The sequence below is a fragment of the Hymenobacter sp. R533113 genome (assembly GCF_056835965.1).
The window spans coordinates 1-44,642 of record NZ_JAKWBD010000018.1 but is presented as its reverse complement, the minus strand read 5'-3'; the positions used below and the strand labels follow the sequence as shown (position 1 = coordinate 44,642).

The following is a 44,642-nucleotide window of genomic DNA, read 5'->3' as shown; positions in this document are numbered from 1 at the left end:
TTGATTAGGACTTACGCACTGGTTGGCAGAAGGGCGGGAATAAGCGGCTTTTGCAGGAGTTGGCGTAGGTAGGGTGCCCATTGCCGCTGGTGGGCTTGATAGACCGTCTGAGCCGTCTGGCGCGCAAATTGGCGCAGCGACACCCACGCCAGGTAACAGCAGGTGAGGTGGTTGCGCTGGGCCTGGGCCTTGCGGCACTGGCATTTCTCGGAACCCGTGAGTTGCTTGAAGCTGCGGTGAAACTCCTCCACCTGCCAGCGCACCTGCACCGCGTCAATGACCATTTCCCGCGTCAAATGCGCGGCCAAGTGATTGGTGACCACCCACTCACTGCTGCCGTCTGTGGCAACCAGCTTGAATAAGCGCACCGCAAACGGCACTTCCTGTAGTCGCACCTGGGCCCCCGCACTCCAGCCCTGGGCAGGCGGTTCGAGCGTGTCCAGGGCCTGATAGCCCGTCTCTTTGCTGACACTCACCAAGCGGTTGCTTTTCAGGGTGGTGAAAAAGGTCCAGCCGGCGCGGTGAATCAGTTTCAGATTGGCACTGCCCGCATACCAGCAGTCGAAGAGCAGGGTGCGGGCCTGAATGATTCCTTCGGCCACGACCTGGCGGAACATGGCCTGGAAATGGTCGTTTTTAGTTAACTGGTCCTGCTCGGGGGCATAGATGCGGAAGTCGAGGGGCAGAAAATCGCCCGTCTCCCCGCTGCTATGCACCAGGTTGACCAGCCCGATGCCCGTGACCATGCTGTGCGCGTTGCCCGAGTACTGGCGCTTGGCGACCTCAATGAAGCGGCTGTAGCGCTTGTCCTGTACGCTGTCATCGACCAGCAAAAAGGCCTCGGGCGAATCGGTCAGCAGCGGCAGGACCAGGGCGCGCAACTGCGCGGCAGAAAAGGTGCTATCGCGCAAAAACCGGTTCACCTGGTCGTGGCTGACCTCGGGCAAATGGGCCGCCAAATGCGTCCCCGTGTAGTTACGGGGCGTACTGAGTAGAAAATTGATATACTTGGCTTGCGTCAACATAAGTACGGGCGTTTAGCTCAAGATACAAGGTGCTGCGTAAGTCCTATTTAAAAGGAGTGTACAAACCTCAGGCAATTCCTTCTTTCAAATGCTCCAGGGTTTGGCGAACCAACTCTTCGGGCGATGCCTCAATAGAAAGGTGCAGCCCGTAAGCAGGTGATTCATAGTCAGCTAGTTGCGAGTTGAGCAATTGTTCTTTCATATAGTGGCCTGAGCGCGCCTGCAGCCGGGCGACCAGCAGCTGTTTATCCCCTTCGAGCACTACCCAGGTGAGAGGCTTGGCTACAGCCGCTCGCAGTACGGCGCGATATTTCTCTTTTAACGCCGAGCAAGCCAACACCGCTCCCTCCGTGGCTTCCCAGGCGCTGAGGCCCGCAGCCAAGGCAGCCAGCCAGTCGTGCCGGTCCTTATCGGTCAGCGGCGTGCCCTGGCGCATTTTCTCCACGTTGGCCGCCGAGTGAAAGTCGTCGGCGTCATGGAAAGGCAGGCTCAGGGCGCGGGCCAGCTGGCGGCCTACGGTGGTTTTGCCGCTGCCCGAAACGCCCATGACAATACAAATCATACTAGTGGTAAGAAAGACCGAGAAAATTCGGCCGTGGAGTTGCTGAGTTTCGGGCTTAAATCACCCTTTAGTCGATACTCCTATTCGGGAACAAGCCGACAGTCAGAACAATGAGGCTTCGGCACAAATTAGGTAACTGATGTTACGCACGGAGTAGGCCAAGTTGGTGGTACATGGCTTTGAGGCCCACGGCGTAGAGCTGGGCTTTGAGGCGAAAATGGCCCATCCCACACTTGAGTTTGAGTATCTCGAGCTTGGTGTAGGCCAGCACGGCCGCGAAGAAATGATTGGCCTGCGTGGTCAGGGTTTTGGTGGGCGATTTGCCCATGGAGGCATTCTGTTTGAGCGATTTATGATATTCTTCCACTTTCCACCGTCTCTGGTAAATCGCAGTCAACTGGGCCTGGTTCAAGTCGGTGTCGCTGCTGACCAGATATAACACGCCCTGGCTGCCGTCTTGGTTTGTCAAGACGTGCCTGCTCACCAGCACCGCCTCTTGGACGGCCCGCAAATAGACCCGCAGGGGCTGCGTATCGGGAAACACCAGCGTTTGCACGGCCTGAAACTGGCCTTGCGCCCGTGCCGCTTCGCTCAGGGCCACGGTGCGGGAGGATTCGAGGGCAAAGACGAAATGGTGGCCCAGGGCTCGCACCAAGCTCATGTTCTCGGCCGAGGCATACCAAGTATCGGCCAGCAGGTAGCGGTAAGCCACTTGTTGCTGGGCCACGCGCAGCATCTGCTGCAGGTACTCGTTCTTGGTAAAGGCACTTTGATAGCTGGTTTGCTGGGTCTTGGCATGGTAGACCGGGACCGTTTTGCGCACCAGCTCGACGGCCAGCGGCAGGGCCAACTCGCCGGCCTGGTAGAGCAGGCTGACGAAATTCAAGCCCTTCACGTAGCGCTGCTGGCTGTGGTCCCAGTGGGTGCAAATCAGCTCGTTGGCAGCGGTATGGGCCTTTTCCAGAATCGAATCGTCGACGATAAGCACCGCAAATTCCTCGGCTCCACGCTGGGCTTCGGCCTGGCGAATCAGCGGCTTGGCCGCTCGCCAAATAGCGGCCGAGCCCCACGCGGTGCTGCTCAGCCAGCGCGTGATCTGGTCGTGGCTCAAGGCCCCGTCTACCAGGCGCGACAAGCCCGTGGCCGTTGTCGGACCCGTCGAACTCAACAAATAATCCGTGTACAAGTCCAGCGTGCAAGTCGTCATAAGCGTAGTAAACGGGCAGAAGCCGACTCTGACTGCGTAACAGCAGTTAGGTAATATCCGCAGAGCCCGCACTTCTTCCAAAGATTGAATCTGACCTGCCGAAAACCCACTTCGTAGCCATTTCAGAAATCTGATATATCCGCAGCAAGGCAATACCTGCGCCGCCCACACTACTGGAGGCCGCACGGGCGCCGCGCGTTACCTCAACGGTAGCAACTTTCTGCCACAGCCCGAAGTAAGTCTTTCGTAGCATTCACCGAAGTTTTCAGAAGCAGATGAGCAGCAAACCCATCGGCCCCGCAGCCCACGGCGCCATTGATTACGGCTTTGTCACGATGCAGGCCCTCGCGCCGCGCCTGTTTAACTTACAAGGCCCGGCCAGGATATGGTGCTACGTCTTTGCTGGCAGCCAGGGCCTGCTTAATGCCTTCACCGACCAGCCGTTAGCCCTGAAGCGCTTGGTGCCATTTCGCGTACATGGGCAATTGGAAACTCCGTTTGTCCCCGCGCTCTTGCTGTTGCCCTGGGCGACCGGGGACCTGAAACAGCGTAATGCCCGGCGCTATTTTGTCTCTTTTTTGCCGTGGCACTAGCCAACTACCTGCTGACCGATTATAATGCCTACGAGCAGCCGGCAGTCGTATCGGCAAAAAAGCCCGATTAGCATTCTGAACTGCGCCTATCAGCGAGAAGACTAGTGGGGTAGTTAGTAAAGGGCGCTTTTATTCACAAAAGCCTTTAGCAGAGCAGATCCTATTCCGCTCGTTAAAGGCCGGACAACGGTAAGCTGACTGGCCTTCAACGAGCGGAATAGGTTAAATTAGTCCAGTCTACTTTACCTGCTTGCTGCTCAGTAACCTCATCTTATCAGGTTGAGCTTACCGATTTCGACGTATTCCGGCAAAAAGGTGGAATTTAGCAGCGCCGGCGCGCTTTTGTTTTCCTCACCGAAGAAGATACAGGGCTGGGGTCGATACTTTTCAGGTGCCATGCGCACACGTACTTCGCTACCGCTTTTGAGACCATATTCACTGTTAGTAGGCCCATTGGGGGGCTTTTTTGGGGTAAAATTTTACGCTGGCTGGCTGGCAGTCCTGCTTCTTGGGCTGCTGGGCAGCTGCACGCCCACGCGCCTGCTGCCGCCCGGCCGCAACCTGCTGCGCACCATTAAGCTGACGGGCGTAGAGCAGGCCGACGCTGCCAGCCTGGAGGCCCTATATCAGCAGCAGCCCAACTCCCGCTTTCCGCTGCCCAAGCTGGCCATTTATCAGCTAGGCAGCACCTTCTACAACCGCGAAAAAGTACAGAAGCGCCTCGAAGATGAGCGCCTTGAGTACCGCAAGCGCATTCAGGCCGCCCGCCCCGACTCGGTGAAGGTGGGCAAGCTGCTCGTAAAGCGCGACCAGCACCTGCGCCGCCACCAGCTGGCCCTCGACAAAGGCAACGCCATCATGCGCCTGGGCGAAGCGCCCGTGCTTTATGACTCCGCTCTAACTCAGCAGACGGTGGAGCAGCTCAGCGTTTATCTGAAGTCGCAGGGCTTTTTTCGCAGCCGCGTCACGGCCACCGATACCGTACGCAAGCGCATGGTAACCGTAACATATCACGTCACCGAGAATACGCCCTTCACCTATGCTCAGCTCGAATACGCCATTCCCGATTCGGGCGTGGCGCGCGTGGTGCGAGCCAACCAGAAAGCGTCGCTGCTGCAAGTAGGCCAGCGCTACAATGAAGCCTTGATCGGGCAGGAAAGGGCCCGCCTGGAAACCCTGCTCAAAAACGCCGGCTACTATGATTTTCGCCAGCAGTACATTACCCTGGAGGCCGATACCAGCTTTACCCCCGCCACGGTGCGGCTGCGCACGCTCATTGCCAATCCGGCCCCGGGCGCCGAGCACCGCGTCTACTCTATTCGGCACGTAAATTTTCTGACCGACGCGGGAGCAATACGCTTTGGGGTGAAGCGCGACACCATCGTGCGCGACTCCGTGTACTATCTGGCTTTTCGCCACCGCTTCAGCACCCGCGTGCTCGACCGCAAGCTGACGGTACGCCCCGAGCAGCGCTACAGTCTGACCAATACCCAACTTACTCAGCGCCAACTGGCTGAGCTTGATGTATTTCGCTTCAACAACATCAACTACGTTAAGGTAGAGCCCGCCATTGGCACCGATACCACCTACCAGCTCGACGCGGTAGTGAATGCCTCGCCCCACAAACGCTTCCAGGCGCTGAACGAGGTTGGCGCCACCTACGTGGCCGAGCAGGTGGGGCCTTTCGTAAACGCCCGAATAAAAGTCCGGAATGTGTTTGGTGGGGCCGAGGTGCTGGAGTTTGGTGTGCGGGCAGGTTTTGAAGGCCAATACAACCGCGTAACCGGCTCCAATATTCCCCAAACTGTACTGACCACCCAGCTGGGGGGCAATATTAACCTGGTTATTCCGCAGTTTATTCTGCCCTGGCAATCGGGGCGGATTCTGTCGCGCTACAATCCCCGCACCCGGCTCAATCTTACCTACACCTACGTGCAGCGCCCCGAGTACACGCGCACCAACCTGGAAGGCACTTTCGACTACATCTGGCAGCGTTCCTTATACCATCAGTGGGTGCTCACCCCCATCGACGTAAGCATTATCAACGCCACACGTATCAGTCCGGCATTTCGGGCCCGCCTCAACCGGTTAGCCGAAGATGGCTCCCCGTTGTTTCGCAGTTTCACGCAGTTGTACGTGCCCAGTATCAATGCCACGTCGCTCTTTAATTCCAACGACTTTAACCAGACGCGCGACGCCCGCTTTCTGCGCCTGTTCGCGGAGGTTGGCGGCCTGACGCGCACGCTGTACCAGGATCGTATCAGCTTGAATGTGTATGACTTCGCCAAGTTTACCGCCGACTACCGCCGCTACCATAAGCTGGGGGGCAAAACCTTCTTCGTGTACCGCTTCAACGGCGGCATCGCCCGCGCCCTTACGCGCACTGATATAGAGGACTCAGACGGCAACGTTACTGGCAGCGCGCTGATTATTCCCTACGACAAGTATTTATTTGCCGGGGGCAGCTCCAGCGTCCGGGCCTGGAAGCCCCGCCGCCTAGGCCCCGGCGCCTATACCACCACCAGCATTGAGGACGACGGCCAGGTGGTGCGCGACTATAATCTGGAGCAGCCCGGCGAACTGCTGCTGGAGGCCAACGTGGAGTATCGTTTCCCGGTGTATAGCTTCATTAATGGGGCCGTTTTTACGGATGCCGGCAATGTCTGGACGTTGCAAAGCGACCCGCGGCCGGGTGCTCAATTCAAGCCCGCTCAGTTTTGGAAACAGTTTGCCGTGGGCTCCGGCGTGGGCATCCGTTTCGACTTTACCTTCCTGATTCTGCGCCTCGACATAGCCACTAAAGTATACGACCCCACTGCACCCGATGGGGAAAAATGGGCTATCCGCAATTTCAAATTCCTGGGTAAAAGCGAGGACCAGACCGCTTTCAACCTGGGCATCGGCTATCCCTTCTAGGATTTAACCAAGTCGAATTTATTAAAGCTTTTATTATTTAAGTTATAAAAAAGCGCAACAAGGCGCTTGAATGCGTTTAGGCTTTTACCAATATTTAGCGCGTAAAATGCCTATATAGCCGCTTTATGGCTATAATTTTGCTATTCGAGAGCTCACACAACTAGCTGTGAGACGTAGATATATTTCTACTTTGGAAGCATCCAAATCTCGCTTCTACTCTTCCTGTTAATTGTGTTTCTCCTGCCTGGGTCTGGGTGTGGGGCAGCGCAGGCTCCCTCACCCGGGCCGCGCTGGGTAGGCTCTGGTCTGTTTCTCCTCTCGCCTGATTCTATTGTATGAGAACACTCTTACGCGCTGTTATAGTATCAGTATTAGCACTTGCTCCTTCCCTGCTGCTGGCCGAAGGCTCTCGTCAGCTCACACCAAACCGGGCCGTCAACCCTGCTACCAATCTGCCCTATTCCCTCACCGACCCGCGAAACGACCGGGCCGGGTTTCTGACTCACGATGTCAACGCCGCTACTGGGGGGCTAAATTTGTCTTTGGGCTTTTTGAAGCCGCTGGCCTGGGGCAGCAGCGATGTTCCGTTTCTGGAAGATTATCGCCTTCACATTCGCCTTAAGGCGGGCGAAACCCTCAACTACGGGGTACACCGCGTGGCCGGGGGTGGAGGCGGCACGCACGCCAATCTGCTGCTTACTCTCCGCTACGGAGCCGGCGCGGGTACTATAGTTAGCCAAAACAAGCTGCTGCGTGACCCGGCCACCCCTAGTCAGGCGGGCTTGCTGACCGATCAGGCGGGCGTAATTGCTACTACCGCTCAGCACGAAGTCGGCCCTTCCGTAACTGCCGGCGACGGCGGCTATCAGCCCCTGACTTACACGAATACCACCGGTGCCACCCGCGATTTTTACGTGGAGTTCACCCAGGAAGGCGAGTTTATCAACAAAGGCACCCAACCAGGCTTCAATGACTTAGGCGCCCGTAACCCCAACTTTATGAGCGCCGTGCGCTCGGAATACGACTTCTGGGACTTCACCGTGCGTGACGCCGCTGGGCAGGAAAAGCCGGGCCGCCTGTTCAGCAAGCTATGGTCGTTCACTACCACCACATCGGGCGGCACGGGCTATGAAAACCGGCTTTCGGCCAACTTCGCTCTTTTCCCTTTGATAGAAAGCCCTCAGCACCGGGGCCAGTACTACGTGAAGCAGATCGAGCTGGCTGGGATGCGGCCGCTCGTGTTTTACTTTATTTCGAATGCTAATGGCTCCAAGGCCAGCGCGGCTACCGGCTCTACTTTCGCTGAGCGGCGCCGCAGCCAAGCCGGCAATACGGGCTACCCCGAATACCCGAACTTCGTTAGTAACCCTGACAAAGAACTGTGGCCCAGCGCGCCGGCGCCGCGCTTTGCTACTTCTCAGCGTGGTTTCTGCGAAGGCGGTCTTGGCAAAGTAGCCTTTACCACCGTTTCCGATGAGACGGGCACCGTCGCTATTCTTATTGACTTGAATAGCAACGGCGTACAGGACGGCGACGATGTGCTGCTGGAGCAAACGGTGGTGCCGGGAGCTAATACGCTGGTGTGGAATGGCCTGGACCGCGCGGGCAAGGTGGTGGCGGCTGGCTTGCCCATCAAGCTTTCTTTCACGAGTCAGGGAGCGCCCGTAAACTTCCCCGTGTATGATGTAGAAGGCAACTCCAGCGGGCTGCGAGTGCAAAACATCCGGCCGTCGGTGGGAGGCAATACCTACTACGACCGCCTCTACTGGGATGACTCGCGCCTCACGGCGGCCAAACCGCAGTTCTTCCCCGAAACCCGTCCCGCCCCCGACATGGCCAGCGTGCGCACCGATGGTGTTATTTCCAGCACTACCGCCTACCAGGGAGTGCACCGCTGGGGCAACGACAGCAACGAAGCGGGCAACGATTACACGATAAACACCTGGACCTACGGCTTTATTTCAGCCCCCAGCGAAACGATTTATACCTACGCCTACAGCTGTGATTTTGACCAGGATGGCGTAGATGATCTGGCCGATATTGACGACGACAACGACGGCCTTCCCGATCTAACCGAGAGCTTTGGTATCGACCCCGATGTACTGGTGAATGGCACGCCGCGCTATCTGGCTGGCTCCTTCGTAGTGCCCGGCGTGGGAGGCTTTCGCGATGTGAATGGTGATGGTATCAATGACCTTTTTGATCTGGATCTGGATGGCACTCCTAACCATCAGGATGCGGACTCTGACGGCGACGGTATCACGGATGCACTGGAAGCTAATAACTACGCCCAGCCAGCCCAGTATCAGTTGGGCTCTGGCCGCATTGGCGGAGCCGTGGACGCGCATGGAATGCCTGTAGCTGCCCAACTCAGCGCGGGTAGCCGCCAGACTATTTTTGCCAATGCCGACTCCGACAACGACGGCATCCGAAACATGTTCGATCTGGACTCCGACAACGATGGTATTCTGGACAACCGCGAAGCGCAAACCACGGCCGCCTTCCGTGCTCCTTTGGGCCTGGACTTCGACCACGACGGTTTGGATAATGCCTACGATTCAGCCCCCGGCACTGATCCGGCTACGGGGCTGGCAGCCGTGCCTGGATCAGAATTAAGCGCCGCTACGCTTGCCAATACTGACCTCGACAACGTAGCCGACATGCTCGATTCAAACTCTGATGATGATGCTTTGGCTGATTGGCAGGAAGGTTTTGATGATAACAGGAATAGCAGCAGCGTTGATGACCTGGTAGCTCGCGCGGCTAAGTTTGCTGTCGCCAACCCAGGCAAAGCGGCGTATTATGCCGCCGCTGGCAACGTTCCGGCCTGGCTGGAAGATGCAGATGGTGATGGGATTCCAAACTTCCTCGATCCGGGCAACGCGCATTACCACGACGATAATGCCAACGGCTTAATTGACCTTTTCGACGCCGCATATGGTGGAACGCCCTCGACGGCTCCCCGCCGCGACGCGACCCAAACGGATGCCGATTTCCGCTTCGTACCCCAGCCCGTAAAGGTGCTGGCGCCAGAAAAAGGCCCATTGCCGGTAGCGCCGCTGCCCGTGGTCCTCATCGAGTTTCAGGCCCACGCCGCCGGGCGCGATGCGCTCCTTTCCTGGGCCACGGCTCAGGAGCAAACCAATGCTCGCTTTGACATTGAGCGCTCCCTCGATGGGCAGGAATTTGCAGTGATCGGCCAGCGCTTAGGTAGCGGCTCTACTAATCAACGCCAAGCCTATGATTTCCGTGACAAGGGTATCGGTGCCACCTCAGGCACGGTGTATTATCGTCTGCGCCAGGTAGATACGGATGACAAAGTAACACTGAGCGAGGTAAAGCCCGTCACGTTTATCATCCAACCCGCTGCATTGCTGACACTCTACCCCAACCCCGCTACCGATTACGCTACCCTTGATCTGTCGGGACTGCCACAGGTAAGTTATACCATCGAGATTCACGGGGTCGACGGACGGATGCTCACCCGCTTCGAGGCGGCTGGTGGCGCTCCTTTGCGCTTAGCAACAACTACTTATCCTATGGGCACTTATATGATTCGGGTTACGGCCAGCAATTTCCATCAACTATTGAAGCTGGTTAAGAATTAGCCTTCGGCAACCAGTAAAAAAGCCCCCCAGACAACATCTGGGGGGCTTTTTTCATGTTATACTCCTTGATAAATCTGATTTATCAAGCGTACACTTAGTACTCTAGTAGATCCTGTAACGCCGCGGCTACTTTAGCGGGGCTAGGCAACATCTGCCGCTCTAGGTCCACGTTCAATGCAATGGCGGGCAAATTAGCGGCACCTAACGTAAAGACCGGCGCATCAAGTTGCTGAAAGCAAGCGCGCTGAATGCGACCTGCCAACGACTCGGCGAAGGAATTCATAAGCGGTTCCTCGGTGAGTACCAGCACTTTGCTGTGGCGCAATACGGCGGCCTCCACGGCTTCGAAATCCAAGGGGTTCAGAGTACGCAGGTCCAGCACCTCCACCTGACCAGGAAACTGCCGGCTGGCCGTTTTGGCCCAATGCACGCCCATGCCGTAGGTAACGACCACGCAGGTATTGCCCCGGCGCAGCTGCTCGGGGTCGGCGGTCTGGGCAATGGCGGCCTTGCCCAAGGGCAGCACGTAGCCAGCCGCGGGCTCGATGGTTTTGGCCTCTTCCGTGCCGGGTACTTTGCTCCAATACAGACCCTTGTGCTCCAGCAGCACCACCGGATTGGGGTCGAGGAAGGCAGCGCGCAGTAAGCCCTTCATATCGGCGGCATTGCTGGGATATACCACCTTAATGCCCCGAATAGTAAGCAAAGTGCTTTCGATGGAGCCCGAATGATAAGGTCCGCCCCCGCCGTACGCGCCAACGGGCACCCGAATAAGCGCCTGCACCGGAAACTGCCCATTCGACAGGTAGCACGACTTCGACAGCTCTTCCACCAGCTGGTTAAGGGCCGGCCAGATGTAATCCGCAAACTGAATCTCGACAATGGCCTTCGCACCCACGGCGCTCATGCCGGCCGTGCTGCCTACAATGTAGGCCTCCTGAATCGGCGTATTGAACACGCGCGCATCGCCGTACTTCTTGGCCAGCAGGGCGGCTTCGCGAAAAACGCCCCCCAGCTCGCCGCCCACGTCCTGCCCGTAGAATAGCGCCTCGGGAAATTCGCGCAGAATGTCATCAACGGCGTGCAAAGCGGCATCCACCATCAGCACTTTGTCGGTGCCGGCGGGTGCGCGCTCCCCGGCTTCCTCGGTCACGGCCGGGGGGCAAATTCGTGGTCGGCGAAGGTAGCGGGGTCGGGCGAGGGCGCGAGGAGGGCGCGCTCGTAGTCGGCGCGCACGAGGGCGGCGGCTTCGGTGGCCGCTTGCTCCAGCTCTCGTTTAGTGAAGCTGCGCAGCAGCAGCAGCTGGTGCAGGCGGGGCATTGGGTCCTGCGGGGTGTGCTGGGCGAGGTTGTCGCCGCGGTACCACTCGCGGCGCACGCCGCTGGTGTGGTGGCCCAGCAGTGGGCACTTGGCGTGCACCAACACCGGACCACGGGTGTGCCGCACGTAAGCAAACGCCTCACTCATAACGGAATACGAAGCTGAAAAGTCGGCACCATCCACGCGCAGGCGGTGCAGACCTTTAAAGCCCGCCGCGAATTCGTAGGCGTCCATGGCCCGCATCTCCCGCCCGGTAGCCGAAATTCCCCAATCGTTATCCTGCACCAGATAAATAATAGGCAACTGATGCAAAACAGCCATTTGCAGCGCTTCCGACACTTCTCCCTCTGTCATGGCCCCATCCCCGATGGAGCACAATACAACCGGCGCAGAGCCAGTAGTTAACGAGGAATAATCGGTAGACGAACCTTGCGCCCTTTGGCTTTCTAAATACTTGATTCCGTGAGCCATACCCGTGGCCGGAATGGCTTGCATACCAGTGGCGGAGCTTTGGTGAGGAATGGTAGGAAAGCCCGCGCGGCGCAGAGATGGATGACAATAATACGTCCGTCCCCCGCTGAACGGGTCATCCCGCTTGGCCATCAGCTGCAGCATGAGCTCGTAGGGCGTAATACCCATCCCCAGCAGCATGGCATCGTCGCGGTAGTAAGGCGCGGCGTAGTCGGTGGGCAGCAGGTGGAAGGCGGCAGCGAGCTGAATGGCCTCGTGGCCCCGCGCCGTGGCGTGCACGTATTTGGCCGTTACGGCCTTATTTTCTTCGTAAAGACGCGCCATTTCGTCGGCCGTGCGCATGAGGCGGTAGGCGCGCAACAGCGTTTCGCGGGTAGGATTGGGGGCGGCAACAGTAGGTGCGTGGGGGGCAAATTCGGTGTCGGGCGCGGGGGCGGTCGAGTGCAGCATGAACGGCGGAAAAGTGGGAAGGCGAAATTACGGCATAGGGGGCAGAGTTGGCGCGGCAAATTGCGAAGATCCACGCGAGGCCAACGTACGCGGAAATCGTATTCCAGCCGCTTTCTCACCCGGCTTTAGGCAGGTGAGATGGTGTAGGTTAGGTGCCTGGAAGCAGGAGGTATATTTCTTGAATCAGGAGCGCAACATGAACGCAAAAAGCACCGGGTCCACGCCCGCTAAACGGCGTAAGCACGGTAATGCCTTCCAAATTGAAGCCCTGCGCTTGGCGGCGTAGCAGTCGGATACCAGCTACCACTGGCAGTAGGCACAGCTCATCACCGAAGCAGACAGTGCTGAGGTGGACCGCGGTTGCGGCAGGTGCGCGCCTGACTCAAGCGGGCGGACCAGAAGCTCAATATGTTAAAGCAGCTACGCAGCGGCAATTGCACACCAGCATTTATCGCCTCTGGGGGGCAATTTCAAGCTCCTGAAGCTGCCTTTGCTTCCTACGATAACTGCTTAAATTCCCTCTTCACTTAATTCCAGTTGTGTAACCCTATATTAATACAGGGCTTACACAACTGGGGTGGAGAAACGGCTTTTCTCGCCGCTGGGGGGCAATTTTACGTCCCTGAAGCGACGCTTGCTTCTTTAGTAACTGCTGGATTACCCGAGTACTCCATTTAAACCGCGTAAGTCCTATAATAGAAGCCTCTCCCATCTTTGGCCGAATCAGTCGAGGCTGCTCTGGTATGTAGCGGCTATAGTTCCGTCACTTTGCCAGCCAAGGGAAAGATTTGCGCGCCGACTACCTCAAAGCGTAGTCATTCAATTAGCTTTAAGCTCCCTTATACCCGTGTATGATAGAGCAGGCTAAGTTATTGCGTGTGTTTACGCTAATCCGCTTATTGAAACAAGGCCGACACACGCTGGAGCAGCTGGCCCAGTTGCAGGATTGCCACCCGCGCACTATCCGGCGCTACCTGAGTTTGCTGGAGGAAGTAGGCTATTCTATCGACGAGGACCCACAGGGACGCCGGTATCTATATCTGTTTGAAGCGGAACCGGAGGCTCCCTCCTACTTCTCGGCCGAAGAAACGCTCGTATTACAGCAAGCGCTGACGGGGCTGGACGAGCATAATCCCCTGCGGGAAAGCCTGCGCCGTAAGCTCTACCACACGTCGGAACTGGTGCCGCTGGCCGATGAGCTGCTGGATATGCACCAGGCGCGGGTGGTGCAGCGGCTGGCCAAGGCGCTGCGGCGGCGGTGCCGGGTGCGGCTGCTGCGCTACCAGTCGTCGCACTCGGGCACGGTGCGCGACCGGGAGGTGGAGCCGCTGGGCTTCACCGACAACTACGCGCAGCTGAACGCCGTGGACGTGGCCACCGGCCAGACCCGCACCTACAAGACAAGACGGATACAAGACGTGGAGCTGCTGGAAACGGCCTGCTCCCACGCGGCCACCGAGGAGCAGCTGGACGTGTTCGGGTTGTCGGGGCCAACGCCGGAACTGGTGGAGCTGCGCCTGACGGCGCGGGCCTACCGCCTGCTGGTGGAGGAACATCCGGCGGCGCGCTCCTTCGTGCTGCCCGTAGCCGGCGCGGGCCCGACGGATCTGCGCTACGCATTCCGGGGCGAAGTGCGCAGCTATTTAGGATTGGGCAGATTTGTTCTCGGCCTACCTACTGAAGTGCGGGTGGTGGAGCCGGCGGCTTTTCGGGAGTTCTTGCGGGAGAAGGTGGAGCAGGCGCGGTGGTGAGTAGCAAGCTGGACACAACCTGTCACAGCACCCAGCATATATTTGTTTCAACCTCTATACGATACCAATGCTTCAGACACTAGTTAAATTAGGCCAGCAAGGAAGCCAGAACCGGGGCGCGTGGGATGACCTGCTCAAGTTTCCGGCGGTGGAAGCTGCTACCAAGAAAGGCGACCCGATTACCAACTACTGCCTGCCGGTACAGTTTGACCTGGATGCGGGCACGGTGAGCGTGGGCGACCTGCGGGAGTACCACGAAGGCAGCTCGCGCGAGTGGTTTAATTTGACAGTGGGCGGCAGTAACAATCCCTCCGTGTACGTGTGCGTGGATGGCCGAAAAAATATAGGGCAATTCACCAAAACGTTTTTTGGTAAAATGTGGTGCCGTTGAAAGATGAACTAATAGTTGAAAACGAAACAAGGGTATGATCAAATCTTTTTACGAAGCAGGAAAAGTGCTGTCGCAGCTAAATGAATATAAAGACTACTTCCGGCCGTGGACAAATCCATTTCCTAAGCCACGAGGAGAAATAAAAGTAATCGTTGCTGAAATTGATGCAGGAATCTTGAAGCTTGATCTCAAAATTGAAGACTTTAAGACGGCGTTGGTTGATAAGTATTTATTTCGAGAAGCAAAGGCTAATAGCACCAACTTGGTCCCTACCTTCTATTTACAGGCACAAGCTGATGCGAACCAACAAGCCGAAAGTATTCGGAAGATGGTAAAAAAGGTTCGGCAGTCGGTCACCAATTACAAGCACACATTTATAAATGCTGCCCAAATAGACGCAATTGAGCAGATGTTACAAGCGTATTCGTTCTCCCCGCAGGTTAGTTACCTGTTCACCATGAAGGTTGACGGTAAATACTTTGGTGATATACAAACTAACCGTGACTTGTTCATTTCGGACGCTTACCAGAAGTATAGTTCTGGTTCATCTGCAACAAATAAGGTGTGCGCTGTCACTTATGAGCTGAGCGATGAAGTGTGGGGACGTGTTGATACGCTAGGATTTGCTGTTACTGACGTTGCTTTCGCCCGCAACGGATTCGACACAGCCGAATCCTATAAGATGTTTCCCGTTTCGCCCGACGTGGTTAGGACGTTGGAGGGGGCCAAACGGCTGATTCTGGAAAGACTGTCGCGTAGTTTCTATGGCATGAAATACTTCGTGATGCCCCGCTTTTTGCAGAAGACATCCGACGAAAACGCGGAAATGCTCTGGGACGAGTTTTTGCAAAAATCCAGTACAAATAACAACACCTTACAGACGCAGTTTCAGCCACTAATTCAGAATGAGCGCATCATTGGTGCTATTCTGGACAGCGAAAACCTGAGTCGGAATACCGTTTATTACGACATCTTTTTCTATCAGCCAAACAATGCGCAGTTTATGATTAAGCTGCACGTGTCGGACGTTCTGCCCTCGCGCTTTCGGCGCATCATGCAGGCCAAGCAAGCAGTTGACCAATATTATAACGCCATTGTCGATCAAATACCTACATACGAGAAAGGAAAGTTTGAACCTTTTACGGTCACGTTCGCGGGTATCAAAGATTATTTTGCTAAAAAGGTACGTACTGACTGGGTTTTTCACCCCTACTTCTTTCGCATCGTGGAAGCTGTTTTCTACGGTCAGCCACTCGACCGGGAGCAGCTATTGCGGGCGTTCATGAATACGCTTAAAGCATCGTTTAAAAACAGCGGCGAACAACCGTATCAGTTCAGCCGCGACGTGCGGCACACGTTCGTCCTGATGCAATTTTTCTATCAACTCAACCTTCTTTCCTTTTCCAATATGGAACCAGCCAGCCCTGAGCCCGTCGGGCTAACGCTCGCGGAATTCGAGCAACAACACCCTGACTTATTTAAGCATCCGCTGCGCCGGGCTGCTTTTTATCTTGGTTGTCAGGTAGAGATGCTACTGGCTAAGCAGCAGCATTTTTATAAAAGTCAGCCCTTTCGACAACACCTCAATGGCTTGAATCTAGACGTTCAACAACTTCGCAAAATTCACCTGAAGCTAGCTGATAAGATTGCCCAGTATGCCGATACCGGAGCTAACGACAAACGGCGATTTTATTCAAATGAATTGGCCAAGATAGGTGAAATGAACACGCATATTACCCCCACCATTTCCTTGGCGAATGATCCTTTAGCGGCAGCCTTTGAAACACTAATGCTTTCAAAAGATGACATCTCTTATGCTTTTGCTACGGGCATGGCCATGCAAAAGGCATTCACGCTTGAAAAAATTCGCCAGAACAAACTGATAAAAGACAATTTAATCATCAACCACATTCAACCAGAATAACAAATGGCTACTATTCAAAATCGCAGTGAGATTCTGTTTCTGTATGATGTCAAACGTTGCAACCCCAATGGTGATCCATTAGATGCTAATCGCCCGCGAATTGATGAAGAAACAGGACATTGCTTAGTAACTGATGTGCGGCTAAAGCGCACCATCCGTGACTACCTGCTCGAAAATGGCTACAACGGCGACGAAAGCAGTAGAGGTGATATTTTTATTCGGGAGGTTGGTGGAAAGCCCGTTACCGGAACCGAGCGCGCCAAGTCTTATGCCAACCGCGACGAGTACCTGTCGAAATTTATTGATGTGCGGTTGTTTGGTGGGGTTTCGGCCCCCAAAGCGGATTCTAAAGCAACGGGTTCTAAGAAAGGAAAAGGTAAGGATGCGGAACCATCTCTTTTCAGCGGAGACGCGGACGTAGAAAGCACCGATACGGAAGAACCCATCGATGCAAAAAAGACCTTCCACTTTACCGGCCCGGTGCAGTTTGGCATGGGACGTTCGCTAAATCGGGTTCGGGAGAACTTTATCAAAGGCACCGGCGCGTTCACGACGAAAGAAGAATCGATTCAGAAGACTTTTCGTGAAGAGTATAATATTACGTACGGGTTGATTGCCTTCCACGGAGTCATCAACGAACAGGCAGCAAAGTACGTCCGCACAACTCAGGAAGACGTTAGTATGCTCATGGAGGGTATCTGGGACGGCACCAAAAGCCTGCTGACCCGCTCCAAAAAAGGGCACATGCCTCGGCTGTTGGTTAAGATTGATTATAAAAATGGTTTTTTTATAGGTGACTTGGCCGAACGGCTCAAATTAACCCCAGTTTCAGGCAAACGAGAGGAAGTCTATGAAGACATTGAAGATTTTATCATTGACACATCAAAACTGGTGGCTGCATTAACCAAGTACGCTGACAGGATCGAGCGCATCACCGTTATTGAGGACGACCGCATTGGTTTGTCTGAGCCTATTCCGACGAAATAGCAATGAGCCGACCCATATTGATTTTCGACATCTGGGGTGACTACGCGCATTTCAAAAAATATATGCTACTACATCTGCGGTGTCTTATGCCATCCCGCCCAAAACGTCTTTATATGGCTACATAGGTGCTATTCTGGGATTGCCTAAAGCAGATAATACTTACTTAGCCTCCTTTGCCAACAAACAATGTAAGTTGGGTATTTCGGTGCAGAACCCAATTATCATGAAGCGGCTCGGCTCCAACCTGCGGCCCAATCTGAACCGAACTGCTAACAACCCTAAGCCGACGTTGATAGAATACGTTTACAAGCCAAAATATCGGCTGTACGTATCACATGATGACACCACTTTCCACGGTGAACTCCGGGCAGCTCTGAAAGAACACCGAAGCGTATTCACGCCTTCACTAGGACTGGCAAGTTTGGTATCTAATTTCGCCTATGTAGGTGAGGTGGAAGCTGGGGCTGTGCAACCGACAGAAGCCGTACCAATTCATTCGGTGATTCCGCGCAAGTATCTGATTGCATTAGACACATTGGCTCTTCAAAGCGGTCAATATGAATTAATTGAGCAGAGTTTGTACGCTGTGGAAATAAATATGGAGCGTGAGGTTACGGAACGTGACGACATTCTGTTTAACCGCAAAGGAAAGTCCGGCAGTCCTATTCCGGCCTTAGTCACCGAATACTACGCAATCAATGATGCCAACATCATCCTCTTTTGACTTGCTTTCGCACCCAGACCGCACCCTCGCGCGTCATTTGCGAGGGTGCGACCAAGTATCGAAACTGGCACTGCAATTCAAGCATACCACCGATGCTTTTTATCCGAAAGCATTGCTAGAAGAGATGCGCCGATTGCTGGTGTTCTTTCATGATTTCGGTAAGGGCACAGATTTTTTCCAATACCTTATCATTGAAGCAGTTCGTCGGGAAGGTACAGCAGCTTTTCAAAACGAACATCGGGCATATTTAGATTTCTTTGCTGCAAACAAATCGGTTTCGATCGGTAATCAATTGCATCGAAACGACCGACTTAGTAATCATGCTAAGTTGGGTGCATACATTGTATTAACAATGTTCGAGCACGACGACCCCTTGCTATCGGCTATTCTACTTAAAATTATCCGTCGTCATCATGGCTACCTAACTAATTTTTCGGAGACAGCAAGTAGCAAGCCGCAAATTGCTTTAGATACTGAGTGGGAAATCCCCGAGTTAGAGGAGCAGTTGTCTCACTTCAATACTGAGGCATATCAGAAGCTACTTGCGGACAATGGCTTGCCAGTTAACTTAGCTAAATGGCCAATTATTCTAGCTAGATACACACACGCGCTGTTGGTGCCGAAATTAAAAAAGCACTTAGAAAAAGCTGACGACCTACGCTATTTCTTCCTGCAACATTTCTTGTTTTCGTTGTTGCTGGCCGCTGATAAAGGAGACATGATGATTGAGCTTACAGCCGATAAACACGAATTTATTAAGCCAAATCGCTTGTTACCTGATTTATTGGTCGATACCTACAAAACTCATCTGTTTGCAGGTAAGGCTCCGCGCCCCATCGACTTACTGCGAGAGGAAGCATACCAAACAGTTGTCCGAAACGTAAGCGCGTCCGGAGACCGGTCATTTTTTTCGTTGACCATGCCCACAGGCTTGGGTAAAACGTTTGCCGCTTATCGTGCCGCCATACAACTGCAACGGCGAATGCATAGACTGACCGGACAGACGCCCCGTATCATCTACTGCCTGCCCTTTACGTCGATCATTGACCAGAACGCCGAGGTTCTCGACGAGATGTTTGCACATTATAAGACGATTGGCGGTGCTGAATTGGATGAAAGCTGGCTGGCTACACACCATTATCTGTCAACTCCTAAAAATTGCTACGACAAACAAAAGTTAGTAAAAGACGAAGGAGAATACCTGACTGCTGGTTGGGAGCAGGAAGTTATTGTTACAACGTTTGTGCAACTACTCGAGAGCATCTTTACCAACCAAAACCGGGCTTTACGGAAATTTCATAATCTCACTAATGCCGTGCTGATTCTGGATGAAGTACAGTGTATTCCGCCCAAATACTTTGAAGTGGTAGAAGAAGTATTTCAGAAACTGGCTTTGTACTTTGGCACCAAGTTCATGTTTGTGACAGCTACACAACCATTTCTCTTCGCTAATCCGAATGACGTATTGGAATTAACTGATCCAACCTTTGAGAAGACAAAGTATTATTTCGAGCAGTTAAATAGGATTCGGTTAGACCAGTCCTTATTGCAGGAAACAGATTATCAACCCCGTGAACTAGCTGATTGGGTGTCGATTATACAGCAGGATATTGAGCAGAATAGCGAAAAATCCTTTCTAATCATTTGTAACACTATCGCTCATTCGCAAGAGATTTTTCAAAAATTGAGAAGCGAACTTTCCCTACTATCTTCATCTTTTGTCTACCTGTCGAGTTCCTTACTTCCTAAAATTCGACGGGAGAAGATCACACTCATCAAACAAAATATTGAGCAAAGAATCCGGCAGATCGTAATTTCAACGCAAGTAGTGGAGGCGGGCGTGGATATTGATTTGGATATAGTGTACCGTGACTTTGCACCTGTTGACAGCCTAAACCAATCAGCAGGACGTTGCAATCGAAATGGCATTCGTGGACAAGGAATAGTAAAATTATTTCATACCGGAAAAGACCGGTTTATCTATGATGCCACGTTACGTGACCTTACCAAACAAGTGCTGAAAAAGTACCCGGCTGTAATTGAAGAAAAGGATTTATATGAGCTAAATCGGGATTATGCAACTGCGGTCCGACAAGCTGTATCCAAACAAGCTGATGATTCACAAGCGCTTATCAAAGCTATGAAACGACTCGACCTAGAGTGGGTTAACAATAATTTTAAATTAATAGAAGAAGATAATAGATCCCATAACGTATTCATCGCTTATAACGAAGAGGCAAGTGTCATTTGGCAGCAGTACAGAAACTGCATGAAAATGGAAGGATTTGACCGCAAACGGGCCGTCAAAAAACTAACTCCTGCTTTATTACTATACGTTACGCGCTTTCCTAAGAAACATTATGCACCACCAGCCAATAAAGCTGAGAGCTTTATTATCAACGAGCCGGATTGGCAGCAGTACTATGAGTTAGAGACCGGCTTCAAATTGCCTCAACGGAGTGTTGTTGGCTGTCTTTAACCTATAAATGCTAATGAGTACACGCTCTGACACCGTCCCCCTGACCACCATCACCCTGCCCGAAATCCGGCTGCGGACGCGCGACGCGCACAAGCTGCGGGGCTACTTCGGGGAGCTTTTTCGGGAACACTCGCCCCTGCTACACAACCACTACGAGGACGGCACTTTCCGGCAGCAGTACCCGCTGGTGCAGTACAAGGTGCTGGCGGGCACGCCCACGCTGGTGGGACTGGGCGCAGGGGCCGCGCTGCTGGTGGAGCTGTTTCTGCGCATCCGGGAGCTGGACATCGACGGGCGGCACTATCCGGTACAGGCCAAGCACATCGAACACCGGCCAGTGGCCATCGGGCCGAGCGCGGGGCTGCATCGCTACCGGTTTGAGACGCTGTGGATGCCCCTGAACCAGGAGAACCACCGGCAGTACCAGGCGCTGGGACCAGAGGAGCGCCGCCAGCAGCTGACCCGCATTCTGACCAACAACGTGCTGGCGTTGCTGAAGGCGATGGGAGCCTATGCTTCGGATACGCCCCTGCTGCTGGTGCACCTGCTGCCCGGAGAACCGGTGCCGACGCAGTTCAAAAATCAGCCGATGCTGGGCTTTCAGGGCGAGTTCGTGGCCAACGTACTGCTGCCCGATGGAGTAGGGCTGGGCAAGTCGGTGGCGCGGGGCTTTGGGGCGGTGCGGCGGGTGGATTGAGCCGGAGAAGGGAGAGGTGAGAAGTGAGAGGCGGCGGGACGCCGGATGAGCATGACGTTTCTGAATTTACGCTGTGGCCTATGCATCTGCACATCAATACCTACGGCACGTACGTGCACGTGAAGGACGAGCTGTTTGAGATTCGGAAGAAGAACGCGCAGGGCGAGGTGGAGCGCCACCACTACGCGGCTCACAAGCTGACGGGTATCGTGCTGGCTACCGGGTCGGCGCTGAGCACGGACGCTATCCGGCTGGCGATGATGCACAGCGTGGACCTGCTCTTCGTGGAGCACGATGGCAGCCCGATCGGGCGGGTGTGGCACAGCAAGCTGGGCAGCACCACCAAAATTCGGAAGGCCCAGCTGGAAGCTAGTATGGCCGCTGAGGGACTGCGCTGGGTGAAAGGCTGGCTGCTGACCAAAATGGGCAACCAACTGGCGTTTATTAAGGAATTAAAGAAGCACCGGGCGCAGCACGTTGATTTTCTGAACGACAAGGTTGCGCGGCTGGAAGCGCTAAGCTTATCGGTGCAGACACTGGACGCGCCCACGGTGGTACAAGTGGCGGACACGTTGCGCGGGCTGGAGGGCACCGCGGGCCGGCTCTACTTCGAGACGCTAAGCTACGTGCTGCCGCGCGACTACCAGTTTAGCGGGCGCAGCCGGCGGCCGGCGGCGGATGCCTTCAATGCCTTTCTCAACTACGCCTACGGCATCTTGTACAGCCGGGTGGAAAAGGCCCTGATCGTGGCGGGGGTGGATCCCTACCTGGGCTTTCTGCACCGCGACGACTACAACCAGCTGAGCATGGTGTTCGACTTCATTGAGCCCTACCGGGCGTGGGCCGATGAAACGGTATTCCGGCTGTTCTCGGCCAAGAAGGTGAACAAGGCCCATACCGATCCGCTGACGGGCGGCGTGACGCTAAATGCCGAAGGCAAGGCCCTGTTGATAGAGGCTTTCGGCCGGTTTCTGGATGGGGAGAGTGTCCGGCACCGGGGCCGTAACCTGCTGCGGGGCGTGGCCTTGCAGTATGATGCCCATCAGTTTGCTAACGCGCTGCTGGGCCGCGGCGCTGCTCCTACTACCACTGACATCGATGTAGCATGATTATCTGGGTACTATACGATATTGAGAACGACCGGGCACGCACCAAAGCAGCCAAGGCGTGTAAGCTGGCGGGGCTGTACCGGGTGCAGTTCTCGTGCTTCCTAGGTACGCTCACGCCGGCCCAGAAAGATACGCTCCAGCTCCAGCTGGCCGAGCTGATTGATGAGGAGTGCGACAAGGTGTATGTGTTTCCGATGAACAAGAGCGAACTACAGCAGACGGTGCTGCTGGGCCAGGCGTTTAATAAAGACTTGGTATCGGATGAGGTACGGTCCCTGTTTTTCTAATGAGCCCGCCAACGCGCTGTCTGTTGGGCCTTTTGATGGATTGATTTTATATTTCAGGACTTATGCACTTGGTATTGAATATCTTGCTAATCATAAAGTTAGCGAAGGAGCAAAAGCCACTTCAGCACCTTTAAAATGCCCCCAGAGCCTTTTAAAGGTGGTTTCGTAAGCTTACTGCGTAAGTTCTATCTATTTTAGGACTTACGCGGTTTAAATAGAGTATTCGGATAATCCAGCTGTTACCAAAGAAGCAAGCGTCGCTTCAGGGACGTAAAATTGCCCCCCGGCGGCGAGAAAAGCCGTTTCTCCACCCCAGTTGCGTAAGGCCTGTATTTATGTCGCTCACGCCCTCACACTTGATTGAGCATTTGTATTGTCCGCGCTTCACGTACTTTGAGTATGTGTTGCGGGTACCACAATACGAGCAGAAGGACTATAAAGTCATGCGGGGCCGGCATCTGCACGACGACAAGCTGGAGCAGAACAAAGACTACCTGCGGCGACGCCTGGGGGTACGGGAGAAATACCTGGACCAGTACCTGACTAACGGCGTGCTACGAGGCCAGGTAGATGAGATTCTGCGGCTGGCTGACGGTACCCTGGCTCCACTCGACTATAAGTTTGCGGAGTGGAAGGACACGGTGTACCAGACCTACCAAACGCAGCTTTATTGCTACGCCTGGCTGATCGAGGAAAATTACGGGGAGCAGGTTACCAGAGGGTATCTGGTGTATACTCGCAGCCGAAACAAAGTGATAGAGGTACCTATTGCTCCCAGCAACGTAGACGACGTGAAGCGGGTAGCCGCTGCCGTAACGGAGGTGATTGAGGGAAATATATTTCCCAAAGCAACACGCTATAAAAGTCGTTGTGTAGCTTGCACCTACCGCAAAATGTGCATTCAGTAAAGCGAGCTATTGGTAATCCGGCTGGCAATTTATTTTTACTTGGGCCAAATCCCTAAACAAGCCTCTCATTTTCAGTATTTTGTAGATTCGGAAATATTCAGTTAATTATCAAAAATACTGTTCTTTGACGTACTCTTTTTATCAATTTGACCCTGTCCATAATCAGCCAATGTTGCTGTTATACAACTGTTTATCTCAAAACACGGCTTCCTGAGGCCTTTCCAGCCACACATGGATTGAAACTACTTTAGTGCTAATTCCGCAAACCTTTGTGTAATTGACTTCCTGAGGCCTTTCCAGCCACACATGGATTGAAACTTGCGCTGGGCTTTGGCCTTGAGCTCGGCTATCTCGCTTCCTGAGGCCTTTCCAGCCACACATGGATTGAAACTTATTGAGACAGTACAAGGTAGGACTTTTGCCGATAAACTTCCTGAGGCCTTTCCAGCCACACATGGATTGAAACTTCAACTTGAATAGTTGTTGCAGCTTAGCCATTGCCTCCTTCCTGAGGCCTTTCCAGCCACACATGGATTGAAACCCCTTGGTTGAGGTAGTAAGCCCCGAATTGAGCAACTCTTCCTGAGGCCTTTCCAGCCACACATGGATTGAAACTTCCACTTGTACCAGTTGGTGCGAATGGTGCCTTCCTTCCTGAGGCCTTTCCAGCCACACATGGATTGAAACTTTTCTAATAAAATACTGGCACAAAAAAGCCCCCCAGACTTCCTGAGGCCTTTCCAGCCACACATGGATTGAAACCTGATGGGTTCCTGCTCGATGGTGAGCAGGGTATCGCTTCCTGAGGCCTTTCCAGCCACACATGGATTGAAACTGAGACGGCCGGCCACCAGCTGCTCATCCGCATCGCGGCTTCCTGAGGCCTTTCCAGCCACACATGGATTGAAACGTCAGGTTCGAGCGCAGGTTGTTGCGGCTGCGCATCCTTCCTGAGGCCTTTCCAGCCACACATGGATTGAAACGCTGAAGCCGAACGGCAGCGCACGGATACGCTGGAAGGCTTCCTGAGGCCTTTCCAGCCACACATGGATTGAAACATATGCACATCGAAAAAGTAACCTGCCCCGGCCCTTCCTTCCTGAGGCCTTTCCAGCCACACATGGATTGAAACTTACCTGGGCAATGGGACCGTAACGCCCGTGGCCGAACGCTTCCTGAGGCCTTTCCAGCCACACATGGATTGAAACTTCGCAACCCCAACCCCGACGTGGAGCTGGAATACGCTTCCTGAGGCCTTTCCAGCCACACATGGATTGAAACATTCTAGCTGCTTGTCGGCTTCTGTATCGATAATATATTTTTCTACTTCTTCCTGAGGCCTTTCCAGCCACACATGGATTGAAACTTCTGCTGCACCTATCCGCCAATATGCTGGGCTGGGCTTCCTGAGGCCTTTCCAGCCACACATGGATTGAAACTCGGGGTGGTGTTGTTTTGCTAATTCTTTGTATTTGGCCTTCCTGAGGCCTTTCCAGCCACACATGGATTGAAACTGTTTGCTATGGTTGTAGTAGTCGCACCGGGAAGGGAACTTCCTGAGGCCTTTCCAGCCACACATGGATTGAAACTTTCATCTTCCGCCAAGCTGGCCGAATTAGCCCCGGCTTCCTGAGGCCTTTCCAGCCACACATGGATTGAAACAAAAAGGCCAGATTGATAAGAGCAACGCCGCGCTGGCTTCCTGAGGCCTTTCCAGCCACACATGGATTGAAACATAAACTGCTGAATCACCCGGAAGAAGTGCCCAAAGGTCTTCCTGAGGCCTTTCCAGCCACACATGGATTGAAACCAGTAGCTAATTTATATTCTGCATTAATCGCTTGCCTTCCTGAGGCCTTTCCAGCCACACATGGATTGAAACCCAATACTCAGAAACAGGGCGTCCATCGTGTCGCCCTTCCTGAGGCCTTTCCAGCCACACATGGATTGAAACCCAGCTCGAAGGTGATACTGAGCCTGTTTGATTATCTTCCTGAGGCCTTTCCAGCCACACATGGATTGAAACTCGAACCACACGCTGAAACTCACAGTTGGATTGCCGCTTCCTGAGGCCTTTCCAGCCACACATGGATTGAAACTACTTGGCAGAACGGGTTTGGGGGGCAATTCTGACGGTCTCTTCCTGAGGCCTTTCCAGCCACACATGGATTGAAACGAAAATCCGATGTTTGCAGCTCACTCTCAAGCACCTCTTCCTGAGGCCTTTCCAGCCACACATGGATTGAAACGAGATGGAAAACACGAAGGACTTTAAAAAGTCGCTGGCTTCCTGAGGCCTTTCCAGCCACACATGGATTGAAACTAGTTGTTGGGTGCTCTAACCTAGTTTGCTCCGCGCTTCTTCCTGAGGCCTTTCCAGCCACACATGGATTGAAACCTGCTGTCGCGCCCACCCCACAGCAGTAGGAACCGCCTTCCTGAGGCCTTTCCAGCCACACATGGATTGAAACCCGGTAAGACCAAACAGATGTTGCTGGATTATTTCGGCCTTCCTGAGGCCTTTCCAGCCACACATGGATTGAAACTTTGGTGGGCTTCTGTTTCAGCTCCCGCAGCGCCGCCTTCCTGAGGCCTTTCCAGCCACACATGGATTGAAACTCAGCCAGGTAGTTGCCCACGTTGAGCAGCAGCAGCTTCCTGAGGCCTTTCCAGCCACACATGGATTGAAACCCAAGATCATCCAAATGTACATCGGGCGTTCGGCCAACTTCTTCCTGAGGCCTTTCCAGCCACACATGGATTGAAACTCGGTTGCCGAGCGCCTGGCCGGCTTTGAGCTCTACCACTTCCTGAGGCCTTTCCAGCCACACATGGATTGAAACTGAATATGCCCAACAACCTGACACACTTTCGTAAGTGCAAGTCTTCCTGAGGCCTTTCCAGCCACACATGGATTGAAACCCCGCTGCTTCCCGTTGCTGGAAGGGCTGCACTACGTGCTTCCTGAGGCCTTTCCAGCCACACATGGATTGAAACTCGCTACTGAGCGTAAAGACCCGGCCAAAGCCAAAACCTTCCTGAGGCCTTTCCAGCCACACATGGATTGAAACATGCAACGGGATACACCTTGCCTCCGTTGCAATTGGCTTCCTGAGGCCTTTCCAGCCACACATGGATTGAAACATCTGCTCTTGCAGGCCATCGAACTACCCTACTTTAAGCTTCCTGAGGCCTTTCCAGCCACACATGGATTGAAACGACCGCCGCGCCCACGGCTGGAGCACCTCCGACGTCTTCCTGAGGCCTTTCCAGCCACACATGGATTGAAACATGATCTTCTCTATCAAGTCCTCCCGCTGGTTGCTGGCCTTCCTGAGGCCTTTCCAGCCACACATGGATTGAAACACGCCTACGGCAAGGCACTGACCATTAACGGGGCCGCCTTCCTGAGGCCTTTCCAGCCACACATGGATTGAAACAACACCTCGTCGTCCTCCGTAATGTTGAACTGACGCTTCCTGAGGCCTTTCCAGCCACACATGGATTGAAACATTTCGACGGGCTGACGTTGCCCACCACCAGCACGTCTTCCTGAGGCCTTTCCAGCCACACATGGATTGAAACCCACGATGCCAGAAATACCAGAAGACCTGCTACAAGCTTCCTGAGGCCTTTCCAGCCACACATGGATTGAAACTAAAATGGTTCAAGCGCCCCGATTCTATATTTTGCATCTTCCTGAGGCCTTTCCAGCCACACATGGATTGAAACTCAGATTCCAATACAGATGCCTATGGAAATTTGCTACACTTCCTGAGGCCTTTCCAGCCACACATGGATTGAAACTTTTCGCCGACTCCTACTTCATGCACTACGCGGCCAGCTTCCTGAGGCCTTTCCAGCCACACATGGATTGAAACGAGCACTTCGCCTTCTTCGCGGGTAATGAAGGCGCGCTTCCTGAGGCCTTTCCAGCCACACATGGATTGAAACTACTATGCGCTTATTTCGTCGCGTTCTGGCGAGTACGTCTTCCTGAGGCCTTTCCAGCCACACATGGATTGAAACCTACATTGTCGCCAATAGAGCACTTAAACAGCTTTTTCTTCCTGAGGCCTTTCCAGCCACACATGGATTGAAACTCATGGCAAGACGCCGTAAAAGCCCCGTTAAGGGCTCTTCCTGAGGCCTTTCCAGCCACACATGGATTGAAACAAGACCCTTTAAACCGATGAAACCACAAGGATTAAACTACTTCTTGAGGCCTTTCCAGCCACACATGGGTTGAAACGAAGCGTATGACGTCTTTCCGCTGACGCCCCTGAGTCGGACGGAGTACCAGCTGCTGCAGAGTATTGCCGCGCTGGAGCAAGAGGTGCGGAAACACAAGCCCAGCGACGACTTATAAAATCTATCTTTTCGGAAGCCCTAAAAAGCAAAGTCCATTTCGGCCAGTTCCTTGCCGACGGCGCGAATCCCTTCCAAAATGCGTTGGGCCTGCTGCTGGCTGGCTTTCTTGGTGCCACTGGTGTACTGCGAGAGCATGGATTGCGTCATGCCGATGCGCTTGGCTAAGGCGGAAGCATTGATGACCTTATAGGCGTCGAAAAAGCTCTGCAAGTCGTAGGTGACCTTTACATCCTCGTAACTCACCGTGCGTCCAGTATCGCTCAGCGCCAAGTTCAGCACCTCAACCATATTGGTTTTCAGCTCCTCGAAGGTGGTACCAACCGTGTACGCGCCCTCCGCCTCGTTGTAGGCAGAGTAACCAGTCGTGGTCTTCTCAACAATCATTTCAAATTTCTTCATAGTCAGTCGGGGAAAGTTGGTTTCTTCGTTGTAAAGGTAGTAAATAAACTACCTTAATGATAAAATTGTTTATGGTTTTTATAAAAAACGGGTGGGGCTATTTAAGCCCCGCCTGTTTCAGAAGTTTTGCCGCTAAACCCTTGCCGACTTCTGCGCTTCCGTGGGCTGGAACTTCCAAATAGCCAGAGCGTGTGAGGCCTTTTTTGGTCGGGTGGGCAAGCTTGATATGGCTGCCAACCTGGTGAATTTTGTACCACCCATCCTGGTACAGTTTACGGAGTAGTTCAGAGCTTTTCATACCCAAAGGTAGTAAATATACTACCAAACGCAAGCGCTTACACCTGTCTATTTTTACCCCCCAGTCAGTTGGTTGGGGGGCTTTTTTTTATGCCCGATTGCACCGCGCCAATCGACGATTCTACCGTGCATGGAATCTGCGCTAAATCACTCAAAAATAAGTTGTTTGACTTGAATCAGGCGATAAACGATGCGTTGTTTGTCCTGCTAAAACGTACGTAGCCAACGCCTTACGAACACTTCCTGAGGCCTTTCCAGCCACACATGGATTGAAACTAGACAAGCACGGCTTCGGGGGCAGGGTTGGCGGGGCGGGCAGTTTTCTGCGTAATTTTGCCCCCAACAGTTTCTAGGCTGTTGTGCCGAGCGTTTCGGCGCAAAACAGGCCAGGTAAACAGCCGTACGCCCGATGAGTACTACCCCAATCAGCCCACCCGTAGTCGAAGCTGCCTTCTCCCCGCTGCCAGCCAGCCCCCTGCGCGCCGCAGTCGAAGCCTGGATGCGGACATTTCAAACGCGCCTGTGTGCCCAACTGGAAGCGGCCGATGGGGGCGCTGCTTTCCGCACCGACTCGTGGGAGCGGCCCGGCGGCGGCGGCGGCGTATCGCGGGTGCTGGAGAATGGGGCCATCCTCGAAAAGGGCGGTGTGGGCTTTTCGGCGGTTCACGGCGAGATGAGCGCCCAGGCAGCCAAGGTTCTGCTCATGCCCGACCCGCACTTCTTCGCCACGGGTGTATCGGTGGTGATGCACCCGCGCAGTCCGCGCGTGCCCATTATCCACATGAACGTGCGCTACTTTGAGGCCGGCAACGGTGAGGCCTGGTTTGGCGGCGGCATCGATCTGACGCCGATTTACGTGGATGAAGCCCAGGCCCGTTGGTTTCACCAAACCCTGAAAACCGCCTGCGACCGGCACGACGCCACGTATTACCCGCGCTTTCGGGAAACGGCCGACGACTACTTTTACCTGCCCCACCGCCAGGAAACCCGCGGTGTGGGGGGCATTTTCTTCGACCGTCTGACCGTGGGGCAACATGGCTCGGCCGACAAGCTTTTTGCTTTTTTACAGGAAGTAGGCGATGTTTTCGGCCCAACTTATACTGAGTTGATGCGCCAAAACGCTCCCCTGCCTTATGGCCCGCGCGAGGAAAGCTGGCAGATGCTGCGCCGGTCGCGCTACGCGGAGTTCAACCTCGCCTTCGACCGTGGCACACGATTTGGACTTGAAACGGGCGGGCGCACCGAAAGCATTCTGATGAGCCTGCCGCCCCGTTGCGAGTGGCATTACGATCAGCAGCCCGAGCCCCATTCGCCCGAAGCTGCCACCTTGGCCTGGCTGCGCAAAGGCGTATTCTGGGCCGAAATGCCCCCCAAGTCCTGACCCTGCCCGCTCACTCACCCGCTCATTGATCGAACGACTTCAAGCCCTGGACCGCTGGCTGTTACTAGCCGCAAACAATAGCCACTCGCCCGCTATGGACAAGTGGATGGTCTTTTTCACCGACCGCTTCGTGTGGTTTCCGGCCTATTTTGTGATAGTCCTTGTACTGGGCTACTTGTATAAGCGGCGCGCCCGGCTGCTACTACCTCTGCTGGGCCTGAGCGTGCTGCTCGCCGATGTCATTTCCAGCCGTGTATTCAAACCCTATTTTGCCCGCCTGCGCCCCTGCCACGACCCCGACTTATCGGAGACGCTGAACCTGGTACACGGCTGCGGGGGGCAATTTGGGTTTCTATCTTCGCACGCGGCCAATGCTTTTTCCCTGGCCGTCTTTCTGATTCTGGTGCTGCCGCGCCGCTTCTGGCTGGTCAAGATTGTGGTGATCCTCTGGGCCGTAATTGTTTCATACAGCCGCATTTATCTGGGCGCGCACTACCCTTCCGATGTGGTGGCCGGGGCGGCACTGGGCAGCCTTGCCGCCTGGGGCTGCGCCGAGTTGTACCAGCTGGGCGTGAAGCGGTGGTGGCTCGATGAGCCTGCGGTATAGTACCAGGAATCACGCGGTTGAAATTTCTGAAGCTACTCTTGGCTTCTTCCACCTAAAGCAAAGTCAAAAAGCAACCTTCAGGCGCTGAAATCAGGGCTACTGTTTCAACTGCGAAAGTCCTATAAGTAAGTAGGGTAACTCAAAAACGGGGCGTAGGCTTGTAGCGCGAAGCTTCTGCTTCGCGTATCGTTGAACGGAATCAGTTGATACTCAGCCACGATACGCGAAGCGGAAGCTTCGCGCTACATCTCCAGTGCGTAAGTCCTATTACTTGCCTAGTAGCTTGGCCACGTACTTGCCTACAATATCAAATTCCAGATTTACCAGGTCGCCGGGGCGCAGGTCCTGGAAGGTGGTATGCTCGTAGGTGTAGGGAATAATGGCCACGCTGAAGCCGTCGTCGGTGCTGTCGAAGCAGGTGAGACTGGTGCCGTTGATGCTGATGGAGCCCTTCTCCACCGTCACGCGGCCGGGGCCGGGCTCGTGGCGGAAGCGGTAAACCCAGGAGCCGTTCTGATCAGTTACGCTCTCGCAGGTAGCCGTCAGGTCGACGTGGCCCTGCACAATGTGGCCATCAAAGCGGCCATTAGCCGACAGGCAGCGCTCCAGGTTTACGCGGCGGCCGCGCTGCCACTTCCCCAGATTGGTTTTTTGCAGGGTCTCATCAATGGCCGTAACGGTGTGCGTACCGGCGGCCGCATCCACGGCCACTACCGTCAGGCAGACGCCGTCGTGGGCGACGCTTTGGTCAATCTGTAATTCGTGGGCAAACGGCGTGGTCACCGTGAAATGGCGATTGGTGCCTTCGGTTTGCACATCCGTGATGGTGCCGAGCGATTCTATAATTCCAGTAAACACGAGTTGCTGCGCTGATTATTGAGGTACGAATGTACTGCTGCCGCAGGATTCGGCAGGGAGTAGCGCTGCTAACAACCTGAGGCGAAGAAATGATTTCCAGGTCCTTGCCGAATAGAACCAACCACTGCGACAGCCAACAACCAGCAAGCTCCACCCTTCAACCTACAAGGCTTGTATATAAATGTACTTTAATTGATAATTTATTATAAATTGTAGAGGTCATTGTAAGCTGGTTTTCATGTATTTATGAGAGTGCTTTCTTCCGCTGCCTCCAAAACCCTGCGGCCCTGCTCTGCCTGGAACGACGATGCACTGGTAGTAGCATTGGAGGCGGGAGACGAAAAAGCTTTCACCGAAATATATGAGCGCTATTGGCAGCGGCTCCACGAGCTGGCACACCGCAAGCTCGGCTCCGCGGCCGATGCCGAGGAGGTAGTGCAGGACTTATTTGTGGCTCTCTGGCACAAGCGTGCTACCGCCCGCATCCACAAGCTGGATGTATATCTGTTTACGGCCGCCAAATACAAAATTATCGACTGCATCCGGAGCCGCGCGACGCACGAGGGCTATGTGGCCTTTGCTACCCACCGCTTACCTGCCGCCGACCGGGCAACGGAAGAAACACTAGGCACCGCCGACTTATCAGCGGCCCTGGCAGCCAGTGTGTGCAGCTTGCCGACCAATACCCAGGCAGTTTTTCGCCTGAGTCGGGAGCAATACCAATCGGTGCCCGAAATTGCGGTGCAGCTGAACCTGGCTCCCAAAACAGTGGAGTATCACCTCACCCAATCGCTACGGTTTTTGCGAGCTCGCCTGAAAGACTTTCTGGTGCTTGCTCTCTTGTTTTCTCAATTACTTTTTTAATCTAAACTGCTACTTACGAGTGAGTAGCGCTTATACCTGTCTGGTTCGCACTTGGTGTGAACCAGACTTTTTATGCTTTTGCTTCTCCCGGCAAAAAATATTTCATGCCCAGGCAAGGGATTCGCCCGCTAGGCCCGACCTGATAAGGAAGCCCTACTTATCACCGTCGAGTATGAAGCCAGAAACCCATGAGGCTGTATTGCAGCGCTACCTGCGTGGAGAAAGCCCCCCAGACGAGGCGAAGCTAGTGGAGCAGTGGTACGAGGCGCTCGGTACAGCCTCTAACCCTAAGCTAAGTCCCGCCGATAGTGCCCGTTTGAAAGCTACACTGTGGCGCCGGATCGAGAACCAGATTCAAGCTTCGACCTCAGCCGACGAAGCCGTTCCGATGTGGCGATTAACACCACTTCATTGGGCCGCTGCGGCGCTGCTTGTGCTGGGGTTAGGCTTCGGCGCGCTGCGTCTGTTGCCGCCCCGGCAGGCACCAGTGGCGGCTGCCCGACTATCTGTTCCTCGGGCCGCGCCCGCGTTAAGCACCAGCCAATGGATTACGCATACGAATGTTACTTCCCAGGTTGCTCGCCTCGCGCTGGCCGATGGCAGCACAGTGCGTTTGCAGCCCCGCAGCACTCTGAGCTACCCCCAGCAGTTCACGGACGCTAAGCGGGAAGTATTTCTGCAAGGCGAAGCATTTTTTGACATCGCGCACAATCCGGTCAAGCCCTTTCTGGTCGTAACCGATAAGGTGGTTACGACTGTACTCGGCACCAGCTTCACCGTGCGCGCCTACCCTGAGCAGCCCCAAGCCTTGGTAATGGTGCGTACCGGTCGGGTACGGGTAAGTCCGCGCCCAACCGGCACGGGCAGCCGGGCCGGCCGGGTAGCAGCGCCGCTCGAACTTATTCCCAATCAGCAGGTAGCGTACTCGCCCGAAGCGCTGGAGATGCGCAAGGAGCTGGTAGAGCGGCCGGCCCTGCTTATTCCCCGTCCGTTCGCCTTCGACGACCGGCCGGTGACGGAAGTCATTCAAGCCCTGGAACATGCCTACGGGGTACCTATTGTCTACGACGAGGCAGCGCTGAGCGGCTGCACCGTGCGCCTGATTTTCAGGGATGAGCCCATGTTTGAAAAGCTGGATTTGCTGTGCAAAGCGCTAGGCGCTTCCTACGAGCGGGCCGGTACGAAAGTCATTTTTCACAGCAAAGGCTGCGGCAGCAAACTCCGGCCATCCGACACGCTGCCCGCCGCCGGCTAAGCTCAAAAAAGCCCCCCAGCTTACTACCGGGGCTTTTAATCCGCCTTTTCTCCTTCGACCTCTCTCGCATTCCTCCTCCTTCTAATCCCACCAAACCCGTTCCCACCCCATGAAATTACTTCTACCCTTCGCTCACCACTGCCGGCTATTGGTGCTCGCATTGGTGCCGTTCCTCGGGCTGGCTTCGCCAGCGGCGGCAACCGATCGGACCGAACAGAGCGTACTGGAACAGCACGTGACTTTGCTGCTGGAAGAGCAGCCGGTGCTCACGGCCCTGGCTAGCCTCGAAAACCAGGTGCACACGCGCTTCTTATACAGCCCGCAGCTCATTGGCGCCAACCGCAAGGTGACGGTGCAGGCGGTGGATACGCCACTGAGTGGCGTGCTGCAATCCTTATTTGGCCCGTTGCAAATCACGTATGAAGTAGTGAACAGCGGTATTCTGCTGGCCCCTGTAGCCTTGCCCAAAACGGCGGTAGATGCCACCATCACCGGCCGCGTAACTACTGATGGTGGGGAGGCAATTCCGGGCGCTACGGTGCTGGAGCTGGGCACTACCAACGGCATCAGCACCGACGGCGACGGGCGCTTTTCCATCACCGTCAAGCCGGGCGCTACCTTAGTAGTATCGGCTATAGGCTTCAAAAGTCAGCAGCTGGCCGTGGGCGACCGGACCACGCTGAATGTGCGCCTGCAAACCAGCACCACCGAGCTGGGCCAGGTAACGGTAGTGGGCTCGCGCGGCCTGCCCCGCACCGACGTAGAGCGTCCCGCGCCGGTCGATGTACTGAATGCCAAGGAGTTGCAAGCCACCGGGCAGGTTGATTTGGGCCAGCAGGTGCAGTTTAATTCTCCTTCGTTCAACTCGGCCAAAACCGGGGTAAACGGCGTAGCCAACTACGCTGACCCCGCCACCCTGCGCGGCCTCTCCCCCGACCAGGTGCTGGTGCTCGTGGATGGCAAGCGCCGCCACCAGTTTTCGGCCCTCAATCTGAATGTGACCGTGGGTAGTGGCACCGTCGTCACCGACCTGAACGCGGTGCCGTCGCTGGCCATTGAGCGTATTGAAGTGCTGCGCGATGGCGCAGCGGCCCAGTACGGCTCTGACGCCATTGCCGGCGTAATTAACCTGGGACTGAATAAAAGCACGGGCGTGGCTACCGTCCGAACCCAGTTTGGCGTGACCCAGGAAGGGGATGGCACGCAGTATCTGGCGGGGGCCAATTACGGGATTAAGCTGGGCAAAACCAATCCGGGCTATCTCAACTTGACGCTCCAATACCAGCGCCAGAACCAAACGGACCGCTCCGATGACTACCTGGGGGGCATTTATACCGCCTTTCCGGCCCTGACCGCCGCCAACCCCACGCCCACGCCCACCCAAATCGCCAACGAGAACCGCATCCGGGCCGAGCGGGGCGTGTATCCGCCAGTGGGCGAGCCCTTCAAGGTAGGTGTGTACGGCAGCAACCAGGCTGATATTTACCAAGGGTTCTACAACCTGGGCGTGCCGGTAGGCAGCTCCGGGTGGTCGGTGTACAGCTTCGGCGGGTACTCGCGCAAAGACATTCTGGCCTACGGCTTCTTTCGGAACGCCCAGCCCAATAACGTGAATTACAGCCCCATACACCCCGACGGCTACCTGCCTGAGCTGCCCGGCCGCAGCGTCGACTACTCGGCTGTCGTAGGACTGAGTCGTAAGCTGGCCGGCGGCTGGAACCTCGATTTCAGCACGGGCTACGGCTACAACTACCTCGACCTCAACGCCAACAAAACCGCCAATCCCTCGCTGGGCGCCAACTCTCCCACCGATTTCTATGTGGGCCGTAGCGCCTTTGGGCAGAGCACGAGCGAGGTAAACGTGTCGCGCAACTACGTGGGTTTATTTGGCACGAAGTCATTCAACCTGGCCCTCGGCAGCCAGTTCCGGATAGACCGCTTCCAGTTGGAAAAAGGCAGCCCTGGGTCGTATGAAGTGGGTCCGCTGGCGCTGGCCGCGCCCGCCCAACCGGGACCACCGCCCGTACCCGCCCGCACGGCGAAGGCGCCCGGCTCCAGTGGCCGGCCCGGCATCGCGCCCGACGACGAGACCGACGAAACCCGCCGCAATATTGGCGTGTACGTGGACGTAGAAAGCGACATCACGGAGCGCCTGCTGGTAACCACGGCCCTGCGCTACGAAAACTACTCTGACTTTGGCTCCAACATATCGGGCAAGCTGGCTTCGCGCTTAAAGCTGACGGAAGGTATTGCGCTACGCGGCTCCATCAACCGCGGTTTCCGGGCTCCTTCTCTCCAGCAAACCTTCAATAGTGTATCAACATCTACGGTGCAGGCCGGCGCTATCGTGCAGACGAAACAGCTGCGCAACAATGACCCCCGCCTCGTGCCCCTGGGCGTAACCGATCCTAAGGCCGAAACCTCCTGGAACTATAGCCTGGGAGTGGCCGCCAAACTCACGGAAGACCTGCTCTTTACCGTTGATGCCTACCAGATTGATATTCAGGACCGTATCATCAACAGTGAGCGACTGGTCAAAAGCGACATTCGGGCCCTGCAAACCCCTGATTTTGCTAACATCAGCGAAATCCGCTTTTTCACCAACGCCATCGATACCCGCACGCGCGGCATCGACTTGGTAACCACCTACAAGTATGATATCAGTGACCGTAGCCGCCTGAGCACCAGTCTGGCGCTTACGTTCAACGCCACCGAAATCGTGCGCACCAGCGACACGCCGGCTGCCCTGCAAGCCGGCACCACCAACCGCATTCTGCTCATCGACACGGTCAGCATCGGGCTGATTGAGCGGGCACAGCCGCGCCAGAAAATACTGTTCTCGCTGACTTATCAGGTGGGCAAGTTCAGCATTACGCCCCGCGCCTCGTATTTTGGGCCAGTGACGGCTTATGAAAAACCAGCCAACATCACTGGATCAGCCCCCCGCTACGTGCCCCACATCAGCCAGGAGTTCGAAGGCAAAACCCTGCTTGATCTGGCTTTGGTGTATAATCCGGTAAAAGCGGTTTCACTAACCGTAGGTGCTAACAACATCACCAACGTCTACCCCGACAAAGTGGATGCCGCCCGCTTCGCCAGCTATTCCTACGGCGAAATTCCTTACTCGCGCAACGTAGCGCAGTTTGGCTTCAACGGCGCCTACTATTACTCCAACATCACGCTGACTTTTTAGAAGCGCAACTATGGCCGTCATGCAGAGCGGAGCGAAGCATCTCGCGTGCTGATATCAGCTTAGTAATCCAGATAAACACGCGAGATGCTTCGCTCCGCTCTGCATGACGGCCATAGTTTAAAGCTTTAATTCTCTTTTCTAAGCAATGACCAACCTGACCGTGCTGCTGCTGTGCTTGGGCGTTGGCGCGGCGCTGCGGCGGTGGCGGTTGGTGCCGGCCAGCGCGCCGGCGGTGCTGAATCAGCTGCTGGTGATGGTGTTCATGCCGGCCCTCACGTTCCTGCATCTGGCCGTCGCCCGGCTCGATAGTCACTTTCTGCTGCCGGTGCTGGCACCGTGGTTGATTTTCGGGGCGGCCTACGTGTTTTTTGAGCTGATGGGTAGGCGCATGCAGCTCTCGCGGGCGACCATCGGCGCCCTGATTCTGACGGGGGGCATTAGCAGTACCTCGTTTGTCGGATTTCCAATTTTCGAGCTGCTGTATGGGCGCGAGGGACTGGAACTGGGCATTATGATGAGCCAGGCCGGATCGTTTCTGGTGGTGGTCACGCTGGGGGTGGCGGTGGCTTCCTGGTACGGGTCTGCCGAGCCGTCGTGGGGGTCAATGTTGCGCAATGTGCTGCGGTTTCCGCCGTTTCTGGCCTTCGTGCTAGCCATGGTAGCCAACGCGGCCGACTACCAGCACCCGGAGCTGGTGCGCGGGGTGCTGGAAAAAATAAGCGGACCGTTTCCGGTTATCGCGCTGCTCTCGGTGGGCTTGCAGATGAATCTGCGGGTGCCGCCAGCGCAGGCCCGCCCCATACTTTTAGGCTTATCGTACAAGCTGCTGTTGGCCCCGCTGCTCATCTACGGCCTGTATCAAGCGGCGGCTCAGCAGCACGATCAGGTGGTGGATCTTTGCATATTGGGGGCCGCTATTGGCCCCATGAATACGGCGGCTGTGGTGGCGGAGCGCTACGGCCTCGACCCGCCGCTGGCAGCCCAAATGGTGGGACTTGGGATTCCGCTTTCTTTGCCGTTGCTGGCGTTGTTAGGCTGGTGGTTTACGCGGTAGAGGCGCCTCGCAGGCGCCCGTTGCTGTTTGGTTGTTAATGAAGGTTTGGTCAATACGTATCGTTCAACGACGGGTGCGTGCCACGCACCCTACTTCTTGTGTAACTCACTTAGGTTGATTTCATGAAAAAAATCGTCACCAACCTCACCTTCTGGGTGCTGACCGCCATCATAGCTGGTGCGCTGCTGGGGCACTTCGCGCCGGATACGGCCGTGAAGATGGATGTGCTGGGCAAGGCTTTTATCAACGTGGTGAAGCTCTTCATCAACCCCATTATCTTCCTCACTATCACCCTGGGCATCAGCAGTATGGGCGATTTGAAGAAGGTAGGACGGATTGGCGGCAAGGCGCTGATCTACTTTGAGGTCGTTACTACCCTTGCCTTGCTTATCGGCATTGGCGTGGCCTACGTCATTCAGCCGGGCGCGGGCGTGGTGCCCCAAAATGCCGACGGCGCAAGCATTAATCAGTACACCCAGAAAGCCGGCGAGTTTTCCTGGCTTCAATTCCTGGCCGACAACCTGACCCTGCAAGTACTGCTTGTGTCCATTGTGGGGGGCATTTTTCTGAGCCGCTACGCCCGGCGACAGCCTATCATCGACCGGCTTACCTGGGCTTCGCGCTACGTGTTTCTGGGGCTGCACTGGGTGATGCGCTTCGCGCCCATCGGGGCGTTTGGCGGCATGGCGTTCACCATTGGCAAATACGGCGTCGCGACGCTTATTCCGCTGGGCAAGCTCATGGTGACGGTGTATATCACCATGGCCCTGTTCGTGTTTCTGGTGCTGGGAGCCATTTTGCGCTACTGCCGCCTGAAGCTGCTGTCGTTTCTGGGCTACATCAAAGAGGAGCTGCTGATTGTGCTGGGTACTTCCTCCTCAGAGGCTGGCTTACCGGGCCTGATGGAGAAGCTGGAGCGCATGGGCTGCGCCAAGCCTGTGGTGGGCCTTGTGGTGCCGGCCGGCTACTCTTTCAACCTTGATGGTACTACCATTTACCTGTCGCTGGCAACGCTGTTTCTGGCCCAGGTGTACAACGTAACGCTGACCGGGGGGCAAATTCTGACCGTAATCGGTATTCTGATGGTAACCAGCAAAGGCGCGGCGGGCGTCACGGGTTCGGGGTTTGTGGTGCTGGCCAGCACGCTCACGGCCATCAAAGTAATTCCGGTAGAAGGGCTGGCCCTACTGCTGGGAGTCGACCGCTTTATGTCGGAGGCGCGCTCCATCACCAACTTCATCGGCAACGGAGTAGCCACCATTTTCCTGGCGCACAATGAAGGCGCGCTCGACCATGCCCAAGCCGAGCGCATGTTGGGCGGCCACACCACCGTCGCGACGGTAGACGAAGCCATTGAGCAATACAATCCTTCCCTGCCTAATCTGCCGGTGGAGGAAAGGTGAAGAGGCGAGTTTGTGAAATGGTGAAGTTGTCAGTAGCAGGAATTCCCCTCCATTTTTCATCCGCAAATTCTAACCATTTCACAAACTCACCTCTTCACTTCCCCCGGCCCTCAATAATAATCTTGAGCGTGTAGAGGAGCACCCGAAAGTCCATGGCCAAGCTCATATTCTCGATGTAGAGAATGTCAAACTTAAGACGCTCGACCATCTGCGGAACGGTTTCGGCGTAGCCGTACTTCACCTGGCCCAGCGAGGTAAGGCCGGGGCGGACGCGGTGCAGATGCCGGTAGTGGGGGGCAATTTTGGTTATCTGATTGATAAAAAACTGCCGCTCGGGCCGTGGGCCCACAATGCTCATATCACCCTTAATCACGTTCCAGAACTGGGGCAGCTCATCGAGGCGCACCTTGCGCATAAAGCGGCCCCAGGGCGTAATGCGCGGGTCGCGGTCGGAGCTGAGGGCGGGGCCGCAATCCTCGGCATCAATGTACATGGAGCGAAACTTATAAATCCGAAACGGCACCCCGTGGCGCCCAATACGCTCCTGGGCATAGAATATCGGCCCCGGCGATGACAGCCTGACCATGAAGGCCGTAAACGCGTACACTGGCCAGCCCAGCAGCAAAAACAAGCCGGAGCCCGCCACATCAATTATCCGCTTCAGAATCTGTTGCCACAGCGGCAGCAAGTCCTGCTTTATCTCGATGAGCGGAGTGCCAAACAAGTGGTTGACCTTTACTGAGCCCAGCAGCATCTGGTAGAGGTCGGGCAGCACGCTGACGCGGGCAGTTGAGCCTTCCAGCAGGGCCAGGATTTCCTGAATCATGCGGTGCTCGCTGGGCTCAATGGCAATTACTACTTGCTCGATGCGCAGCGCCCGGATGAGGGCCGGCAGGCGCTGGTAGCTGCCGCGCCGGGGCAGGGCCTCGGCCAGGGATTCATCTATGGTGTCGCCCACGGGCGTAAACCCGACTAGCTTGAGACCCAGATGGCGACTTGTGCGCACCAGCTCGTGGTAGGTGTCGTGGGCTAGCGCGTTCGAGCCTACCAATAAGGTATTAAAGGAAATAACGCCACTGCGTACCAGCTTCTGCACACTGCTCACGGCCCAGGTACGCAGCACCGCCGTGATAAAGAAATGCAGCAGGAAGTAGGCCGAAATCGTTTTGTAGTACAGCTGATAGCTGCTTACGCCTTCGTCATCGAGCAGAAAAGCGAAGAAAATAACAATGGCCCCAATGACTGATACCCGCGCCAGCCCAATGATTTCGGCCAGGCGCGATTTGCGAAAAATGTCGCGGTATTCCCCGATCAGCGCGTACAGAACCAGCCAGAAAGAGGCGATAACGACCGCCGAGCCGGTAAGCGAGAACATCACGCTTTCGGTAAAGACATAGCCCTCATTTATTTCGCTGAGCAGGTATTTGCGCAGCAGAAAAAAACATATCCACGCCAGGAGGGCCGCACCGAAATCGGCGCTTATCAGCTTCAGCTTTTGGATGGTACGGATCAAGGGCGGACAAACAAGCCGGACCTTGCGGACCGGCAACAACAGGTGGTGGGGCGGCAATGGCGACGAAAGCGTAATTTCGCCGTCAGAACTACGTTGGGGGGCAATTTTGCTTTCTTTCGGAGAAGTCAAAGGTAGAGCATTACAGCGGAATTTTCCGGCCTTCTGCCCTACTCATTCCCGGAATCATCTCATGGACGCTAACAGTTACCGGCACCGCGGCCTACGCCGTGCCCTTGTGGAAGAACTTCGCCGCAAGGGTATTCGCGACGAGCGGGTGCTTGCGGCCGTGGGCACCGTGCCGCGTCATCTTTTCTTCGCGCCGGCTTTTCAGGCCCACGCCTACCAGGACAAGGCCTTCCCGATTGGCGAAGGGCAGACCATCTCGCAGCCCTACACGGTGGCTTATCAAACGGAGCTGCTCCGGCTCGCGCCCCACGACAAGGTGCTGGAAATAGGTACCGGGTCGGGGTATCAGTGCTGCGTGCTGCTCCAGCTTACCCCCCATGTGTTCAGCATCGAGTACAACCCCAACCTGTTTGAAGGCACGCGCAAGCGCCTGGCGGAGCTGCACCAGCACGCTCACTTGGTCTGCGGCGACGGCTCCTTGGGTCTGCCCGAACAGGCGCCTTTCGATAAGATTCTGGTGACGGCCGGCTCGCCCACTATTCCGCGGCCGTTGCTGCGCCAGCTGCGCATCGGCGGCGCCCTGGTTATTCCGGTAGGCGACGCCCAGGTACAGCGCATGATGCGCGTAGTGCGCGAAAGCGAAGAAGAATTTTCACGCGAGATTTTCGAGGAGTTTCGGTTTGTGCCGCTGCTGGGCCGGGCTGGGTGGGGCGGGTAAAGTGACTTATTTTGATGAGCATTAGAAATTTGGTGCGCAAGCAACTACCTCAAAGCAAGGTTTCGGCTATTTCTTTTTGAGACAATTACATCGTATACCACCATTTAATACAACACCAAAATAAGCGATGACTGAGGTTCGAGAAATTCAAGTTGAAGACTATGGCTTTCTGTGGCGAATGCTCTACCAAGCCATTTATAATCCTGCTAAAAAACTTCCCGAATCCATTATTTATGAACCATCGCTTGCCAAGTATGCTGCTTCGTTCGGGCAAGAAGGAGACTATGGTTTTGTGCTTTCCGCCGATGGAAACTTGGTGGGGGCGGCTTGGACAAGGTTATTAAAGAAAGAAAATAAGGGCTATGGGTTTATTGATAATTCGACGCCTGAGTTATCAATGGCAGTTGAGGAGGAATTCAGAGGAAAAGGATACGGTCAAGAATTACTCGAAAGACTCATTCAGAAACTAGCAGCGCAGCGCTATACGCAACTTTCCTTGAGCGTAGATAAGCAAAACAGAGCTTTCAATTTATACCACAGATTGGGTTTTGCTATAATCAATGAAATCGCGACATCTTATACGATGGTCAAAAAGTTGGTCTAGCACTTTACGGCAGCCGTGGCTCTCAACTACCTTTGCCTCTTCCTTCACTATCCCCTACTCTCTCTATCCCGATGCGCAAACAGAAGCCCGTTAAAGACTCGTTCGTGAACATGACCGAGCTGGTGCTGCCCAACGATACCAATACGCTCAACAACCTGATGGGCGGCCGCATGATGCACCTGATGGACATTGCCGCCGCCATTTCGGCCCAGAAACACTCCAACCGCATCGTTGTCACGGCTTCCGTGGATAATGTGTCATTTAGCGCCGGCATTCGCCTCGGCAACGTGGTGACGCTGCAAGCTCAGGTGACGCGCTCCTTTAGCTCCTCCATGGAAGTGCACATCAACGTGTGGGCCGAGGACATCCCGACGGGTACCAAAGTCAAATCCAACGAGGCTTTCTTCACCTTCGTGGCCGTGGATCAGTCGGGCCGCCCGATTGACGTGCCGGAAGCCGTGGCCGAAACGGAAGAGGAAATTAAACTGTACGACGGGGCGCTGCGGCGGCGGCAGTTGCGCTTGGTACTCGGCGGCCGCATGAAACCAGATGAAGCCACCGAACTAAAGGCTATTTTTGAGTTGGAGTAATAGTGCTGCGCTTCATGAGGAATGAAGAATGTTCTTCACTCTTTGCCATCTCATAATTTTACCACTTCACCACTCACCACTCACCTATGCACGAGGCGTCGCTGGCTTTTTTCAAAACTTCTACACCAACGTATCGCTGTACGTGGTGGCGGAGACTGCTGAAAATGCCCCCCAGCTACCAGTAGCGGCGGCGGTGGCTAAGCTTACTCCGGTGGCAACTGCTGCTCAGCCTGTTACTCCAGTGGCGGCGCCCGTTTTGCCCCAGCCCTCTGCCCCACCCGCAGCACCGGTAGTACCGGCACCGACGGTTTTCGCCCCACCCGTGGCGGTGAAGCCTGTTGCGCCCGCAGGCTGCCTTCAATGGCCGGGCTGAATTTGCCCCCACGCCACCCGCTTCCGCGCCGACAATTCCGGCTCCGCCTGCCCCACCCGTGGAGGATAGGCCACAGCGCACAGCCCCGCCCCTTACCGAAACGCCTTACTCCACACTTGGCAGCAATGCGAACGGCCTTATTATCATCGTGCGCATGGACCCGGAGCGGGTGGCGTGGGGGGCAAATTCAGCCCGGCCATTGAAGGCAGCCTCGCGGGCGCAACAGGCTTCACCGCCACGGGTGGGGCAGAGAGCGCCGTCAGTGCCGGTACTGCCGGTGCTGCGGGTGGGGCAGAGGGCTGGGGGCAAAAGCGGGCGCCGCCACTGGAGTAACAGGCTGAGCAGCAGTTGCCACCGAATAAGCTTAGCCACCGCCGCCGCTGCAGGTAGCTAGGGCATTTTCAACGTCTCCGCCACCACGTACAGCGGCCTACGTTGGTGTAAGTTTGAAAAAAAGCCAGCGATACCTCGTGCATAGGTGAGTGGTTATTGAGTGGTAAAATATGAGATGGCAAGGAGAACCTATTCATTCACTCATGAAGCGCAGCGCTATTACTCCAACTCAAAAATAACTGCTGGATTCGGTGGCTTCATCTGGTTTCCTGCGGCCGCCAGTACCAAGCGCAACTGCCGCCGCGCAAAGTCGTTTGGTTGTTTCCTCTTCCGTTTCGGCGGCTTTCCGGCACGTCAATCAGCCGACATTTTGGGTGAAGAAAGCCTTCGTTGGGTGACTTTGATGCACCCGTCGCCGATTGATGTGGAGGAAAAGGAGCCGATCACCTGAGCCTGGCACATCGCCCGGCCGGGCAATGCCGACGCTAAATGACACATTATCCACGGAAGCCATGTTCAACATGCGGTTGGAGAATGATTTCCTGGGCCGAAAATGACGGCGGGCATCATCCATCAGGCGGGATGCATCGATGCGGCCGCCCATCAGGTGACTGACATGATTGTATCGTTGGGCAGCACCTTTCCCCGGTCATATTCCCGCAACGAAGTGGCACAACGGGCTCTCGGTTGCACCGATAAATCAGGATAGAGGGATGGAGTAGTTGAGAGCCACGGCTACCGTAGAAGTGCTTAGACCAACTTTTTGACCATCGTACTGGATGTCACTGATTTCCTTGATTATAGCAAAACCCAATCCTGTGGTACTGGTGAAAGCTCTGTTTAAAGGAAAGTTACGTATAACGCCTTTGGATTTCTGGATGAGTCTTTCAGTAATTCTTGACCATATCCTTTCCTCTGAATTCCTCCTCAACTGCCATTGATAACTCGGACGTCAGACGCATCAATAAACCCATAGCCCGTATTTTCTTTCTTTGAAATGAAGCCTTGTCCAAGACCGCCCCCACCAAGTTTCCAATCGGCGGAAACAAAACCATAGTCTCCTTCTTGCCCGAGGAACAAAGCGATGGATTCAGGAAGTTCTAGCAGGATTATAAATGGCTTGGTAGAGCATTCGCCACAGAAGGCCATAGTCTTCTCAGACCTCAGTGTTGAAATGGTGAGCTACGATGTGAACAATCTCAAAAGAAATAGCCAGGGCGTTGCTAGCAGGTAGTTTAGCTTGCGCACCGAATTTTAATGGCGCACCCGCCCCCACACCCAGCCCGGCCCAGCA

Annotated in this window: 35 protein-coding genes and 1 CRISPR repeat array; of the genes, 25 read left to right on the top strand and 10 right to left on the bottom strand. The window is 55.1% G+C overall.

The window, feature by feature from the left end; translation table 11 throughout:
- Positions 1 to 11 precede the first annotated feature (11 nt).
- From MKZ35_RS23625 to MKZ35_RS23615, 3 genes are all read right to left on the bottom strand, one after another.
- Entirely contained in the window at positions 12 to 1,025 is a 1,014-nt protein-coding gene (locus MKZ35_RS23625) for an IS701 family transposase (protein ID WP_482512353.1), read from the bottom strand.
- Between the two features lie 67 nt (positions 1,026 to 1,092).
- Positions 1,093 to 1,587: a gluconokinase gene (locus MKZ35_RS23620; protein ID WP_482515665.1), complete on the bottom strand. Its 495-nt coding sequence runs from the start codon at positions 1,585 to 1,587 to the stop codon at positions 1,093 to 1,095.
- Positions 1,588 to 1,729: 142 nt separating this feature from the next.
- Positions 1,730 to 2,794: an IS701 family transposase gene (locus MKZ35_RS23615; protein ID WP_482511431.1), complete on the bottom strand. Its 1,065-nt coding sequence runs from the start codon at positions 2,792 to 2,794 to the stop codon at positions 1,730 to 1,732.
- A 275-nt stretch (positions 2,795 to 3,069) separates the two neighbouring features.
- Between MKZ35_RS23615 and MKZ35_RS23610 the strand changes: the two genes are divergently transcribed.
- The 3 genes from MKZ35_RS23610 (at position 3,070) to MKZ35_RS23600 (ending at position 9,911) form a co-directional block, all read left to right on the top strand.
- The gene (locus tag MKZ35_RS23610; RefSeq protein WP_482515664.1) at positions 3,070 to 3,387 is read left to right on the top strand and encodes a hypothetical protein; all 318 of its coding nucleotides are present in this window, start codon (positions 3,070 to 3,072) and stop codon (positions 3,385 to 3,387) included.
- Between the two features lie 423 nt (positions 3,388 to 3,810).
- Entirely contained in the window at positions 3,811 to 6,303 is a 2,493-nt protein-coding gene (tamL, locus tag MKZ35_RS23605) for a translocation and assembly module lipoprotein TamL (RefSeq protein ID WP_482515663.1), read from the top strand.
- A 335-nt stretch (positions 6,304 to 6,638) separates the two neighbouring features.
- Positions 6,639 to 9,911, top strand: coding sequence for a T9SS type A sorting domain-containing protein (locus tag MKZ35_RS23600; protein WP_482515662.1), 3,273 nt, complete (start codon positions 6,639 to 6,641; stop codon positions 9,909 to 9,911).
- A gap of 94 nt (positions 9,912 to 10,005) precedes the next feature.
- Here the strand turns inward: MKZ35_RS23600 and MKZ35_RS23595 are convergent, their stop codons facing one another.
- Both MKZ35_RS23595 and MKZ35_RS23590 read right to left on the bottom strand, forming a co-directional pair.
- Complete coding sequence (locus MKZ35_RS23595; protein ID WP_482515661.1) at positions 10,006 to 11,064, bottom strand: alpha-ketoacid dehydrogenase subunit beta; 1,059 nt, start codon at positions 11,062 to 11,064, stop codon at positions 10,006 to 10,008.
- Positions 11,061 to 12,152: a thiamine pyrophosphate-dependent dehydrogenase E1 component subunit alpha gene (locus MKZ35_RS23590; protein WP_482515660.1), complete on the bottom strand. Its 1,092-nt coding sequence runs from the start codon at positions 12,150 to 12,152 to the stop codon at positions 11,061 to 11,063. Before MKZ35_RS23590 ends, MKZ35_RS23595 begins: the two co-directional genes overlap by 4 nt.
- A gap of 878 nt (positions 12,153 to 13,030) precedes the next feature.
- Here MKZ35_RS23590 and MKZ35_RS23585 point away from each other — a divergent pair.
- The 10 genes from MKZ35_RS23585 (at position 13,031) to cas4 (ending at position 23,409) form a co-directional block, all read left to right on the top strand.
- On the top strand, positions 13,031 to 13,903 hold the full coding sequence (locus MKZ35_RS23585; protein ID WP_482515659.1) for a helix-turn-helix transcriptional regulator: 873 nt from the start codon (positions 13,031 to 13,033) through the stop codon (positions 13,901 to 13,903).
- Between the two features lie 67 nt (positions 13,904 to 13,970).
- Positions 13,971 to 14,294, top strand: a complete 324-nt coding sequence (locus tag MKZ35_RS23580; protein WP_482515658.1) for a hypothetical protein — start codon at positions 13,971 to 13,973, stop codon at positions 14,292 to 14,294.
- A gap of 34 nt (positions 14,295 to 14,328) precedes the next feature.
- Complete coding sequence (gene cas8b / locus MKZ35_RS23575) at positions 14,329 to 16,218, top strand: type I-B CRISPR-associated protein Cas8b/Csh1 (RefSeq protein WP_482515657.1); 1,890 nt, start codon at positions 14,329 to 14,331, stop codon at positions 16,216 to 16,218.
- Positions 16,219 to 16,221: 3 nt separating this feature from the next.
- The gene (locus tag MKZ35_RS23570) at positions 16,222 to 17,205 is read left to right on the top strand and encodes a type I CRISPR-associated protein Cas7 (protein ID WP_482515656.1); all 984 of its coding nucleotides are present in this window, start codon (positions 16,222 to 16,224) and stop codon (positions 17,203 to 17,205) included.
- A gap of 79 nt (positions 17,206 to 17,284) precedes the next feature.
- Entirely contained in the window at positions 17,285 to 17,929 is a 645-nt protein-coding gene (locus MKZ35_RS23565) for a Cas5 family CRISPR-associated protein (RefSeq protein ID WP_482515655.1), read from the top strand.
- Positions 17,904 to 20,408, top strand: a complete 2,505-nt coding sequence (cas3, locus tag MKZ35_RS23560; RefSeq protein ID WP_482515654.1) for a CRISPR-associated helicase Cas3' — start codon at positions 17,904 to 17,906, stop codon at positions 20,406 to 20,408. The genes MKZ35_RS23565 and cas3 overlap by 26 nt, the downstream gene beginning before the upstream one ends.
- 13 nt (positions 20,409 to 20,421) lie before the next feature.
- Positions 20,422 to 21,105: a CRISPR-associated endonuclease Cas6 gene (locus MKZ35_RS23555; RefSeq protein WP_482515653.1), complete on the top strand. Its 684-nt coding sequence runs from the start codon at positions 20,422 to 20,424 to the stop codon at positions 21,103 to 21,105.
- A gap of 80 nt (positions 21,106 to 21,185) precedes the next feature.
- Positions 21,186 to 22,214 carry a CRISPR-associated endonuclease Cas1 gene (cas1, locus tag MKZ35_RS23550; RefSeq protein ID WP_482515652.1) on the top strand — a complete coding sequence of 343 codons (1,029 nt, stop codon included), beginning with the start codon at positions 21,186 to 21,188 and terminating at the stop codon, positions 22,212 to 22,214.
- Entirely contained in the window at positions 22,211 to 22,501 is a 291-nt protein-coding gene (gene cas2, locus MKZ35_RS23545; RefSeq protein WP_482515651.1) for a CRISPR-associated endonuclease Cas2, read from the top strand. Before cas1 ends, cas2 begins: the two co-directional genes overlap by 4 nt.
- 335 nt (positions 22,502 to 22,836) lie before the next feature.
- Positions 22,837 to 23,409: a CRISPR-associated protein Cas4 gene (gene cas4, locus MKZ35_RS23540; protein WP_482515650.1), complete on the top strand. Its 573-nt coding sequence runs from the start codon at positions 22,837 to 22,839 to the stop codon at positions 23,407 to 23,409.
- A 206-nt stretch (positions 23,410 to 23,615) separates the two neighbouring features.
- Positions 23,616 to 27,661: a CRISPR direct-repeat array (repeat unit 37 nt; unit sequence CTTCCTGAGGCCTTTCCAGCCACACATGGATTGAAAC).
- Between the two features lie 137 nt (positions 27,662 to 27,798).
- Here the strand turns inward: cas4 and MKZ35_RS23535 are convergent.
- Both MKZ35_RS23535 and MKZ35_RS23530 read right to left on the bottom strand, forming a co-directional pair.
- Complete coding sequence (locus MKZ35_RS23535) at positions 27,799 to 28,179, bottom strand: helix-turn-helix domain-containing protein (RefSeq protein ID WP_482515649.1); 381 nt, start codon at positions 28,177 to 28,179, stop codon at positions 27,799 to 27,801.
- Between the two features lie 97 nt (positions 28,180 to 28,276).
- Positions 28,277 to 28,477: a type II toxin-antitoxin system HicA family toxin gene (locus tag MKZ35_RS23530; RefSeq protein WP_482515648.1), complete on the bottom strand. Its 201-nt coding sequence runs from the start codon at positions 28,475 to 28,477 to the stop codon at positions 28,277 to 28,279.
- Positions 28,478 to 28,885: 408 nt separating this feature from the next.
- On the opposite strand from MKZ35_RS23530, the gene hemF reads away from it, so the two are divergent.
- Both hemF and MKZ35_RS23520 read left to right on the top strand, forming a co-directional pair.
- Positions 28,886 to 29,857 carry an oxygen-dependent coproporphyrinogen oxidase gene (hemF, locus tag MKZ35_RS23525; protein ID WP_482515647.1) on the top strand — a complete coding sequence of 324 codons (972 nt, stop codon included), beginning with the start codon at positions 28,886 to 28,888 and terminating at the stop codon, positions 29,855 to 29,857.
- 25 nt (positions 29,858 to 29,882) lie between these two features.
- Positions 29,883 to 30,464 carry a phosphatase PAP2 family protein gene (locus MKZ35_RS23520; RefSeq protein WP_482515646.1) on the top strand — a complete coding sequence of 194 codons (582 nt, stop codon included), beginning with the start codon at positions 29,883 to 29,885 and terminating at the stop codon, positions 30,462 to 30,464.
- Positions 30,465 to 30,731: 267 nt separating this feature from the next.
- On the opposite strand, the gene MKZ35_RS23515 is transcribed toward MKZ35_RS23520, so the two are convergent.
- Positions 30,732 to 31,322: a riboflavin synthase gene (locus tag MKZ35_RS23515; protein WP_482515645.1), complete on the bottom strand. Its 591-nt coding sequence runs from the start codon at positions 31,320 to 31,322 to the stop codon at positions 30,732 to 30,734.
- A 246-nt stretch (positions 31,323 to 31,568) separates the two neighbouring features.
- Between MKZ35_RS23515 and MKZ35_RS23510 the strand changes: the two genes are divergently transcribed.
- From MKZ35_RS23510 to MKZ35_RS23490, 5 genes are all read left to right on the top strand, one after another.
- Entirely contained in the window at positions 31,569 to 32,186 is a 618-nt protein-coding gene (locus tag MKZ35_RS23510) for an RNA polymerase sigma factor (protein ID WP_482515644.1), read from the top strand.
- Positions 32,187 to 32,358: 172 nt separating this feature from the next.
- A complete protein-coding gene (locus MKZ35_RS23505) occupies positions 32,359 to 33,441 on the top strand; it encodes a FecR family protein (RefSeq protein ID WP_482515643.1) in 1,083 nt (360 codons plus the stop codon).
- 109 nt (positions 33,442 to 33,550) lie between these two features.
- Entirely contained in the window at positions 33,551 to 36,634 is a 3,084-nt protein-coding gene (locus MKZ35_RS23500) for a TonB-dependent receptor domain-containing protein (RefSeq protein WP_482515642.1), read from the top strand.
- A 145-nt stretch (positions 36,635 to 36,779) separates the two neighbouring features.
- Positions 36,780 to 37,688, top strand: coding sequence for an AEC family transporter (locus tag MKZ35_RS23495; RefSeq protein ID WP_482515641.1), 909 nt, complete (start codon positions 36,780 to 36,782; stop codon positions 37,686 to 37,688).
- A 122-nt stretch (positions 37,689 to 37,810) separates the two neighbouring features.
- Positions 37,811 to 39,091: a cation:dicarboxylate symporter family transporter gene (locus tag MKZ35_RS23490; RefSeq protein ID WP_482515640.1), complete on the top strand. Its 1,281-nt coding sequence runs from the start codon at positions 37,811 to 37,813 to the stop codon at positions 39,089 to 39,091.
- Positions 39,092 to 39,185: 94 nt separating this feature from the next.
- On the opposite strand, the gene MKZ35_RS23485 is transcribed toward MKZ35_RS23490, so the two are convergent.
- Positions 39,186 to 40,733 (bottom strand): sugar transferase, encoded by a 1,548-nt coding sequence (locus MKZ35_RS23485; RefSeq protein ID WP_482515639.1) that lies wholly within the window; start codon positions 40,731 to 40,733, stop codon positions 39,186 to 39,188.
- Between the two features lie 61 nt (positions 40,734 to 40,794).
- On the opposite strand from MKZ35_RS23485, the gene MKZ35_RS23480 reads away from it, so the two are divergent.
- From MKZ35_RS23480 to MKZ35_RS23460, 5 genes are all read left to right on the top strand, one after another.
- Positions 40,795 to 41,448, top strand: a complete 654-nt coding sequence (locus MKZ35_RS23480) for a protein-L-isoaspartate(D-aspartate) O-methyltransferase (protein ID WP_482515638.1) — start codon at positions 40,795 to 40,797, stop codon at positions 41,446 to 41,448.
- Between the two features lie 178 nt (positions 41,449 to 41,626).
- Positions 41,627 to 42,052 (top strand): GNAT family N-acetyltransferase, encoded by a 426-nt coding sequence (locus MKZ35_RS23475; protein ID WP_482515637.1) that lies wholly within the window; start codon positions 41,627 to 41,629, stop codon positions 42,050 to 42,052.
- A gap of 71 nt (positions 42,053 to 42,123) precedes the next feature.
- Positions 42,124 to 42,642, top strand: coding sequence for an acyl-CoA thioesterase (locus MKZ35_RS23470; RefSeq protein WP_482515636.1), 519 nt, complete (start codon positions 42,124 to 42,126; stop codon positions 42,640 to 42,642).
- Between the two features lie 28 nt (positions 42,643 to 42,670).
- A complete protein-coding gene (locus MKZ35_RS23465; protein ID WP_482515635.1) occupies positions 42,671 to 43,015 on the top strand; it encodes a hypothetical protein in 345 nt (114 codons plus the stop codon).
- A complete protein-coding gene (locus tag MKZ35_RS23460) occupies positions 42,981 to 43,409 on the top strand; it encodes a hypothetical protein (protein WP_482515634.1) in 429 nt (142 codons plus the stop codon). The genes MKZ35_RS23465 and MKZ35_RS23460 overlap by 35 nt, the downstream gene beginning before the upstream one ends.
- A gap of 297 nt (positions 43,410 to 43,706) precedes the next feature.
- On the opposite strand, the gene MKZ35_RS23455 is transcribed toward MKZ35_RS23460, so the two are convergent.
- The gene (locus MKZ35_RS23455) at positions 43,707 to 43,952 is read right to left on the bottom strand and encodes a hypothetical protein (RefSeq protein ID WP_482515633.1); all 246 of its coding nucleotides are present in this window, start codon (positions 43,950 to 43,952) and stop codon (positions 43,707 to 43,709) included.
- Positions 43,953 to 44,642 lie beyond the last annotated feature (690 nt).

Bases quoted from the DNA above. Each gene is read 5' to 3' on its own strand.
- cas1 (WP_482515652.1), top strand. From the start codon at position 21,186: ATGCATCTGCACATCAATACCTACGGCACGTACGTGCACGTGAAGGAC.
- cas2 (WP_482515651.1), top strand. From the start codon at position 22,211: ATGATTATCTGGGTACTATACGATATTGAGAACGACCGGGCACGCACC.
- MKZ35_RS23495 (WP_482515641.1), top strand. From the start codon at position 36,780: ATGACCAACCTGACCGTGCTGCTGCTGTGCTTGGGCGTTGGCGCGGCG.
- cas4 (WP_482515650.1), top strand. From the start codon at position 22,837: ATGTCGCTCACGCCCTCACACTTGATTGAGCATTTGTATTGTCCGCGC.
- MKZ35_RS23535 (WP_482515649.1), bottom strand. From the start codon at position 28,179: ATGAAGAAATTTGAAATGATTGTTGAGAAGACCACGACTGGTTACTCT.
- MKZ35_RS23615 (WP_482511431.1), bottom strand. From the start codon at position 2,794: ATGACGACTTGCACGCTGGACTTGTACACGGATTATTTGTTGAGTTCG.
- MKZ35_RS23530 (WP_482515648.1), bottom strand. From the start codon at position 28,477: ATGAAAAGCTCTGAACTACTCCGTAAACTGTACCAGGATGGGTGGTAC.
- MKZ35_RS23470 (WP_482515636.1), top strand. From the start codon at position 42,124: ATGCGCAAACAGAAGCCCGTTAAAGACTCGTTCGTGAACATGACCGAG.
- MKZ35_RS23490 (WP_482515640.1), top strand. From the start codon at position 37,811: ATGAAAAAAATCGTCACCAACCTCACCTTCTGGGTGCTGACCGCCATC.
- cas8b (WP_482515657.1), top strand. From the start codon at position 14,329: ATGATCAAATCTTTTTACGAAGCAGGAAAAGTGCTGTCGCAGCTAAAT.
- MKZ35_RS23570 (WP_482515656.1), top strand. From the start codon at position 16,222: ATGGCTACTATTCAAAATCGCAGTGAGATTCTGTTTCTGTATGATGTC.
- MKZ35_RS23625 (WP_482512353.1), bottom strand. From the start codon at position 1,025: ATGTTGACGCAAGCCAAGTATATCAATTTTCTACTCAGTACGCCCCGT.
- MKZ35_RS23455 (WP_482515633.1), bottom strand. From the start codon at position 43,952: ATGGGCGGCCGCATCGATGCATCCCGCCTGATGGATGATGCCCGCCGT.
- MKZ35_RS23475 (WP_482515637.1), top strand. From the start codon at position 41,627: ATGCTCTACCAAGCCATTTATAATCCTGCTAAAAAACTTCCCGAATCC.
- MKZ35_RS23465 (WP_482515635.1), top strand. From the start codon at position 42,671: ATGTTCTTCACTCTTTGCCATCTCATAATTTTACCACTTCACCACTCA.
- MKZ35_RS23590 (WP_482515660.1), bottom strand. From the start codon at position 12,152: ATGCTGCACTCGACCGCCCCCGCGCCCGACACCGAATTTGCCCCCCAC.
- MKZ35_RS23505 (WP_482515643.1), top strand. From the start codon at position 32,359: ATGAAGCCAGAAACCCATGAGGCTGTATTGCAGCGCTACCTGCGTGGA.
- MKZ35_RS23480 (WP_482515638.1), top strand. From the start codon at position 40,795: ATGGACGCTAACAGTTACCGGCACCGCGGCCTACGCCGTGCCCTTGTG.
- MKZ35_RS23500 (WP_482515642.1), top strand. From the start codon at position 33,551: ATGAAATTACTTCTACCCTTCGCTCACCACTGCCGGCTATTGGTGCTC.
- MKZ35_RS23580 (WP_482515658.1), top strand. From the start codon at position 13,971: ATGCTTCAGACACTAGTTAAATTAGGCCAGCAAGGAAGCCAGAACCGG.
- hemF (WP_482515647.1), top strand. From the start codon at position 28,886: ATGAGTACTACCCCAATCAGCCCACCCGTAGTCGAAGCTGCCTTCTCC.
- MKZ35_RS23510 (WP_482515644.1), top strand. From the start codon at position 31,569: ATGAGAGTGCTTTCTTCCGCTGCCTCCAAAACCCTGCGGCCCTGCTCT.
- cas3 (WP_482515654.1), top strand. From the start codon at position 17,904: ATGATGCCAACATCATCCTCTTTTGACTTGCTTTCGCACCCAGACCGC.
- MKZ35_RS23600 (WP_482515662.1), top strand. From the start codon at position 6,639: ATGAGAACACTCTTACGCGCTGTTATAGTATCAGTATTAGCACTTGCT.
- MKZ35_RS23620 (WP_482515665.1), bottom strand. From the start codon at position 1,587: ATGATTTGTATTGTCATGGGCGTTTCGGGCAGCGGCAAAACCACCGTA.
- MKZ35_RS23555 (WP_482515653.1), top strand. From the start codon at position 20,422: ATGAGTACACGCTCTGACACCGTCCCCCTGACCACCATCACCCTGCCC.
- MKZ35_RS23610 (WP_482515664.1), top strand. From the start codon at position 3,070: ATGAGCAGCAAACCCATCGGCCCCGCAGCCCACGGCGCCATTGATTAC.